The sequence below is a fragment of the Patescibacteria group bacterium genome (genome assembly GCA_041650995.1).
In the GTDB taxonomy this organism is placed as follows: Bacteria; Patescibacteriota; Patescibacteriia; order XYB2-FULL-38-15; family XYB2-FULL-38-15; genus JAHIRI01.
Genome location: JBAZJZ010000003.1, coordinates 1 through 57,671, shown reverse-complemented (window position 1 = coordinate 57,671; position 57,671 = coordinate 1). Strand labels below are relative to the sequence as shown.

The 57,671-nt window shown below is 41.9% G+C and carries 54 protein-coding genes, 4 tRNA genes, 2 rRNA genes and 1 other RNA gene (1 of these 61 running past the window's edge); 21 read left to right on the top strand and 40 right to left on the bottom strand.

The window, feature by feature from the left end; genetic code table 11:
- From WC445_04170 to WC445_04150, 5 genes are all read right to left on the bottom strand, one after another.
- A protein-coding gene (locus tag WC445_04170; GenBank protein MFA5129123.1) for a MopE-related protein crosses the window boundary here: on the bottom strand, positions 1–1,202 show its 5' end (the start). The gene continues 1,378 nt to the left of window position 1, outside the view; the window shows 1,202 of its 2,580 coding nt (coding positions 1–1,202); it begins with the start codon at positions 1,200–1,202; the stop codon falls past the left edge of the window.
- Between the two features lie 10 nt (positions 1,203–1,212).
- The gene (locus tag WC445_04165; protein ID MFA5129122.1) at positions 1,213–1,938 is read right to left on the bottom strand and encodes a hypothetical protein; all 726 of its coding nucleotides are present in this window, start codon (positions 1,936–1,938) and stop codon (positions 1,213–1,215) included.
- A gap of 111 nt (positions 1,939–2,049) precedes the next feature.
- Positions 2,050–2,709 (bottom strand): hypothetical protein, encoded by a 660-nt coding sequence (locus tag WC445_04160; GenBank protein ID MFA5129121.1) that lies wholly within the window; start codon positions 2,707–2,709, stop codon positions 2,050–2,052.
- Between the two features lie 11 nt (positions 2,710–2,720).
- Positions 2,721–3,368, bottom strand: a complete 648-nt coding sequence (locus WC445_04155; GenBank protein ID MFA5129120.1) for a hypothetical protein — start codon at positions 3,366–3,368, stop codon at positions 2,721–2,723.
- 58 nt (positions 3,369–3,426) lie between these two features.
- The gene (locus WC445_04150; GenBank protein ID MFA5129119.1) at positions 3,427–3,933 is read right to left on the bottom strand and encodes a DUF6653 family protein; all 507 of its coding nucleotides are present in this window, start codon (positions 3,931–3,933) and stop codon (positions 3,427–3,429) included.
- Positions 3,934–4,247: 314 nt separating this feature from the next.
- Between WC445_04150 and WC445_04145 the strand changes: the two genes are divergently transcribed.
- Positions 4,248–4,433: a DUF1508 domain-containing protein gene (locus tag WC445_04145; GenBank protein ID MFA5129118.1), complete on the top strand. Its 186-nt coding sequence runs from the start codon at positions 4,248–4,250 to the stop codon at positions 4,431–4,433.
- Positions 4,434–4,567: 134 nt separating this feature from the next.
- Here WC445_04145 and WC445_04140 read toward each other — a convergent pair whose 3' ends face one another.
- The 3 genes from WC445_04140 to WC445_04130 are packed head-to-tail and all read right to left on the bottom strand — an operon-like array spanning position 4,568 to position 9,364.
- Entirely contained in the window at positions 4,568–5,434 is an 867-nt protein-coding gene (locus tag WC445_04140; protein MFA5129117.1) for a radical SAM protein, read from the bottom strand.
- 27 nt (positions 5,435–5,461) lie between these two features.
- Entirely contained in the window at positions 5,462–6,295 is an 834-nt protein-coding gene (tcmP, locus tag WC445_04135) for a three-Cys-motif partner protein TcmP (GenBank protein MFA5129116.1), read from the bottom strand.
- 18 nt (positions 6,296–6,313) lie between these two features.
- A complete protein-coding gene (locus WC445_04130) occupies positions 6,314–9,364 on the bottom strand; it encodes a type ISP restriction/modification enzyme (protein ID MFA5129115.1) in 3,051 nt (1,016 codons plus the stop codon).
- A gap of 147 nt (positions 9,365–9,511) precedes the next feature.
- On the opposite strand from WC445_04130, the gene WC445_04125 reads away from it, so the two are divergent.
- The 3 genes from WC445_04125 to WC445_04115 all read left to right on the top strand — a co-directional run bounded on the left by WC445_04125 (position 9,512) and on the right by WC445_04115 (position 10,527).
- Positions 9,512–9,766, top strand: a complete 255-nt coding sequence (locus WC445_04125) for a hypothetical protein (GenBank protein ID MFA5129114.1) — start codon at positions 9,512–9,514, stop codon at positions 9,764–9,766.
- A gap of 69 nt (positions 9,767–9,835) precedes the next feature.
- Entirely contained in the window at positions 9,836–10,165 is a 330-nt protein-coding gene (locus WC445_04120) for a hypothetical protein (GenBank protein MFA5129113.1), read from the top strand.
- Positions 10,166–10,194: 29 nt separating this feature from the next.
- The gene (locus WC445_04115; protein MFA5129112.1) at positions 10,195–10,527 is read left to right on the top strand and encodes a hypothetical protein; all 333 of its coding nucleotides are present in this window, start codon (positions 10,195–10,197) and stop codon (positions 10,525–10,527) included.
- 200 nt (positions 10,528–10,727) lie between these two features.
- On the opposite strand, the gene WC445_04110 is transcribed toward WC445_04115, so the two are convergent.
- Both WC445_04110 and WC445_04105 read right to left on the bottom strand, forming a co-directional pair.
- Positions 10,728–12,365 (bottom strand): hypothetical protein, encoded by a 1,638-nt coding sequence (locus tag WC445_04110; GenBank protein MFA5129111.1) that lies wholly within the window; start codon positions 12,363–12,365, stop codon positions 10,728–10,730.
- 13 nt (positions 12,366–12,378) lie between these two features.
- Positions 12,379–12,945: a sigma-70 family RNA polymerase sigma factor gene (locus tag WC445_04105; protein MFA5129110.1), complete on the bottom strand. Its 567-nt coding sequence runs from the start codon at positions 12,943–12,945 to the stop codon at positions 12,379–12,381.
- Between the two features lie 170 nt (positions 12,946–13,115).
- Here WC445_04105 and WC445_04100 point away from each other — a divergent pair, with 170 nt between their 5' ends.
- On the top strand, positions 13,116–13,421 hold the full coding sequence (locus WC445_04100) for a hypothetical protein (protein MFA5129109.1): 306 nt from the start codon (positions 13,116–13,118) through the stop codon (positions 13,419–13,421).
- On the opposite strand, the gene WC445_04095 is transcribed toward WC445_04100, so the two are convergent.
- The 5 genes from WC445_04095 to WC445_04075 form a co-directional block, all read right to left on the bottom strand.
- On the bottom strand, positions 13,400–13,639 hold the full coding sequence (locus tag WC445_04095; GenBank protein MFA5129108.1) for a hypothetical protein: 240 nt from the start codon (positions 13,637–13,639) through the stop codon (positions 13,400–13,402). The genes WC445_04100 and WC445_04095 overlap by 22 nt on opposite strands.
- Positions 13,640–13,938: 299 nt before the next feature.
- Positions 13,939–14,202: a hypothetical protein gene (locus WC445_04090; GenBank protein MFA5129107.1), complete on the bottom strand. Its 264-nt coding sequence runs from the start codon at positions 14,200–14,202 to the stop codon at positions 13,939–13,941.
- A 198-nt stretch (positions 14,203–14,400) separates the two neighbouring features.
- Positions 14,401–15,594 (bottom strand): hypothetical protein, encoded by a 1,194-nt coding sequence (locus WC445_04085; GenBank protein MFA5129106.1) that lies wholly within the window; start codon positions 15,592–15,594, stop codon positions 14,401–14,403.
- Between the two features lie 109 nt (positions 15,595–15,703).
- Positions 15,704–15,946, bottom strand: coding sequence for a hypothetical protein (locus tag WC445_04080; protein MFA5129105.1), 243 nt, complete (start codon positions 15,944–15,946; stop codon positions 15,704–15,706).
- A 27-nt stretch (positions 15,947–15,973) separates the two neighbouring features.
- Positions 15,974–16,044, bottom strand: a tRNA-Ala gene (locus WC445_04075).
- A gap of 34 nt (positions 16,045–16,078) precedes the next feature.
- Here WC445_04075 and WC445_04070 point away from each other — a divergent pair.
- The 6 genes from WC445_04070 (at position 16,079) to WC445_04045 (ending at position 22,345) form a co-directional block, all read left to right on the top strand.
- Positions 16,079–16,858, top strand: a complete 780-nt coding sequence (locus WC445_04070; GenBank protein ID MFA5129104.1) for an MBL fold metallo-hydrolase — start codon at positions 16,079–16,081, stop codon at positions 16,856–16,858.
- A 106-nt stretch (positions 16,859–16,964) separates the two neighbouring features.
- The gene (gene ileS / locus WC445_04065) at positions 16,965–19,805 is read left to right on the top strand and encodes an isoleucine--tRNA ligase (GenBank protein ID MFA5129103.1); all 2,841 of its coding nucleotides are present in this window, start codon (positions 16,965–16,967) and stop codon (positions 19,803–19,805) included.
- Between the two features lies 1 nt (position 19,806).
- A complete protein-coding gene (locus WC445_04060) occupies positions 19,807–20,760 on the top strand; it encodes an NGG1p interacting factor NIF3 (protein MFA5129102.1) in 954 nt (317 codons plus the stop codon).
- A gap of 4 nt (positions 20,761–20,764) precedes the next feature.
- Positions 20,765–21,319: a Holliday junction branch migration protein RuvA gene (ruvA, locus tag WC445_04055; protein MFA5129101.1), complete on the top strand. Its 555-nt coding sequence runs from the start codon at positions 20,765–20,767 to the stop codon at positions 21,317–21,319.
- A 1-nt stretch (position 21,320) separates the two neighbouring features.
- Positions 21,321–22,283, top strand: coding sequence for a peptidoglycan bridge formation glycyltransferase FemA/FemB family protein (locus WC445_04050; protein ID MFA5129100.1), 963 nt, complete (start codon positions 21,321–21,323; stop codon positions 22,281–22,283).
- Positions 22,274–22,345: transfer RNA gene (locus WC445_04045), tRNA-Arg, on the top strand. Before WC445_04050 ends, WC445_04045 begins: the two co-directional genes overlap by 10 nt.
- 625 nt (positions 22,346–22,970) lie before the next feature.
- On the opposite strand, the gene WC445_04040 is transcribed toward WC445_04045, so the two are convergent.
- From WC445_04040 to WC445_03970, 15 genes are all read right to left on the bottom strand, one after another.
- Positions 22,971–23,213, bottom strand: coding sequence for a hypothetical protein (locus WC445_04040; protein MFA5129099.1), 243 nt, complete (start codon positions 23,211–23,213; stop codon positions 22,971–22,973).
- Between the two features lie 80 nt (positions 23,214–23,293).
- On the bottom strand, positions 23,294–25,339 hold the full coding sequence (locus WC445_04035; GenBank protein ID MFA5129098.1) for a hypothetical protein: 2,046 nt from the start codon (positions 25,337–25,339) through the stop codon (positions 23,294–23,296).
- A 29-nt stretch (positions 25,340–25,368) separates the two neighbouring features.
- Complete coding sequence (locus tag WC445_04030) at positions 25,369–27,675, bottom strand: DUF4012 domain-containing protein (GenBank protein MFA5129097.1); 2,307 nt, start codon at positions 27,673–27,675, stop codon at positions 25,369–25,371.
- Between the two features lie 13 nt (positions 27,676–27,688).
- Positions 27,689–28,918, bottom strand: a complete 1,230-nt coding sequence (locus WC445_04025; GenBank protein MFA5129096.1) for a glycosyltransferase family 1 protein — start codon at positions 28,916–28,918, stop codon at positions 27,689–27,691.
- A gap of 79 nt (positions 28,919–28,997) precedes the next feature.
- Positions 28,998–30,143: a glycosyltransferase family 1 protein gene (locus WC445_04020; protein MFA5129095.1), complete on the bottom strand. Its 1,146-nt coding sequence runs from the start codon at positions 30,141–30,143 to the stop codon at positions 28,998–29,000.
- A gap of 1 nt (position 30,144) precedes the next feature.
- Positions 30,145–31,245, bottom strand: coding sequence for a glycosyltransferase (locus tag WC445_04015; protein ID MFA5129094.1), 1,101 nt, complete (start codon positions 31,243–31,245; stop codon positions 30,145–30,147).
- A 4-nt stretch (positions 31,246–31,249) separates the two neighbouring features.
- Positions 31,250–32,662 carry a sugar transferase gene (locus WC445_04010; GenBank protein ID MFA5129093.1) on the bottom strand — a complete coding sequence of 471 codons (1,413 nt, stop codon included), beginning with the start codon at positions 32,660–32,662 and terminating at the stop codon, positions 31,250–31,252.
- A 7-nt stretch (positions 32,663–32,669) separates the two neighbouring features.
- Entirely contained in the window at positions 32,670–33,257 is a 588-nt protein-coding gene (locus WC445_04005) for a hypothetical protein (protein ID MFA5129092.1), read from the bottom strand.
- A gap of 16 nt (positions 33,258–33,273) precedes the next feature.
- Positions 33,274–33,734, bottom strand: an RNA gene (gene rnpB / locus WC445_04000) — RNase P RNA component class A.
- Positions 33,735–33,943: 209 nt separating this feature from the next.
- On the bottom strand, positions 33,944–34,924 hold the full coding sequence (trpS, locus tag WC445_03995; protein ID MFA5129091.1) for a tryptophan--tRNA ligase: 981 nt from the start codon (positions 34,922–34,924) through the stop codon (positions 33,944–33,946).
- A 9-nt stretch (positions 34,925–34,933) separates the two neighbouring features.
- Positions 34,934–36,685 (bottom strand): ribonuclease J, encoded by a 1,752-nt coding sequence (locus tag WC445_03990; GenBank protein MFA5129090.1) that lies wholly within the window; start codon positions 36,683–36,685, stop codon positions 34,934–34,936.
- Between the two features lie 70 nt (positions 36,686–36,755).
- A tRNA-Leu gene (locus tag WC445_03985) sits at positions 36,756–36,839 on the bottom strand.
- 65 nt (positions 36,840–36,904) lie between these two features.
- Positions 36,905–38,701: an ABC transporter substrate-binding protein gene (locus WC445_03980; GenBank protein MFA5129089.1), complete on the bottom strand. Its 1,797-nt coding sequence runs from the start codon at positions 38,699–38,701 to the stop codon at positions 36,905–36,907.
- 81 nt (positions 38,702–38,782) lie between these two features.
- A complete protein-coding gene (gene secG, locus WC445_03975; protein MFA5129088.1) occupies positions 38,783–38,995 on the bottom strand; it encodes a preprotein translocase subunit SecG in 213 nt (70 codons plus the stop codon).
- Between the two features lie 56 nt (positions 38,996–39,051).
- A complete protein-coding gene (locus WC445_03970) occupies positions 39,052–39,192 on the bottom strand; it encodes a hypothetical protein (GenBank protein MFA5129087.1) in 141 nt (46 codons plus the stop codon).
- 66 nt (positions 39,193–39,258) lie between these two features.
- On the opposite strand from WC445_03970, the gene WC445_03965 reads away from it, so the two are divergent.
- The 8 genes from WC445_03965 to uvrA all read left to right on the top strand — a co-directional run bounded on the left by WC445_03965 (position 39,259) and on the right by uvrA (position 47,993).
- On the top strand, positions 39,259–40,002 hold the full coding sequence (locus tag WC445_03965) for a thioredoxin domain-containing protein (protein ID MFA5129086.1): 744 nt from the start codon (positions 39,259–39,261) through the stop codon (positions 40,000–40,002).
- 9 nt (positions 40,003–40,011) lie between these two features.
- Positions 40,012–40,629: a pyruvate ferredoxin oxidoreductase subunit gamma gene (locus tag WC445_03960; GenBank protein MFA5129085.1), complete on the top strand. Its 618-nt coding sequence runs from the start codon at positions 40,012–40,014 to the stop codon at positions 40,627–40,629.
- Between the two features lie 15 nt (positions 40,630–40,644).
- A complete protein-coding gene (locus WC445_03955) occupies positions 40,645–40,926 on the top strand; it encodes a 4Fe-4S binding protein (GenBank protein ID MFA5129084.1) in 282 nt (93 codons plus the stop codon).
- Between the two features lie 3 nt (positions 40,927–40,929).
- Positions 40,930–42,075 carry a pyruvate ferredoxin oxidoreductase gene (gene porA / locus WC445_03950; protein MFA5129083.1) on the top strand — a complete coding sequence of 382 codons (1,146 nt, stop codon included), beginning with the start codon at positions 40,930–40,932 and terminating at the stop codon, positions 42,073–42,075.
- A 27-nt stretch (positions 42,076–42,102) separates the two neighbouring features.
- Positions 42,103–42,231, top strand: a complete 129-nt coding sequence (locus WC445_03945) for a hypothetical protein (protein MFA5129082.1) — start codon at positions 42,103–42,105, stop codon at positions 42,229–42,231.
- 9 nt (positions 42,232–42,240) lie between these two features.
- A complete protein-coding gene (locus tag WC445_03940) occupies positions 42,241–44,145 on the top strand; it encodes a pilin (protein MFA5129081.1) in 1,905 nt (634 codons plus the stop codon).
- A 3-nt stretch (positions 44,146–44,148) separates the two neighbouring features.
- Positions 44,149–45,048 (top strand): thiamine pyrophosphate-dependent enzyme, encoded by a 900-nt coding sequence (locus tag WC445_03935; GenBank protein MFA5129080.1) that lies wholly within the window; start codon positions 44,149–44,151, stop codon positions 45,046–45,048.
- A 158-nt stretch (positions 45,049–45,206) separates the two neighbouring features.
- A complete protein-coding gene (uvrA, locus tag WC445_03930; GenBank protein ID MFA5129079.1) occupies positions 45,207–47,993 on the top strand; it encodes an excinuclease ABC subunit UvrA in 2,787 nt (928 codons plus the stop codon).
- A gap of 59 nt (positions 47,994–48,052) precedes the next feature.
- Here uvrA and rplS read toward each other — a convergent pair whose 3' ends face one another.
- The 6 genes from rplS to WC445_03900 all read right to left on the bottom strand — a co-directional run bounded on the left by rplS (position 48,053) and on the right by WC445_03900 (position 53,241).
- On the bottom strand, positions 48,053–48,430 hold the full coding sequence (gene rplS / locus WC445_03925) for a 50S ribosomal protein L19 (GenBank protein ID MFA5129078.1): 378 nt from the start codon (positions 48,428–48,430) through the stop codon (positions 48,053–48,055).
- A gap of 67 nt (positions 48,431–48,497) precedes the next feature.
- Positions 48,498–49,085, bottom strand: a complete 588-nt coding sequence (gene gmk, locus WC445_03920; GenBank protein ID MFA5129077.1) for a guanylate kinase — start codon at positions 49,083–49,085, stop codon at positions 48,498–48,500.
- Between the two features lie 3 nt (positions 49,086–49,088).
- Positions 49,089–49,781 (bottom strand): RNA pseudouridine synthase, encoded by a 693-nt coding sequence (locus WC445_03915; protein MFA5129076.1) that lies wholly within the window; start codon positions 49,779–49,781, stop codon positions 49,089–49,091.
- A complete protein-coding gene (locus tag WC445_03910) occupies positions 49,781–51,373 on the bottom strand; it encodes an HD domain-containing protein (protein ID MFA5129075.1) in 1,593 nt (530 codons plus the stop codon). Before WC445_03910 ends, WC445_03915 begins: the two co-directional genes overlap by 1 nt.
- Positions 51,374–51,377: 4 nt before the next feature.
- Complete coding sequence (locus WC445_03905) at positions 51,378–52,835, bottom strand: RtcB family protein (GenBank protein MFA5129074.1); 1,458 nt, start codon at positions 52,833–52,835, stop codon at positions 51,378–51,380.
- A 1-nt stretch (position 52,836) separates the two neighbouring features.
- Positions 52,837–53,241, bottom strand: coding sequence for an archease (locus WC445_03900; GenBank protein MFA5129073.1), 405 nt, complete (start codon positions 53,239–53,241; stop codon positions 52,837–52,839).
- A gap of 161 nt (positions 53,242–53,402) precedes the next feature.
- Between WC445_03900 and WC445_03895 the strand changes: the two genes are divergently transcribed.
- Positions 53,403–53,476 (top strand) — tRNA-Ile (locus WC445_03895).
- 227 nt (positions 53,477–53,703) lie between these two features.
- Positions 53,704–54,150: a hypothetical protein gene (locus WC445_03890; GenBank protein MFA5129072.1), complete on the top strand. Its 447-nt coding sequence runs from the start codon at positions 53,704–53,706 to the stop codon at positions 54,148–54,150.
- Between the two features lie 790 nt (positions 54,151–54,940).
- On the opposite strand, the gene WC445_03885 is transcribed toward WC445_03890, so the two are convergent.
- The 4 genes from WC445_03885 to WC445_03870 all read right to left on the bottom strand — a co-directional run.
- Positions 54,941–56,212 carry an endonuclease Q family protein gene (locus WC445_03885; GenBank protein MFA5129071.1) on the bottom strand — a complete coding sequence of 424 codons (1,272 nt, stop codon included), beginning with the start codon at positions 56,210–56,212 and terminating at the stop codon, positions 54,941–54,943.
- Positions 56,213–56,216: 4 nt separating this feature from the next.
- Complete coding sequence (locus WC445_03880; protein MFA5129070.1) at positions 56,217–56,960, bottom strand: NTP transferase domain-containing protein; 744 nt, start codon at positions 56,958–56,960, stop codon at positions 56,217–56,219.
- 162 nt (positions 56,961–57,122) lie between these two features.
- Positions 57,123–57,228: ribosomal RNA gene (rrf, locus tag WC445_03875) — 5S ribosomal RNA — on the bottom strand.
- Between the two features lie 52 nt (positions 57,229–57,280).
- A 23S ribosomal RNA gene (locus tag WC445_03870) occupies positions 57,281–57,671 on the bottom strand; the annotation flags it as partial.

Genomic DNA, 57,671 nt, shown 5'->3' with positions numbered 1-57,671 from the left:
TCGCAGGGGAAAATTCCGCAGGCCGTGCCAAGCTCAGGCCAATCCTCGTCAGTCTCTGTGTCGCAATCATTGTCCAGGCCGTCGCAAAGTTCCGGCGTGCCAGAAATATACTCGGCGTCGCAGACTGTGGCGCGCTCCAGAGGTTCGCAAACCCAGATGCCGCTTCGCCGACATTCGCCAAAGCCAACATTACAACTGGTTCCGAGTAACAGCCAGTCTTCGTCGGTTTCCGTGTCGCAGTCGTCATCAATGTTATTGCACTTCTCCGCGGCATCAGGGCGGATGGCCATATTGGAATCGTCGCAGTCATCGCCGCCGCAGGAAATATCCACGAAACCGTCCAAGTCCGTGTCCTTGGGAATCGCGCGACAGCCGGTCAGAATAATACAGAGGTTTGTAGTGCAGGGATCGCCGTCTTCGCAAGCCGCGTCATTTTGACGGTTGGTACAAACGTGCGCGCCAACCATGCAGGCGTCAATGGTGCAGTCCACGCTGTCGCGGCAAGCGTAACTCGCCGCTGGTTCCTCGTCCACGCCATCCGCGCAATTGTCATCCACGCCGTTGCAGCGTTCTACCGCGCCGGGATAGATGTTGGGATTTGTGTCGTCACAGTCGCCTTCTTCAACTGTCCATGTGTCGGCATCTCTGTCCTCGTCAACCCACACTGTTGGTGGGCAATTTACCCAAAGGTGATTTGCGCCACAGTTTGGATATGATGGGCTGTCGCCGTAAGGATCTACCTTGCGTCCGCTCGAATCGCGGACTTCGAAGTGCAGGTGCGAGCCAGTTGACCAACCAGAGTTATCACCAATTCCTAAAAGTTGACCGACACTGACCTCATCGCCCACACTGACTTCCAGGCTGCCTCTTTTAAAGTGGGCATAGATGGTACGATAGCCGTTGTCGTGAAGTATTTGTACGTAATTGCCATACACCCGTCTCCCATGGTAGGTATTTAGCCAGCCATCTTCTGCAACCTCAACTACGCCATCCGCTGCGGCGAAGATTCCATCGCCGTCGTCGCGAACGTCATAGTCAATACCACCATGGCAAGCGCCAGACGCGGTCCGGTAACCACAGAAACCTGAAGTGATGACCGGCGTTCTGGTAATCGGCAGGTACAGAAACTCTTCTGCCTCGGAATTGCGCGGCAACAAAAACCACAACACCAGGCACAGCGCGCCCATCTTGAACTTTTCCATTGTCTGTCTCCTACTCTGTCTCAGTAAGGTTGGCAATCATGGTTTCAGCCGTGGAAACGTAACTCGCACTATCTGGTACAAAGAGTTTCAAAATCCCATCACGCAGAGGAATTAGATAGACCCTGTCGTTCTGTTCGAGAATATTAGAGTAGTAAATAATCTTTTTTACTACTCTACTCCCGAGCGTGATATCTTCCGCAGCAACAGCCTCCGTGTAGTCAGACATTGCGCTTTCTACGGTCCTCGCGTCGCGGAAAACCATGATCGGAAACAAAGGTTCTGGCGGCAAAGTTTCTGGCAACTCCTGGTCTGAGAAAGCGAGGGTCGCCACCTCTTCGCCTTCAACTGTCTCGCTATACTCTTGGTACTGCCAGCCCGCGGGGTAAATGAAATTCACCCCCCACTGCTCGTTCCTGTACTCTGTCCAACCGGCCGGAATTTCTCCGGTCGTGTCGGACGTGACTTCTGGCACGCTGTCTGAGGAAGTCTCGGAAACATTCATATCCGAGTTTGTGTCAGTGGGCGCCGCGGAATTCCCGCAACCCCAACCGACCAAAACCAGCACGCCAACGAGTGCCGTCACGAGCATGATCCCTTTCTTCATTTTCCATTCTCCTTTCCCGCCAAAGGCGGAATTTTCAAAGAGCCTGTCCCGCAATCCTGCGGGATCTATTCGGTCCTGCAATGCTGCGGGATCTATTCGACCTTTTGTCCCTCCTTCAAAAAGTTTTTTCATAATTTCCCAAATTTAAAAATTAAAACTATTTTTATTTTATAATTTTACCACAAAAAATTTTATAAACCAAAAAGCGGCCGCTCGGACCGCTTTTCAATTACTAATTACCGATTACTCAATTATCACTGTCTCCACAATCCGGTCTACCACGCTGTCCAAATCAAATGTTTCCCGCTCCGCTTGGCATTCACTTTTTTGCGGATCATCATAATTTAAACATTGCGGATAACGCAAAATAAAATCCAAAACAATAATGTTTCCTTCGCGCGCGGTGGAATATGTGTAAGTTGAGTAAACACTGCCAGCCGCGGCTTCATTTACCGCTCTCACACAATAAACTCTGTCATCCACCATCCGCCGCGCCACAAATTCCGGCAGGCTGCTTTCCGCCGGAGTTTCCGCGCAAGAAAATTCGCCTGTCGCGATCATCACTTTCGGCGGCCATTCAACAGTATCAATGTATTTCGCTGTCAATTTTTCCGGATAACTAAATTCTATCACACCATCACTCCAAATTTTCCATTCACTATTTTCTATACGCGGCTCGCTTTCGTATGAAATTTTATCGGGACACGGCGCGAATTCGCAGCTCGGCAAAACTCGGCCGACATAACTTCCGTCCGGACAAAGTTTAGCTTCAAGAGTGCAAGCCACCGGCGCGGATATCGGCGCGACAAAAATTTTAGGAAGCAAAATAAAAATACCCACGACAAGCCCGGCGATAATTAAGATTGAAACAAGAACGGCGACGATAAGTAAAGTTTTGTTCATATTTTTATATTTTATTTCACAATAAACGACTGTGTAATTTTTTCAAAATCAGAAACATATCCTTGCCACAATTCTTCCAGAGTATTGTAGGAAAGCACCCAGAGGTCATTTTCTTTTCCCCAAACAAGAACTTCCAGCACATGAAAATCAAGTCCGCTTTTACGGAAAGTTATTTCCGTGGCGTAGACTTCGCGCCCATTTACAGTTAAAAAATTCTCGCGGGAAAAAACTATTTCGGGAATTACCGCGCGCAACTCGTTTTTCAAATATTCCACAACTTCGTCTTTTGTTTGCCCTTCAGAGGAATCATAGGCAACAGCCAAATAAGTTTGAAAATTCATTTTCTTGGCCTCGGGATCGGCAATGTTTTCATTTTCCTTGACAATCATAGCCGACACGCCAGTTATTGCCGGAGCCGACCGCCAGCCAGCCGGATAAGTTAAAGAAAAATCATCAGTGGCCAAAACGTTTTCACCACTCGGCTGATTTTGATTCAAATTATTTCCGGAAACCGCGCTAGGCGCTGCGTTGTTTACAAGATTTGTAATTGGGTTATTTACTTCGGAAAGATTAATTTGTGTGCTTAAAAACCAATACGCCATTGCGGCAAAGACAAAGATAATAATGATTGTAATAAATATTGAAAAAGATTTATTCATGGATTTTTAAATTATTTTTAAGGACAATTTTGCAGGGTAAAAAACATCACTAAACTAATCAATAAAGCCAACTTTTGTATTCTGGCGTGGCGTCTTTCATATCTTCATATAACCATACCATGCGGTCCGCAAACCACAATTTACTTATGACAATAACAACGCCGCCAAAAACCGCCGGCCATATTTCAAGCGCGTACAGGCCCCAGATAAAAGGGATTGCGCCAATCGCTCCGATTGCGGAAAGGATATTGGGCGCGTATTGATGATGTGTCGGCACAGGTACGTTTTTTCGATTCATCCAAACCCATTCGCCAAGCACTATTTTAGATGCCCAATTGTTAGTACTTTTTGGCGCAGAAAAAATTCGAGGATTTGTCCAAACCCATAAAAGCACAACAGCAATCAGCGCGAGTGACCACCAACCGAGCCATACCCTGCTCCAGAATGCCAAACCAAGGAGCGGGATCATGGAAAAACGCGAATAGACGCTCCAGGGATTTGAATGTCGTTGACGAGTTTTCTCATCCATCCTAAATGCTTTGGCGATTTTTTGTTCAAGAGTCATATTTTATTATGTCTGTGATGTTCTAAATTTTTTAAGGACAATTTTTTGCTTTGCGCCAACCGGCTGATCTCAAAATTACGATGGAAAAAATTATGAGATAAAATATTTTTTTCATAAACCATTGACCCCTAAAATAATCCTTGATAAAATTACTGTTAAAGCTCTTTGAAAAGCTGGCGGGATATTCCGGGACTTTTATTTCTTTCTAGATTAAGTCACCTTTACCTCTCTCCTTCAGAATCTAAACAGGTTTTGAAGAAGGGAGCAGCGTAAAGGTCGACTCCCTAGATTAAATAAAAATAAACGGAACAAATATGACAAATCCTCGATTCGTCATTTACAAAGACGCTGCTGGATATCATAGATGGCGCCTTCAAGCCATAAACGGCGAGAAGGTCGCTGCGAGTGAGGCTTACTCCTCAAAGCAAGCCTCTATTAATTCTGCTAGTCGAGTAAAATTGATTGCTTGGTCGGCTGATATTGTGGACTCCACAATTTAGTTGATTGAGTAAAATTCCCGTCAGCTTTTTGAGGGGCTTTTTGTTTTAAATTCAAGACCACTCTTCACAAACATTGAGATTTGAGCTGCGGTAAAGAAAAAGTGGCAAGGGCCACTTTTTTAAAAATCTGTTTTCTATAAATATACTGGCTCTAAACAATCAACCCGTCTCTGTTTCTCGGAAACAAAATCCTTTCGAAAAATTTTTTCCGTTTTTTTGTTGTCTTTTTTCTGAGTTCCGTATTTAATGTGATATCCAATATTATTTTTCTCACAAAAATTTATAACAATTTTTGCGCAACCATCGTAGAAATCTTTATTGTCCTGAAATTCTGTCACCTTAATGTTATAATTCAATTTCCCAAAAATAATTTTATCAACAAAATTAATCTTTGCCAAAACTTTCTTTAAATCCTGATCCACTAAGTTCGGCGTTGGGTACGGCTCCATGCTTACCCAGGTTTTCAATCCATGGTCATGCAAATATTTTAAAGATTTTACCCTATCTTCGTACGGCGCGGCTCCCGGCTCAAATCTTTTTTTAAATCCTTCATTCAAAGATACGAGCGTGATTGCATACTCATTATTTCCGCCGTATTTTTCAACGTCAATTAATTCCTTGGGGTAGACACCTTTTGTCAGTACCGTGCACTTTATATTATCGTCGTTCAGTCTCTTTATAATTTTCAAAGTCAAATCGGAAATTTCTTTTTGCTTATACATGAATGGATCAGTTGTGAAGCAAAGGTGAACAACTTTAATTTTATCTTTCAATTTTGGAATTTCTTTATCCAAAAGTTCCAAGGCGTTCGCAACTATTTTGGGCTTGATCCAATCTTCATAACTATTTATCACACCGCACCGTTTTTTCATCATCATGGCGTAGCAAGGAAACCTGCAACCGTGTGAGCAGCCTTCGGCGTGATTAATACAATAGTCGGCGTACTCCACGCCGCTTTTATACAAAAGCGATTTCCTTTGTATCTCCCCCGCCTTTTTCATACTTATATTATAACAACAAAAACCACTCTAGCAAAGCTTTGTCTGCCCATCTATCTCTTTATCAAAGATATTCTCCATAATTTTTTTGCCGATGGAGCTATGTGTCACCAAAATTAAATGATAAAGAGCCTTGCCAGATCTTAAATTTCTTCTTATCTGTTTATAGACAACGTACTCAAATCCTAATTTTTTTAAATTTTCCCTATAAAAACTTAATAACGCTTCTTTCCTTCTCTTCTCATTATAATTATCTTTCGAGTTATAAACATTCGACCAATCCGTAGAGCCATAAAAAAGATCTAATTTTTTTGGATAATCTCTGATTAATCTTACAAGAGACATGTCATAAGGATACAAAATGAGGATGTCTACTTTTCTAATCTTTGATAAGGAGACAACGGTTTCCCAATAAAGCTCGGCGCCCTTCGGATCTAGAAATACCAAACAGCCAGCCCGAGAAGGTATATATTTATACAAATCTTTTAGTAGTTTATTCGAATCATCATTGCGTGTTTTCACTGAAATGGATGGAGAGACATTACTTTTTTCAGAAATCACTAAATTATTCAAAATTTTAAAACTTTTTTTATTTAGCTCAACAAATAAATAACCATTAAATTTATTTTTTATTTTTAAGGAAATCAATGCCGATCCATCAATTAAATTACCTCTGCCACACTTTTCACATCTTGACCACCCCTCCGAACTGCATTTTTCACCGCAGAGGACACACTTTCCTGTTCCGGCGAAAGCATCAATATAATATTTCAAAGGTAGTTTTTTAGTTGCGGTTGTATATGCTTCGATATACTTTCTGAAATATTCCAATTTTTCTCTTGTATGCGGTTTAACCCTCCACATATAATAACTTTTAAAAAATTATTTATTAACTTTATCAATTCCTCTCATAAGTTTATCCGTCTCCACCAACGCCACAACAATTTTTTGATAATGTTCAATGTCGGCGTTGGAGAGTTTGCGGCCTTTGCGATCTTTCAACCATTTCTGCGCCGGCTGATAGCCGCCGATGGAAAAGTTCCAGGCGATTTCCGGCACGCCACCGAAATATTGCGAAGCATTAATATAAACTTTTCCATCTTTATAGACAACTTTTTCCACCAAATTATCCCCTGCCTCGGGATAAGTGGTAATAAATTTTTCAACCTTCGAACTTTCCAACAAATGCAGATGCCTCAACTCCTCGCCCAATTTTGCCAACGCGAAAAATCGCTTTTCATTTTTCGGATACGGCACCCGCGGAAAATCTATCTTCAAAAATTCTTTATATTTTTCGCGATAACTCGGCGAGTGCAAAACGGCGTAGATATAATCCAAAACATTTTCCGGCGTCACCTTGCCGACAATTTTTTCTATTTCAGCCACAATTTCTTTTTTGAGATTCGGAATTTTTGATCCGTCGTCGGCATAAAGATAAAGAGGGAAAACATATCCGACTTCACCGGTTTGTAATGAAACACCACATCGATCTGTAATTGTCGCTGACAAAAATACATGCTGAAAATCAAAACTAGTCTGTTGTTTACATGTTAAAATTGCCAAATTGTCTTTTAACAAGTGCTTCATTATTTCTGGCCTTGGTCTTTGAAACACGCCTTCACTGTTCGGAGAGTAAAGGGTATATCTTGTGTCAAATGGTCGATATAAAATAGGGGTGTATTCGCCAATAACGTTATCCATATCCTTTCTGACTTGAACAACCTTTTTCTGGTCGACTTGGTATTTCTGCGCTATCTCTTGATCTGAATATCTACTAAAACTGGCGCGAAGCTCCTTGATCTCATCGACTGAAAATTTTATTATCAGGTCATCTTTCGCAGTAGCAACTCCCGAAGCCCATTTTTGAAATAAATTAGTTACGCTGATCCCCTCTTTATACTCATCCTCTGCTCTAAAATCCTTTGGCACAAAAAAGTAATACGGATCCTTGCAATCAATCTTATTCCATTTCATCTTTTCAAAATCAAAATTATTCAACGCCTCGTATTTGTCTTTTTGCTTTCCAAATAATTCAGCGTGATAAACCGTGCCGAGTGATTTTTTCTTGCCTGCTTTTTTGACAAACAGCGCGATGGACACGCCTTGCATTATACTAAATACATTTTGATCAACGCTGCCGTCGGGCGCGGTTTCTTTTTTCTTAGCATTGCCGTGCAAATCCAAAATATAAATACTATCAAAAGTTTCCAAAAGATTTTTACGCATTTGGCGATGGGTAATTCCGTCAATGTAAGAATTGTTGGTAATCATCCCAATAATTCCCTCGCCATTTTTGTCTACAAGATATTGGGCGAAGCGGATAAATTTAATATAATCATCGGATAAAGGTTGTATATTCCTTTCATCCAGATCTTTTTTATAATCTTTTATCAACTCGCCGATCCATTCGCCTTTATTTTGTGAGCTGACATTGTACGGCGGATTGCCGAGCACTACCATTATTGGCAAATCATTTTTAACTTTTCCGGCTAAACGAGATTCTTCCGTGATAGCTTTATCAAAACCTAAACCGGCAAAAAGCGTATCATCATATTTATCCGCTTTTTCCAGAGAATTAGTGAGGTAAATTTCTATACGTTCGTCTTTTATATCCACTCCAGTTTCTTTCAAAAGCGTGGAAAGTTTAAGATGGGCGATGGTGTACGGCGCCATCATTATTTCAAATCCGTGCAACCGCGGCAGTAAATCATCACGAACATAACTTGACCATCGGCCCTCTTGTCCGACAAATGATTTTTTAATTTGCAAAATCACTTCGTTTAAAAATGTGCCGGTACCGGTCGCCGGATCAAGTATTTGAACTTTGTGAACCGACTGTTTTGCCTTCATTCCCTGCAACCCTTTTATTTCCGTTCTGGAAGTATCAGCCAAACCGTTTAGACCAAATTCTTTTTTCAAAACATCATCAATCGCGCGAACAATAAAACACACCACCGGCAAGGGGGTATAAAAAACTCCCATCTTTTTTCGTTCGGCCGCATCATACTCCTGCAAAAAATCTTCGTAAAAATGAACAATCGGGTCGCGGCTGTCGTCCTTTTCCACTTTGTAATAATCATGCACGATCGCCTGAATATCGGCGTGCTTAAATTCTTCGCAGAGTTCATTGACAATAAACTCTACGCGCTCGTCAAAATCTTCTCCGGCAATGTGGTCAAAAAATTTACGTAAAAATGGGTTGGATTTTGGCACCAAATCGCGCGCCTCTCCACGAGAAAAAGTGTCTGCCGTTTTATCATGATAGCGAGCCGCGAATAAACCGTAGACAACTGTCTGGGCGTACATATCGGCAAATTTTTCGTGATCCAAATCGGCGAGTAATAATTTTTTAATAGTATTATAAACGGCAATCAAACTTTCATTTTTCTTTTCGTCGCCCTCTTTTAAATATTTTTTGATATTGTCGCGAATGCGCCGCGCCTGGCCGGCCATCACTTTGGCGAGAACAACACCGGACTTAATCGGCTCTTTGGCTTCTTTGATAAATGCCAAGAGTGTATCTTCCAAAAGATTAAAACTATCTTCAACCGACGCGATTTCGCTATTTTTTATTTCAGCAATTTTTACGGTTTCATATTTTTCTCCATTTCTAAAAAACCTAAACTCCAAACAATTTGTCAAAATTAAATTCGGATAACCAAAATAACGTGCCATCTGCTCGCCCTTTTCCGTTTCGTCAAGCGACACACCCAGGTCTTTGGCTTCGGCATAAGCGGCGGCAATCTTACCTTTTATAAAAACAAAGTCCGGCGCGCCGTATTCGCTCCGCTTGGGGTCGTTTATCACATTCAAGCCGGTAATATCTTGAAATAGTTTTTCAAGCGCCGGCCGATAGGCCATCTCTTTTGCCTGACCGGTTTTATATTTTTCCGAAATTGTGGAGACAAATTCTTTCACGAATTGACCATTCATATTTTATAAAATAAATTAACAAATCTTTCCCCAATTATCCCAGAAAATCTCTTTAAAGTAAACCCCCTGCCTCTTGACAATTCTCTGATAAAAATGATATAAAATAATGTACTCTCAAACGAGCGAGGGTTGGAGGGAATGGGGAAAATGGATGCAAAGCTCATGAGGTATGCCTTGGCGGTGAGTTGGATGAACGGCGACTCGACGTGCTTTCTCATCGTTCAGAAAGGCGAGATCTTGGTTGCGATCGCGCCGCCGGTCAAAGCAGACCAGGAAACCTGCTTTCGCGTCCTGGAAAACCTGGCTGTGTCAAACGGTGTCCCGGAGGAGGAGCAGAATAATCTCCGTGCACAGCTGGAGGAAGCTTTCCGAAAACACGACGCCGAGACACGTCAACCGTAAAGTTTGGGTTCTTGGAATCAGGCCGCCCGCGCGAAAGGCTCGGACGGACCAAAGAGGGAGGGTTAAAAAATGAAGAACAAGGCAACCTACACCTTGGAATTCAACTTCGGCGTCGGCTGCTGTTACGGCTCGTTCGCCATCCTGAAGGATAGGGTCGAGCTCGCGGCTGTTCCTTTCATGTGGCCGACCAGGAGATCCTGCCTTGCGGCCCTAAAGTTCGTGGCTTACCTGGAGCAAATCCCAGAGCCCGAATGCGCCAAGCTCAAGGACCAACTGAACGCGGCTTTCGATGAGTACGAGAGAGCTACGCGACCGATGGTCGCTGTCGGACGCGACTTCTTCACGGAAAAGATCATCAACGACATCCTGCGCACCGAGGCCGCGCAGCAGTTGAACTAGCAACTACTCGCGAAAAGGAAGGAGGAAAGATGGGTGCTTTCAAACTCATGGTGCACAGCCTGGTCATCACTTTCACAAAAGACGGCCAGAGCTGCTTCTTTTCCATCGCGAAGGGCGACATCATGATGGGCACGACAGACCTGCTGCCGGCAGACAGGGAGATCTGCCTTGGCGCTTTGGCCAGTCTGGCCGCGGTGATGCAAGTCTCCGCGGACGAACAGATCGGCCTCAAGGCTCATCTCGAGACGGCTCTCCAGAGCCATGCCGAGAAGAGGCAGCGAAGCATCATCGCGGCCGGGCCGTTCGCCACGAAGCTCTTCGGCACGCCGCTTGGCGCCTGCCAGCCGGAAGAGACAAACTAATCCCGACAACCGAGCGTGAAACCGCTCCAGAGGGATCGCCCCGCGCGTCCCTCTTTTTTTATTTATTTAAATTTTAGATCCGTCCTTGGCAAAAAAAATTATCTACAAAACTAAATTAGTTGCAAAATTGGGGCTGGAGTTTATCTAAATAATAAAGCGCGGGGTTGGGGCCCCGCGCCTATATTTTTCTTTTTTAATTTTTAATTCTGAACCTTCTCTGGCGGCAAGGGCTCCTGAGTAGGAGTTAAAATCTGAGATGAAGATGACCCCATGTCTTTTCTATATTCTAAAATTGCTGGTGGCGTAATGGTGTTTTCTCTTTCCGCGCTATCCAAAATTTCCCGAACGAGCGGAACTACCACCACTTTTTTTGTAAAATATTCGTCAGCCTGGCTCTTGTCAATTACCGGGAAAACCAAAGCCGGAAGAAAAAGTTCGCTGCTTTGATTTCCTTCATATTTCCAATATCTCATATATTGCACGCTCGGCGTGCCAAGTTTTATTTCCACTTCTTTCACTTTAAAATTTTCTTCCGGATATGTTGGCTGCGGCCAAAGATCTCCCTGCAGCGCGAATTTTAAGAGACGATTTTTATCAGTTTCCGCGGCGTAATTTGAACTTTGATAATTTTGTGTTGTAAGTCCGTAAAGACCCGTGACTTTCATTGTTCTGATATTTACGTTAACGGAAAATCCGGCTCGGTCGTAACCGCCCTGCTCCCAAGCTTCCTTCCCGCCCAAGAGCAACGGATATTGCACGGTCATCGTGTCAGGAATCCAAATATCTTCGTCCCGGACATTGGCATAACCCAATTTCCAGCTTTGGCCGACAATTGGCGTGCCATAATTTCCGCGGTCAATTCCAAAGCGCGACAAAAAATCATTGGCTGTCTCAATTAATTTTTCGTCTGTCGGAACATCAGACTCTCGAAGTCGCGGCTGGGTTTCATAATTAACCGGCATTATTTTTTGCCAATTTTCGTAAAAAGAAATCGTGCCCTCATAAGGATTAAAATCTACCACGTATCCCCCGTCGCGATCCTCGGCAATAGACATTGATTGAACTTTAACATTTCTTAATTTGCTCGCGTCAAAAAGTCCAAAGCTTAAATTGTTTAAAACCGAACTGAGATTTTCACTGCCATAACTTTTAAGACGTTTTAAGACGGCCACACTCTCTTCCGTGAAAGAAAAATCTTCGCCAATGTAAACATAATTATATTTTGTCGCGTACTCGGGTGGCAACATTTTTACGTCCGGCGCGGCGGCGTTCGTTCCGCTACCTCCACCAAGCCCCGAAACTTCACGCGCGAGAATTTCTTCGCGCGAAGTTGAAGACTGTGTTTTCGGCGCGGCGGCGGGCGTGGGCGCGCTATAATAAGCGTCTGATGAATCTCCTAATTCTAAATTAGTTAAAGCCTGGCTGGAAGAAGCAAGATCGCCAAAAGCTCGCTCACCCGCCTCTTCAATATTCATTGTCCCGGAAATTAAAGACAGCGGACTGCCGCTTTTAAAATTAAATAAACTAAACTGACCGTTTTGAATCGCGGGTATTACGACAATTAAGGCAAGCGCTGCCACGACCGCGGCCAAAGAAAAACCCCGCCAAAATTTTAAACTTCGCCAAAATGAAAATTTTACTTTTTCTCCTTTTTCCAATTCTTCAGCCCGCGCGAGCAATTTCATTTTCAATTCCTGCCGAAAATTTTCATCAAACCTATCATCGGGTTTGTTGGCTATCATTTTAGCCGTAGCCGCCTCCAATTCTTTTTGATATTTTTTCAAACTCGGGTCAATGGCAAATAACTCGTCCATTATTTCTTTGATTAAGTTTTCCATATATTTTTTAAGATTAAATATTTAAAAACATAAAAAGTAAAAACGCGACTATTCCCATTTCCTCCCGAAGCTTTGCCATCTCGCGAGAAAAAATCATTTTGCAATTTGCCTCGGAGAATCCGATAATTTCTGAAATCTCCCGATAAGACAATCCCTGCCAAAGACGCATCATTATAATTTCGCGGTGCGTTGGCTTGAATTTTGCCAAATATTTTTTTACTTCATTGAGTTTTTCCCGTGCGTCAAGATCTATTTCTAAATTTTGCTCATCAGCCAAATCCCAAACGTCTTCAATGTTAACGCTCGGGCGGACAGCACGAAAATGATCAACCACGGCGTGGCGAGCGATGCCGTAAAGCCAGGCGGAAAAACTCCCGCGGCCGGGTTTATAGGAGCCGATATTTTCCAGAGCTTTCATAAAAACTATCGAGACAATATCTTCGGCCGTTTCTTTATGATATGTTTTGTAAAAAACAAAGCTGTATATTTTTTTAACGTACACTTCGTAGAGCTCACCAAAACCCTCAAAATTTCCGGCTTGGCAGGCTTTAATGATTTGTTTTTCTTGGTTTGGATCCATATTAATTCCGGAATTAAAGAAGCTTCTATTCTTATCTACGTTTTAAAATTTAAAAGGTAACAACGTTTTTATTATATCACGAAATAGCGCGCCGGACGCGATCCCTTGACATTTTAAAAAATTTGAACTTAAATATATTGATCAAGGGCCTTTTGGTAAAGGAGGAACCAATGACACTCGGAGAACTGATTGACCGAAGTGGCCTTTGCGGCCGGGTGATGATAACCTGTCAGACTGACGGATTCACTTTCCGGGGAACCATCACGCAGGTTTTTCCGGAAGGCATTCTCGTCCACTTCACGCTCGCGAATTTCGCCCGCCAATTCGCGGCCGAACGCGGACCCTGGAAAAATCTTCCCAACTCAAACTTCACTCTGGGAAAAAACCTGCTAATCAAAAAAACGGACGACGGAACAGTCTCTTTCGTCCTGCCGAACGGCAACCGGGGCTACATTTACCCCAAGGGCAAGAGATAGAAAAAGGAGGGAAAATGATGGTCGAAACGAAACCAAAGTGTCCGAAGTGCCATAAAGACTGCAAGTGTCTTTACGTCGGCGACGTGAATTCCGAGCGCCATTTCGCCAACTATCAATGTATCGTCGACGAATACTGTCTCGTCTGTCCGCATTGCGGCTACGAAGAGAGCAAGCGGGAAGACGGCGGCCAGTCTGGCTACCTGGAAAACGTCACTCATTGCCCCTTTTGCGGGAAGGACAACCTGCGCCATCCAAAATAAGAGGATTTCTCAAGAAGAAATCCTAGAAACCACTTGAGTCAGGGCAAACCCGCTTGAGAGATAAAACGGGGATTAAGGAGAGTCCGCCGCGAGACACCTGTCTTGCGGTTTTTTTATAAATTAAAAATAAAAAAACGCCCTGATGCAAGCACCAGAGCGCGACACGACAATTTTTGTCTGTTTCCCTTCGGACTTTTCGATTTCCTCCAAACGACTTTAAGCGCTGCGCTTACCGCGATCGCGGCATCAAGCGCTGATTAGCGACGAGCCACCCTCCTCCCGAACGGTGGCTTCTTCGGCCGCCGGGCGAGGACCACTCTGGCAAGAGGCTCCTCTCGTGGAGGATCGAACTCATCCATGGAAATGGTGGTTGGAGGAACGAAGTAGCGGAGTCCGCCGCACTCCCCGCAAACTCCGCCTCCTTGAACACAGACGTCACAACCGCACGTTCCGCGAGTGCGGCAATGGCCGCAAGGATGCCCCAACGGCTTGGCCTCAGCGAGAATCGTTCTTGTCGTCATTCTTTCTTCCCTCTCCTTCCCTCGGCTTGAGCTTTCCCCCACTTTACGCCATAAACACAATATCAATAAATTATCATTGAAAAAAATTCTTGTCAAGATAAAATTTTAGAAAACTAAAAACGACTTTCGTCGCTTAAAATAAATCAAAAAAATCCCTTTTTGATACAAACTATCAATTAAAATGCCAAGAGGAAAATGTTATTGGCCGAGCTCTTTTGCGAGCAGATCTTTACCCTTCTTTGCCCACTCTTCTTCACCATAATTTTCCATTTCCAAAATATAATCGGCTAAAATACTTTCGCGCTCTGATTTTTCGGAAAGGGACGGCAAATACAATCCAAGAAGGTCATATTGCGTTGCTAATCTTTTTTCTTTATCCTCTATCTGAAGCCAAAGATTATTTTCAAAAGACCAAGAAACAAACTCTGGGTCATTTTTCTTTTCATCAATTATTTCCAGAAGTTTTGTTTGCACTTCCTCTTCGGTCAGTCCGGAATAATCGCCCCCCGGAAGAAGATCTTTAATCGGCTTAACCATTTTATCAATATATTCGCCAATGTATTCCTCCGCGTAAGGAATATCCTGCACAACATACGCCGGCTTCATCAGGAGGCTTACGCGTTCCGTATTCTTTTCCAAATCCATGGAGGAAAGTGTGTCAACTAATGCCTGCGTCTCGGCAAAAGTTAAATCAGTCCTTACTATCTTATACATAATATATTCTAACGCCGTGTTCATGGTTGAATTTCTCTTGGGGATAAACCGGATCATCATCTGTTTTATAAACGTGGAATGGTTGTGCGCCCGCTGCGGCTCGCCGATAGCATAACCCTGGCGCTGCCGAAGCCATTGGAGCGTCTCCGTGGTCGGAAGACCGAGATTTCTAAAAATGCCGAGCGCTTCAGAAAATCCAACGACGACAAGATAGTCAGCTTTTGTCCCGAGAATTTTTTGTATTTGCGCGAGACCATACTCAAGGCCGCCCACCTCGCATGCCTTTGACACATAATAATCCGTCGGCAAATGTTTCTCGCCCGGCGGCAATGGCGAATAAGTTCCGCGCGGCACGGCAGTAATAGAAACTTTCTGATTTTTTTTATCAATTGTAATAAGCTGGATCGCGTCGCAGTGACCTTTATCATCCCCCGTTCTCCGGTCAAGCCCGATCAAAAGAACGCGCGCCACACCATCTTCGCCAAACGGATCGGCCGGTTCGCTTTTTTCTGTTCCATCACGGCGTGAATCAAGAAGCTGCTCAATTTCTTTATTTAAAAATTCTGTTTTTTCCCGTTCCGCCGATTGTGCCCGATACGAAGACAGCCCATACACCGCAAACCAAGTGCCAAGACTAAGAACCAATATTGCTAAAATAATTAAAATTATTCTTTTCATGTTATTTCATTTTACCTCGCCGCGCGAAAAAAAACTATACAAGGTCAAGGGATAACAAAAACCGCCTCCTCGGCAGGTGATTTTTTTGGGCTTATTGTTTTCTTAAATCCTATTTCTTTCTCATTTTCTGAACCATATCAATTACGGCGAGCAGCACACCAATTCCCATTAAACCATAACCAACTAATCTGCTTTCCCCAAAAACAATTCCTGCGAGAACAAATGCAAACGCTAAAGCAGCAAACGGAGATAGTTTATATTGATGATTTCCCTTTTTAACAAAAAACATCAAACCCGCGATAATGGCTAAGGCTACGATGGCCATCGCGATATAGATTTGTTGTGCGTTCATAATTTTATTTTAAGATTAAACTCACAATGGACCGTGGGAGAATCGAACTCCCGTCCTCCGGATGCAAACCGGAAGCTCTACCACTAAGCTAACGGCCCAAGTTATAAATTATGGTATAATAATTTAATGCTTATGTCAATAAAACTTACCGTTTTAGGCAGTGGTCCATCGGAAACAATCCCGCGAAAAAAATGCCGTTGTTCTACTTGCCTTGACTCGCGTAAACCAAAAAGCAAAAGCCGGCGAACAAGAAGTTCAATTGTTTTGGCGTGGCATAAAAAAAATATTTTAATCGATTGTGGTCCTGATTTTCTAGAACAAATAAAACGAGAAAAAATCGTCACGGCGGACGCGGTGCTTCTGACCCACGGACACGCGGATGCAACGGGCGGTTTAAAAAAATTGACTGCCGCGGACTACGCTCTAAAAATTTTCTCCGAAAAACAAACTTTAAAATATCTTAAACGAGTTTATGGCAAACTTTTGCCGAACCGAATTATAAAACCGAACCGTTCCCTAAAAATTTTTGGCTTAAAAATTGTTCCCTTTCGCGTAAAGCACGCCCTCCGAGAAAAAACTTTTCTAACCCTGGGATTTAAAATTGGCCCGCTGGTTTACGCCTCGGACGTTAGTTCTATTCCCAAATCTTCGGAAAAATATTTTAAAAATGCCAAAGTATTATTTTTAGATAGCGCCATGTGGCTTGGCACAAAAATGGCTTGGCATTTATCAGTTGAACGGGCAATTGCTTTAGCCAAAAAATTCCACGCTAAAAAATTATATTTAACCCAAATCGGCCACAATTATCCGCCGCATAAAATTGCCCAAAAAGAAATCAACTCTTATTGTCGGAAAAACAAAATAAAATTTTCTGTAATTTTAGCTTACGACGGCTTAAAGATTAAAATTTAAAGAGGTCCCGCGTTGCCATAAACTCCTTGCTAAATCGGGAGTTTTTTGTTATGATATACATAAATCTTAATCTAATTTTAATTTTGAAAATACCGTAAAATCATATATGGCAAACATCAATTTTCCCCAGATGGAAGAAGAGATTCTAAAATTTTGGAAAGACAAAAAAATTTTTGAAAAAACTTTAGCAAAAAAAAGTTCTAAAGGTAACTTTATTTTTTTTGAGGGGCCGCCGACCGCTAATGGAAAACCTGGTCTGCACCATGTCGAAGCCCGCGCTTTCAAAGATATTGTTTGTCGTTATAAAACAATGCAAGGATTTTTTGTCGGTCGCAAAGCGGGCTGGGACACTCACGGTCTGCCGGTTGAACTCCAAATTGAAAAAGAATTAAAATTTTCAGGCAAACCCGACATTGAAAAGTACGGCATTGAGGCCTTCAATAAAAAGTGTAAAGAAAGCGTTTGGTATTATAAAGAAGAATGGGAAAAGATGACCGAGCGCATCGCTTTTTGGCTTGACCTCGAACATCCATATATTACTTATGAAAATTATTATATTGAATCTCTTTGGTGGATTTTAAAACAGATCTGGGATAAGGATCTACTTTACGAAGGAAATAAAATTGTCCCGCAATGTCCGCGCTGCGGGACTGCCCTTTCTTCACATGAAGTCGCCCAGGGCTATAAAAATATTCTGGAAACTTCGGTCTACATAAAATTTTTAGTTAGGGATCAAAAACTCGGCTTAAAAGAAAAATTACCACTCTACATCTTGTCTTGGACAACTACACCATGGACTCTTCCCGGCAATGTGGCCCTAGCGGTTGGCGAAAAAATCGATTATCTTATCATAAAACAAAACGAGGAATATTTAATTGTTGCCAAAGATCTGGCTGAGAAGACGCTCGAAGGGCAGCCGTACGAAATTGAAAAAGAACTAAGGGGTAAGGACTTAATCAATTTGGAATATGAACCGCTTTTCCCGGACTATCTCGATCCCGGCGAAAAACGCGCCTGGTATGTTACCTCGGCTGATTTTGTTTCGACTGAAGACGGCACCGGCGTCGTACACACTGCGGTCATGTATGGCGAAGATGACTTCAATTTGGGTAAAAAAATTGGCCTCCCTGAAGTCCACACGGTTGATGAAAATGGATTATTTCTTCCGAGTGTCAAAAAGTGGGCCGGAAAATTTGTTAAAAATGTTGAGCCGGAAATTATTGAAGATCTTAAATCTCGTAACCTGCTTTATCGGACTCTTGCCTACACTCATGATTATCCTTTCTGCTGGCGCTGCGGCACGCCGCTCCTCTACTACGCGAAACGTTCTTGGTTTATCAAAATGTCTGATCCGACAGTCAAAAAAAATTTATTAAAAAATAATCAAACAATTAATTGGGTTCCTGACTATATCAAAGACGGCCGGTTCGGCGAATGGCTCAGGGAAGTTAAGGATTGGGCTCTGACTCGTGAACGGTATTGGGGTACGCCACTGCCTGTTTGGAAATGCGCTTGCGGAGAAAAACATTTTGTGGGTTCAGTCGAGGAACTTGAAAAATTAAGCGGAAAAAATCTGAAAACTTTAGATCTCCACCGACCGTTTATCGACGCTGTCATTTTCCCCTGTCCAAAATGTGGCAGCGAAATGAGACGAACTCCGGAAGTGCTGGACTGCTGGTTTGATTCCGGATCCATGCCTTTTGCCCAGTGGCATTATCCGTTTGAAAATAAAGAAAAAATTGATAAAGGTGAACAATTCCCGGCCGAATTTATTTCGGAAGCAATTGATCAAACCCGCGGGTGGTTTTATACCCTGCTCGCCGTTTCAACTCTCCTGGGCCACGGCGCTCCTTACAAAAACGTCATCTGTCTCGGCCACCTGCGCGACGCCAAGGGTGAGAAGATGAGTAAATCAAAAGGCAACATTGTTGACCCATGGGATATTATCAATAAATATGGTTCGGACGCAGCCCGCTGGTTTTTTTACACGATAAACCAACCTGGCGATCCGAAAAATTTTAGCGTGGTTGAAGTTGATGGGGTCATCAAAAAATTCTTTTTAATTCTCTTTAATATCATCAGTTTTTATAAATTATACGCCGACAAAAAACCAGAAGGAAAAATAAAACCGTCCCATATTTTGGACAAATGGATCCTCGCGAAACTAAATCTCCTGACAAAAAATACTACCAAAAAGTTGGATGAATATGACGTAGTTGGTGCCGCTCGCGGTCTGCAGGATTTCAGCAATGAATTATCAACCTGGTATCTGCGACGCTCGCGGGATAGATTCAAGAGCGAAGGTGAAGAAAAAAACGAAGCGCTCGCAACTTTGCACCTTGTCCTTGCTACTCTTGGGAGGATACTCGCTCCGTTTACTCCTTTTGTTTCAGAAAAGATTTACCAGGAACTCGCGGAAAAAAATCTTTCCGTTCATCTTGAAACTTGGCCAAAATTTGAAAAAAAATTAGTTAACCAAAAAATATTAGATCAGATGGACTTGGCTAAAAAAATCGTGGAAACCGGACTTGCGGCGCGCGCCTCGGTCGGAATAAAAATCAGACAGCCGCTCGCCTCTTATTCTACTATACTCACAAAAGAGCTGTCGACGGAATATATTGAAATAATTAAAGACGAACTCAATATTTTGGAATTAAAATTCGGTGAAGATAAGTTAGATACGGAATTGACCGAGGAATTGAAAGCCCAAGGTCTGGTTCGTGAAATTGTCCGGACGGTTAATTCTCTCCGAAAAGAAGCTGGCCTTTCAATTGCTGACCGGGTTAACATTTATTATGATGGCAGCGAATCCGCGGAAAAGGCAATAGAAGAATTTGGCGAAAAAATTAAAAAAGAAACACTAAGCAATAACTTAGAAAAAGGCCGACCCGAAGTTTTAGGACAAAAAGAAATTGCGGGTGTCTGGCTTGGCATTAAAAAAATCTAATATGAACCTAAAACAAATTTTCGATTTAAGCATACAGATGGGCATTAATTCCGACTTACGCGGAAAAACGGCGGTTTTGAAAATGTTAAAACGGAAAAAAGAACAGTACGAAAAATTAAATAAAGAACAAAAAGAAGAGTTTGATCTTGAAGCGCTGACTAATCCATATTTGGATAGCCGAATCCATTTTGACTCGGGAAAAACTCCAATTAAAAAAATCCTCGCCGGCATTGATATGGAAGGTGACGAAATTTTCTTAGCTGACCGGCTTGGCGCTGATTTAATTTTAGCCCATCACCCGCGAGGCAAAGCCCTTACGGACTTGGCGGACGTAATGCATTTGCAGGCGGATGTTTATGCCCAATATGGTGTGCCAATAAACGTCGCCGAGGCTGTACAAAAATCGCGAATTGAGGAAGTGGCTCGCGGCGTAAATCCTGTTAATCACTATCGTCCGATTGATATTGCCCGCCTTTTAAAAATCAGCTATATAAATGTCCATACACCTTGCGATAATTTGGTAGCCAATTTTCTAAAGAAAAAAATCACCGCGGCCAAACCGGAATATGTCGGCGACATTTTAAAATTATTAAAAGAAATTCCTGAATATAAAGAAGCAATAAAACTCGGCGCCGGACCGCGGCTCTTCGCCGGCCATCCGGAAAATCATTGTGGCAAAGTGGCGGTCACGGAAATCACTGGCGGAACTGAACCCTCAGCAAAAATTTATGAAAAGCTTGCTCAAGCCGGGGTTGGCACAATTATCGGCATGCACCAATCCGAAGAACATAAAAAGGAAGCCGAGGCGGCGCACATCAACGTTATCATCGCCGGACACATGTCATCCGATTCACTCGGTATGAATTTATTTTTAGATGAACTGGAAAAACGAGGAATTCAAATTATTCCATGCTCCGGATTAATTCGCATCAAAAGATTTAAAAAGAAAAAATAATTTTATGATTTCCTATCTCAAAGGAAAAATCATTTATAAAGGTGGCCATTTCGCTATTGTGGAGACAGGCGGCGTCGGTTATCAAGTTTTTCTCCCGGAATCGCATCTTTTAAAATATAAATCCGGGGAAATTATTGAGGTCTTCACCCATGAATACGCACGCGAAGACAGCCGGGAACTTTACGGCTTTGGCACGGCCGAAGAATTAAGATTTTTCTGGCAATTAATTGGCATCTCTGGCGTTGGCCCAAAGCTGGCCCACAAACTTATCTCTGCTTATAAACTGGAAAAATTAGAAAAGGCTGTTTCCGAAGGCGATCTGGGTATTCTCGGAACTATTCCCGGCGTGGGCAAAAAAACCGCCCAAAAAATAATCCTGGAATTAAAAGGCAGGCTCGTAACCGGAAAAACCGTTTCGGGCGATAATGAAATTGTGGATGCCCTTGTCCGCCTTGGATATTCCAAAAATGAAGCACAGGAAGCGGTCGGAAAAATAGGTGAAGAAGTGGAAGGCGCGGAAAACAAAATTAAAGCGGCCCTAAAAAATCTGGGCAAATAAAATGTTAGAAGTTAAACAAATCGACGATAAAATTAAATGGAATGATTTTTTATTAAACCAGCCGACTCAGACTGGGATTTTTTTACAGAGCGCCGAGTGGCTGGATTTTCAGGAGATAAATGGCCATAAAATTTACCGGCTCGGTTTAGTTGATGAAAAAAATAATCTTAAGGCGATCTGTGGCGTGCTTGTAAAATTACTGCCGTTCAGGAAAGGATATTTTTATGCTCCTCGAGGCCCGGTCGGCGAACCAGAAGAGCTAATCGACAAAATTAAAAAAACCACTCAAAAAGATGGAGCTATATTTTTAAAAATAGAACCGCTGACAGAAATCTTGCTACCACCACTACTGCGCGTCGCGTCCGTTCAACCAAAACAAACGCTCGTTTTAAATCTCCTAAAAACCAACGAAGAATTGCTTTCTCTAATGCACGAAAAAACTCGCTATAACATTCGTCTGGCAGAGAAAAAAAATCTGGTTTTAAAAACCGGGGCTCTGGAAGATTTTTGGAAATTGATGGAAGAAACTACTGCCCGTGATAAATTTCATGCACACCCCAAAAAATATTATGAATCCATGCTAAAAAATATAAACGGCGATGGGAAAACAGAAATGCGCGCGGAACTTATGGTCGCTTATTTTGAAAACATGCCACTCGCCGCCGCCATCGTCGGATATTTTGGCGACACGGCCACTTATCTTCACGGCGCCTCCTCACATGAGTATCGAAGTTTAATGGCCCCATATTTTCTGCACTGGGAAATTATTAAGGAAGCAAAAAATCTTGGTTATAAATTTTACGATTTTTGGGGAATTGATGAAAAAAAATGGCCGGGAGTCACTCGTTTTAAAAAAGGCTTTGGTGGTTTTGAAATTTCTTATCCCGGAACTTTTGATTTGCCAATTAATAATTTGTGGTATAAAATTTACAATCTTGCTAAAAAAATTTTAAAGCCCTCGTAGTTGAATGGATACAACGCCTCCCTCCGGAGGAGGTGGTGCAGGTTCGATTCCTGCCGAGGGCATTAATAAATAATATGGAAGGTGAGAGAAAAATACATGAACAAAAAGATAATATGGCTAATGCAAGACGCGGTGTCGAATTAACTAAAGAAATTGCCATTCGGCATGAACAAGAGTTAAAAAAATAATCAAAGAACGCGGCGGCAATGTCTTAGAAGCAATAACTGAAGGAGAAGTTACTACTCTGCAATTAATAAACGAATTCGAAGATCTAGCCAAAGAACGCGGCGTGGATTTAGACGATTTTTATAAAATGGCCGGCCGCTTATCATTTTTTGGCCATGGATTTGAGCAAACGGCTTTTATACAGATAATGATTCATGGCAGAAAAATAGAATAAATCTTTGTTACAATAAAAAAAGAGTGAACCCTTGGTCCACTCGCCCCCCCTCTCTCACGTCAGTGATGGCATCTCGGATCCGGCAGAAACGGCTCGCCCCGCTGGCGAACACTCTCAACATCAAGTGTCACGCCACGCTTCGCGTTCCGCTCGTCCAGCCAGTATGAAAACGTCTGCCAGACGAAATTGACTATCGCGCCTGGAGTACGTACTGGTACGAGAAGAGTCCGCCCGATTGGCGAATTACGAACCTTCTCGATCCATTGGCCGATGTTCATGTCCGTCCCCTATTTTTTGTCCTTCGATCCGCCGTATCGCCGAACAATGAGCTCTGCGTCGCGCATCGAAAGTTCCCTCCGATTGAACCTCAAATTGGCATAGGCCCTCGGACCGAGCATCCTCCGCAGATATTCGTTGGCCTCCTGCCAATTCGGCGCATCCGGCCTCTCCGTCATGGAAGAATCTCCGCCTCCGATCGGCGCTCCGCCTTCCTGTCCGAATCGACACATTGCTGATCCTCCTTCTATCATAAACTTAGTTTAAAATCTTAAAACCGTCAACTCAAAACCCGCCTTATTGTGGCGGGTTTAAATTTTAATTTCTTTATCACTTATCGCACAATCCCCTTGCCCTCTGCTCCCGGATCGCCGTCAAGATTGGAAGTTAACGCCTCTCCGGTTTTCGTAATTATTGCCCCGGTTGATTTATCAGTCGCTGTTAAATTCGTTCCCAAAAGCAAAGTTAAAAGTTTACCTTTTTCTGCCGCGGTAGGCGTAACTAAAATTTCAAAATTAACACCAAGGGCATTAACATCAAGCGGCATCCTATTTAGTGTCCAAGAAACTTCACGCGTCGCCTCGTTGAATTTCAGTTCGCCGGCGGTAATTTCATGTTTATTAGACCAACGAATGTTCTCTGGCAAGATAGTGCTTATTTTCAAATCTGTAATTTCGTGCAAAGAGTTTGTTATGTTCCAAAAAATTCTGTAGGCCGTGGCTTCTCCAACTCTGGGAGGAAGAGGGCCGCTGCCAACGGCGATATTATCATCGTTAAAGTAACGCGCCGCTGTTTGCAAAACCATGTCGCTGTTTATTTTAAAATTAATTTTATTGCTTTGAATTGTTTCCTCTGCCCCGTCCGCCCCATTTTTCCCGACATTAACTTCCACCCAGCTTTTAACTTCAAAATCTTTAGTGCCCCAATTTTGAAATTCGGAAAAAGGTTTTATCCTCATCTGGAGATTAATTGTTTCTTCCACGCCGGGCGCTAGTTTGGAGAGATTGGTAACCTGCCGTTTCGTCCAAGTAATTGTTCCCTGACGAATTTCCGGAGAAAGCTGGGTGCCGAGCACTGTTCCATTATAATCATCTTTGAAGGTGGCCCAATCTAAAATCATTTTGTTGTTGCGCGAAGTTGATTCAAATACCATTTTTATTTCAACGTCAGACAAATCTGTTTTATCTTTATTTTGATAAACAATGGCGTAATTCAACGTATCCCCAAAATTTAACGCGCGATCTTTGGAATCGCCGTTTAAAATAAGTGTCGGGAGGATTGCCCCGGCTAAAACATTTGTCTTGAAATAATTTTCTTTCTGCAGATAAAATTTTTCTCCTTTCATAAATCCTATCTGCACCTTGAATTCCTTTTCTCCTTCAGCGGCCGAACCAAACGACCCCAAAAAATTAATCTCCTTTTCTTCATTCGGCACTGCCTCAAGAATTTCCCAACTTGATATTTCCTTTTCTCCCTGTTTTTCTTTAAAAGAAAAATCTGCGGGGGCGATTACAGAAATTTTTATACCCTGAAGTGTTGCCTCTCCTGTATTTTCATATTTTATTTTAAAAGACGTCTCCTTATTAGTTAAAATTCTTTCTGGGCCGGAAAGAGACACGTCTAAAAGGGAACTTTGTATTTTTGTTACAGCCGTAGCCACTTTTTGAAATTCAGAATTAAAATCTGCCGGCTTATAAGTTAAAACTGCCTGAAGTGTCTCTAGGGATTCCTCCGCGCCGAAAAGTGATCCTATGATTTTTATCTCCCCTCCCTTGCCCGCGGCGATGCTTCCGATTCTCCAAATATTTTCTCCGTCCGAGGAAGCGGGTTCCGCTCCGCTTTGTGCGAAATCATCCGGCAATCTTACTCTTATTTCCGCCTGGCCGAGAGGGACTGTCTCGTTATTTTTATATTTTATTATAAATTCCACGTTTTCTCCGCCCGCGATAGTATCTGGCGAAATTATTTCCAGATTTACATTTTCACCAGTAAAAGCCCTGCCCCGCCCAAAAAAGAAAAATCCTGCCCAGGAAAGCGCCGCGGCACAGACAAAAAATATCAGCGCCCCCAACATAAATCTCTTCACCCTGCTCTTTTTCTTATGATAAATTTTTGACATATCCGAAATTTCACCGTCTTGGTCTTCGTAAATTTCTCTTAGTTCTTTTTCAAGCTCTTTTTTACTTAAATGTTTTTCTTTTCCCTTGGGAAGTGCGGGCCGACGAACAGTCTCTAACATTTTTTCTTCTTTTATGGGAGGCAATTCCACCATTTCTTCTGCTGCCTCAATCATTTTTACCTCTTTTCCTTTGCGGCTTGCCATTTTTTTAATCGGCCGGACTTTAACCACTTTTTTCTTTTTTTCTTTTGTCTCTGCCATATTTTAAATTTAATTATTTTAAAAATTATCTAATCTGCTAAAGTAAAACCGAATAAATAAAATCTATCCGAATCCAATTGGCTCTGAGATTCTATTGACACCGCACCAACTTTCACGCCGTTTCCCGATTGCCAGGCCAACTGCCACTCGCAAGGAAAACTTAAGCTACTCGTGAAATTTGATAATACTCCCGATTGTTTTTGAACTAACAGTTGATAAACTTCGCTCGAATCCTTTTTTTGTCCAAATTTCTCTTCAAAATTATCCCACCAACTTTTCTCCAAAACCGACAAAGAAAGTCTAAAAGGTAAAATATATTCTAGGGTAACCGTAGCCGTCTCACCCGGATCAACTTGAACCCAATTTCCAAAAACTGTTTTGCCGGACTCGCTGGAAATTGATGTTCCACTCGGCGCGTCGACCGAAGATCTTTCGCTATTTTTTAAATCAATATCAATTTTATAATCACCCTCCGGTTTTTCAAACAGGCTTGCCGGCGGAGCTTCAAATCCTGTAGCTGAAATTAAGGAACTGCCAAGAGGAACATAAACTCTTAGGTAATCGACATTCCTAACGCCGGTAAACAATTCTCTTTTAATTCCTTTATGCGCTCTCGTAATAGTTAACTTATTTTTAATATAGCCGCCTTCAACGATATTCGTTTCAAGATTTACTGCCTGTTCTATCACCCGATCGGTTTTTTGCCCGCCTATGTTAGTATTAACCACAGCCAGATAATCCACCTTTTCCGGAACGGATTTTACTTCTCCGCCCCAATCAAAATTTTTAATTTCGTGTTCTATTTCCGGAAAAGTAGAATAAAGCAAAATATTTTTTTCCTTCTGCGCGCGAAGAAGTGTTGATAAAATTTCACCAAACTGTTTCGGTCCGGCGGAAATTAATTTGGCTATCAATTTCGGGGCCATATCACCAATGATTTTCTTCGGCTTATTCTCCGCCTTGTCGTATTCTATTTCCACGGCTTTTTGAATTTCTTCAATGAAATTTTCTTTACTTAGAGTTTTACCGTATTCTGGCATTTCAATCGGACCGACAACGGCTAAAAGATCTGCGATTAAATCTGCGTTCACGGCAATAACTCCGTCAATAGTGGGTCCACCGCTTTTTTCATAAAACCATTTTATTTTTTGCGCAGATGTCGGAAAATCAAAAAACCAGTTCGCGTCCTGAAGCTGCCACCTGGCCGCGATAAGTTGCAATGGTTCAGGCGAGGCAATTCTCTCTTTTAGCGATCCTTGAAAATCGTAAGACCCTCCGCCCGGCACTTCCATATTTTTTATTTCTCCTCGATCAAAATCAACCAGAGCTAAACTTCCAATAAAACCGCCTGTCGGCCGTATTTCTCCGGGATTTTGGAAAATCACTAAGTATCTTTTGTCCATTTCGTCGCCCAAAAATTTTATCAGTAAATCGGAAACCGAAATTAAATTTTTCATACTGGAAACGAGCTGCGGTAATTTTCCTTGTAAGATTTGAAAAACCTCCCGCTTGTCCTCGGGCACGGCCTGAATTTTTATGGCATAAACCTTATCCGATGCTGCAGCCACGTCGGGCAGGACCATTGACAAATGATCTCTTAAAATTTTTAACTTTTCTGTTAATTTTTTATCGCTCGCCGCCGCGGGAAAATTAGCTAAACTTCTAAGAATATTCTCCCCGGCCAAGGTTAATTTTTCTCCAGCAAAAAGGAGCGCTTCGCCCGCTTCCAATTTTTCTCCCTCGCCTGGCATAGCTCGGAGAAGATTTAAAACAATGGAATTAACTTGTCCAATTTCTTCGCCCGAACGGGAAAAAGCGCGCGCGGCCTGGCTGAAATTATCCGCCGCGCCGGAAAAATCAGCACTCATAATTTCCACGCCGCCAGCCGATAAATTTGCGTAAGCCTCTTCGGCCGTCTGAAGAGTTGCTTTTTCGGTCTCTCGGAGCGACTCGTAATAAGAAAATGTTTGGAGCGGCAGGATAAAAAGAAAAGCTAACGCTCCAAAACTTAATAATTTTTTACAATCAGCGAAGGCAAAACTTAAAAATTTAAAAAATCTGGGAACAGCAAGAATCCCCAACCCTAAATTTTTAAATAATCTCTGCGGACCGCGGAGGAAAAAAGAGATAAAATTTCTAACATTTCTCGTAAGGGCAATTCTTGCGCGGACAAAAGTCAACCTGTTTATTCTCTCGCGTTTGACTGGAGCCTTAAAGCCCGCTGTCCTTACCGACTCTTCCGGAAGTTTTACTGCCTCACTTTTTTTCGCCACTACTTTTTTCAAATCTAAAACATGCGGCGACGGGTGTTCTCCCATGTTCGGGGCTATTTTCATCTCCAATTTTTTTTTAATTCTTGCCGGCATTTTGGTAAATTTGTAAAGTTTTTTCGGCTAAATTTTTCCAACTATATTTTTTAACCTGTTCCAGGCCCAATTTTATAAGGTTTTTCCGCGTCGGCTCGTCTGTCCAAACAAATTTTATTTTTTCTATCATGTCTTGCTCGTCTTTTGGATTAAAATAAATCGCGGCATCACCATAAATTTCCGGAAGGCAGGAGGAATTTGAAGCCGCAAGCGGCAAACCATAGCTCATAGCTTCAAGGCCAGGTAGACCAAATCCTTCCACAAATGACGGAAAAACATAAACTCGCGCGTTGCGGTAGAGATCGGCTAGAACCGCCTCTGAAACAAAATCTGTAAAAATAATATTTTTTTCAATCGGCGTTCCTTTAATTTCCCCTTTCATCCTTTTATAAAAATAATCCTCACGGCCGACAAGCACTAACTGGCAATTCAAATTTAATTTAGGAAAAATTTTTATCAGTCCTTCTAAATTTTTATGCGGATAAGCGTTGCCGACGTAAAGCAAATACGGTTTTGTAATTCCAAATTTCACTAGGTGTTTTCTCTCCGGCATCTTTAACTGGCCATACTCCACGCCGTCGCAAGCTTCGTAGGTGACGGCGATTTTTCCCGGATTGATTTTAAAAAATTTTACCAATTCTTTTTTTGTGCAATCGGAAACGGTAATGACTTTTTTTGCCCGCCGAAGGCCAAGACCGATCACGAGCCGATAACCAAAATATTTTATTTTATAAAGTAACGGACCGAGAGTTGTCGCCCGCGGAGTTGGAAATTGAAGCAAAATCAAATCATGAATTGTCGCGACAAATTTTGTCGAACAAAAAATAGGAATGTTAAAGTGCGGAAAATGGACAAGGTCTAGTTTTTCCCGCCGGATCGCGAGTGGCATCATTATCTGTTCTTTTAAACTGTACCATGGATAGTCGGCCAAAACTTTTTTGAAATTGGAAAATTTGGGAGCGTAATAATCCCAATTTTCTTTTCGCAAAAAAATTATGTATTCATTTTGGGGACCCGCCCCGTACGAAGTAGAGGTTTTGTCAGTGTGTCCACCATTCGATTTCTCTTCTGACTGTTGCCCAGCCGAGTTCATCGGTTTACTGAAACTTCGTATGGGGTCAAGTTTTTCCAGATTTTCTACCAATCGCTCCACATATCTTCCCAAACCCTTACCCACCGGCCCAAAAAAACGAGCATCAATACCTATTTTCATAGATTAATTATAGCAAAAAATCGTACACAAGTAAAAAGAGGGCCTCTTTGGCCCTTTGCATCTTTCTTTTATTTAACAATTACTGATTAATTAGCGACAAAAATTCCCTCGCGGCATTTGTCCAGCTAAATTTTTCCGCTTGCGCTTTGCCTTTTTCAATCAAGGTAGCGCGTAGATTTTCATCGGTCAAACATTCAGCCATTACTTTTGCCAGCTCGGCCGGATTATTTGGATCAACCATCAAAGCCGCTTCGCCGATAACCTCGGGCAAAGATGAAACTGAACTTACAATTGCCGGCGTTCCGGCTCGGGTCGCTTCTAATGGAGGAAATCCAAATCCCTCATAGAAAGACGGGTAGACAAAAAGTTTGGCCAATTTATAAAAAGAAAATTTTTCTTCGGGAGAAATATAATTTATAAATTTGATATCATCGCGCGCCGGACTTTTTTCCGCGCGGGCCAATATTTTTTTATAAAGCCACCCCCGCGGACCGACAATTACCAGCTGATAAGCAGATAAGCCAATAGGCTGATAAGATTTTAAAATTTCAAACGCGCGGACCAGACCATCAATATTTTTTCTTGGTTCAAGCGTCCCCAAAAATAAAATAAAATTATCTGGCAAATTATATTTTTTATTAACTTCGTCAATATCTAAAACATTTTCACGGCAGGCGACGCCGGAATAGATTATTTTTATTTTTTCCGCGGGAATTTTATAAAAATTAATCAAATCTCTTTTTGTATTTTCCGAAACGGCGATAATTTTATCTGCGCCGCTGATTAATTTGCGCGGATTTATAAACCAATGCCATAATTGCCGCTTCCAAGAAAAAAATTTCGGAAAAAATTCAAAAGATAAATCGTGAACCGTGATTATTTTTCGGAGGCCAGACGATAGAGCAATAAAATTTAGATTTGGAATAAAAAATAAATCAATTTTACCTTTTGGCAATATTGTCTTATCAACCCTGGGCCGCTTCAAAAATTTAAAACAAAAATTCAATAATTTGTTCGGCCAACCAAATCCACAAAAATGAACATTCTGATGTTTTTTCCACTCTGCCAAAAAATTATCTCCAACTTTTTTAAAGGAATTATAAAAAAGATAATATTGATTTTCTTTATCAATATTAAAAATGGCGTTCAAGAGTTCATACGTATACTCCCCAACGCCACTCCGCTCTTTTTCAAGTAATGATCTTACGTCAATGCCGACATTCATATTATTTACTCTGAAATTCTTGCCAACTATTTTCTATGTAGCTTTTTATTTTATCCTTAAAGGTTGTTGTATCAAATTGCGCCGCGTGCCCCCGAATTTCCTCCGGTCTATATTCTTCTGGATTAAATCTAATAATCGTATGCGCGAGCGATTCCCAGCTTTGATCCGGGAAAAAAGTTCCCGTTTTCCCCGCGGCCACCGTTTCCGTCGCTCCGCCTTTAGGATAGGCAATAACCGGCCGACCAGAAGCCATAGCTTCAATTACCATTAAACCAAAATCTTCTTCCTGCGGATGAATAAAGGCGATGCATTTTCCATACAACTCTTTTTTCTCTTCATCAGTTACCTTTCCTAAAAATTCAATATTAGCCTTGGCCATTTCTTTTAATTTTTGCAATTCCGGACCTTCGCCAAAAATTTTTAAAGGAATGCCGAGTTTGTTAAAAGCCTGCACAACCAAATCGAATCTTTTATATGGCACCAATCTCCCGCCGGCTAAATAATATCTTTTTTGCGCCTCAGAAATTTTAAATTCTGAAACATCAACCGGCGGATAAATTACCTCGCTTTCCCGGCCGTAATATTTGGAAATTCTTTTCTGGACGGTTTTGGAATTGGCGACAAATTTATCAACTCTCTCGGCCGCCATCCGATCCCACATTCTAAGTTTCGGAAGCATTAACGACACGGCCTTTTTCACGAGCGATCCATGTGACAATTCTTTGATATAAAGATGCGTATCGGTCCAAAGATATCTTGTCGGCGTATGGCAATAACAAATGTGCAGGGCATCCGGGCGCGTAATCACGCCCTTTGAAAGCGCGCTGGAATTTGAAAGAACCACATCGTAGCTGTCCAATTCGTGTTTTTCCGTAGCCAGTGGCATCAGGGGCAAAAACCATTTAAATTTTTTTACTCCCCCGGGAATTTTTTGAATAAAAGATGTTCTGATATTTTTTCCGTCAAACTCCGCTCCCATTTTTTTCTTATCATAAACCAGGGTATAAACCGGAGCTTCTGGAAAAATTTCCCGAAAAACCCTAAGCACCCTTTCCGCCCCTCCATCTTGCGTCAGATGATCATGAATCAAAGCGACTTTCATAAATCTAGGCACTCCCCTTGCCGAATAAAACAACTAAAGGGGTTTTAAACAAAATATACAAATCGAGTTTTAGCGACCAATTTTCAATATAATATACATCAATTTTAACTTCTTCTTCAAAATCAAGATCGGCCCGACCGGAAATTTGAGCAAGACCCGTGATGCCCGGCTTAACAATTAAAACTTTTTTGTGGTGTTTTTTATACCTAGCAACCTCTTCGGGCAAATGCGGCCGCGGACCAGCCAAACTCATTTTTCCAGTCAACACTAAAAAAAACTCTGGCAACTCATCAATACTGAAACGTCGGATAAATTTTCCCACGCGCGTGATTCGCGGATCATCTTTAATTTTAACAAGCGGCCCTTTTCTAAAATCCTGCTCGGCCAGCGCTGTGTAGCGCAAATTATGGGTGTGCGGCTTCATGGATCGAAATTTAAAGTAATGAAAGGGGGTGCCATTCTGGCCGACTCTCTCTACGGGCGTTCCATCATCCAGTTTGCTCCAAAAAATCGGACCGCGAGAATCTAGCTTAATGGCAATAGCCGTTAAAATCATGATCGGCGAAAAAAGAATCATCAAAATCAACGAACCAATAATATCAAAAATTCTTTTATAAATTCTCCCCCAACCTTCAAGGCGAGTTCTTTTAATTTCCGCAACCGGCACACCGGCATAATCACGGATATCAATTTTAGCTGCTTGTACGGAAAAAATATCAGCCGAATACTTAAAAACTATGTGATGCTCGTTGCAGAAATCAATAAGATTCATCGTCTCCTCCCGACTCGCTCCTCCTTGCGCCTGAATTATTTCGTCAACTCCGACAGCCCGATAAATTTCTTCAAGCTCCCTCGCCGCTTCGTCATCAAATTTCTTGTATCTTTTAATAACCTTTAAGCCAAGCCCTGAATTTTTATAAAATTCATTAACTAAAATATCAGCCGCTTTATCTTCACCGACAATCACAACTCGATGAACGCCAATACCTCGACGAAAAAACGCCCGTTGAATAAAGCGCGTGGCTAACCGGCCAAAACTCACAAAAATAATGGCAAAGATCCAGGCAGCAAGAATTATAAAGCGGGAAGAAAATAAATCACGATTGAAAAAAATCAAAACAATTATGACAGCTAAACCGGCAGAACACGCTAAAAAAATTTTGGCGAGTTCGTCTAAAATTCGCCTCGTTCCGCCAATCGTGTAAAGTCCAGAGAGGGCAAAAATAGCAAGCCAAAGAAAACCTGTGAGCGCCGCGATATTTAAAAAATTACCAAAAGGCATTTCATAAATAATCGGTCGCAGAGCGGCAAATGTTTCAAATCTTAAAAAATAAGCAGCCAGAGCTGCCAAGATGAGCATTAAAAAATCCAGAGGAACCAAGATGACGGAAAAAATAAGTTCTGATTTTTTGAGCATAATAATGTTATTTAGTTTGTCTGCCAAGATTTACTTTATCAGCATGATGTTGTTCAACTCCTTTTTTTATTTCTGACCAATTTTTTATCCATTCCCGCCCATCGCCCGCCGGCCTTATTCCTCCATCTTCCGTTTTTTCTATTCGCATGCAAAACCCTGCCTTATTTTTTTCTAAATACAGAAAACTTTTTTGCTCGTCGCAGAAATTCATTAAATCCTCTTCAGAAAAACCTGGCCATGAATATTGGCCATCACGAATGGGCCGCAACGGAGTTCCTTTAGCCGATTGGACGTAAGCTTTGCTATGAATATTAAATCGATAAATGCCGGGTTGCCAATCAGAGGTATCAACTTCAAGCCAACCGGGAAATTTTTCACTCTCTAAAAGATCGACTGCTTCAATGCCAGAAATGCGATGACCCGGCGTATTTTTGTTTGTTTCTTCTTCGGCTCGTTCCTTTAAAACCCGCTCGTCATTATTATCAGTCGGACCTTCAACCCTCGAACCAATCCATAGTTGCGCCTCTCTTAACCCCAACAATTCCGTGTTTAACAAAAATAAATTTTTATCTTGAACTTTAATAAATTCTTTCATAAGTGATCCCCTAAAATTTATCCGAGTAACTATAAGCCGGATTCTGTATCCCGCAATGATGCGAAACGGTAATCATCTATCTGGGATCACGATTGCTCGCAACCTCAAGCGGCTATTTTTGCCTTGCACCGGATAGGTGTTTTCCACGGCGCCTGTCACCAGGCTGTCCCGCGTGAGCTCTTACCTCACGATTTCAACCTTACCCGCCCCGCAATACTGCGGGGTCTCACCCCGACTTTCGTCGGGATTCGAGCGGTATATTTTCTGTTGCACTGTCCGTGGGCTTCATCAAATGATGTTCGATTAAGCTGCCCCCGCCGCGTAAACGGCAGACGCAACACAAACAACAATGCATACTCCCCGTCGCTGTTAGCGACTATCTCTCTTTCGACTTTATGTCGAAACGGTGTCCGGACTTTCCTCCCCCTTTTCCCCGATCTTAAACGGAAAAATGAGAGCGATTACCCATTACTCGGATAAATTTTAAGGTACCAAAATATCTCTTAAAATAACACAATTTATAGATAATGTCAAGACCTTTTTCACGTTCAAAATTACTAGACCATGATGCTAAAAATCCAAATGTCAAAATCTAAATGACAAATCAATGATTAAAATCTAAAATCTAAATTTTGACATTGATATTTTGGATTTGATTTGACATTTGAGCTTTGGATTTTGGAATTCTACCCCAACCCCGTTTTCTTTTTCACTTCAGCCAAAGTTTCGGCGGCCAATTTTCTTGCTCGCTCCGCGCCGACTCGCAAGATTTCCTGAACTTTTTCTGGATTCTTTTCCAACTCTTTTCTTTTCTTTCTAAAATCCTCAAACTCATCAGCTATATTTTTAACTAAAATATTTTTGCAATCAAGACATCCAAATTTAGCATGGCGGCAAGAATCCGCCACCATTTTTATTTGCTCGGGCAAAGACATTATTTTATGCAAACTATAAATATTACAAATTTCTGGAGTACCCGGATCGGTCGCCCGCTTTCTTGCTGGATCAGTAACGGCCGGCGCCAATTTTTTCCAAATTTCTTCCGGCGTATCAGAAAGTAAAATTCCCCCGCCGCCGGTCTTGCTCATTTTTTTCGTCGGATCATCTAAGGACATTATCCTTGCCCCTTTTGTCAGCGCTTCTTTGGGCAAAGGAAAAGTTTTGCCAAACATTTTATTAAAACGGTTGGCAATTTCCCGCGCCAGTTCAATATGCGGCAGCTGATCTTCTCCGACCGGCACGATATTTGCTTTATAAATCAAAATATCCGCCGCCATCAAAACCGGATAAGATAAAAGTCCGAGATTTATATATTCTGGATGCAACGCCACTTTTTCTTTGAAAGTCGGCACGCGTTCCAGCCAGGAAACTGGCGTGATTGTCCCCAAAATCCAGGCAAGTTCAGCGTGTTCCGGAACGTGGGACTGGACAATCAACGTACTTTTTTTCGGATCAATCCCAGCGGCCAGATAATCCAACACCACTTCATATTTTTCCTTCATCATTTCTTTCGGATCGTAGGGCGTGGTCATGCCGTGATAATCAACCACAGCAAAAATGCAATCGGCTTCGTCCTGAAGTTTTAACCAATTCTGAATTGCGCCAAAATAATTGCCGATGTGCAATCTTCCAGATGGTCTTATTCCTGAAAAAACGCATGGTTTCATATATTTATATTATACCTCAATTATGACTGGAAGTACCATTGGCCGGCGTTCGGTTTTGGTAAAGAGAAATTGGCCGATGTTGTCGCGGATTTTATTTTTGATGAAGACATTATCTGCCGCGGATTTCGGATCGCGATCAGAAATTAATTTTTTCACCTTGGCGCGAACCTGTTCGATTAATTCTTTGCTTTCCCGCATATAAACAAACCCACGGGAAATAATATCCGGACTGCCAATTAAATAACCCGTCTTTGCGTCAATCGTAGTGATAATAACAATCATTCCGTCTTCAGCCATCATCTTCCGATCGCGCAACACAACTTGACTCACATCGCCCACGCCAAGGCCGTCCACCATCACGTAGTCGGACGGAACATGCTGCGGGGTAAGCCGTCCCGTCGCGCCATAAGAATCTTTTGACGCTGCCTGAAACTCCATCACCTGACCATTATCCGCCACAAAAATATTTTTGGGATCAAAACCAATACTCTCGGCAACTTTCGCGTTCAACCGAAGATGCGAATGGCTGCCTTCAATGGGAATAAAATATTTTGGATTAACCAAACGAACCATCAGTTTAATATCTTCCGCTTTGGCATGGCCGCCGGCGTGAATATCCATCATTTTGTAGTGGACAACATCCGCGCCTTTGCGATAAAGTGTATCTTTCAATCGCTGAATTGTCCGCTCGTTTCCCGGCACAACCGATGAGGAAAAAACAACCGTGTCCTTCGGTTCAATTCTCACAAATCGATGTTCTTCGTTAGCAATTCTCATCAAAACCGCGCGTTCCTCTCCTTGAGCACCAGTGCAGACAATGATAATTTTTTCCTGAGGGAAATTATGAACGTCAGCAATATCAATTAATGTTCCCTGCCTTACTTTGAGGTAGCCGAGCATTCTCATAATTTCCACATTAGTCTTCATACTGAAGCCATCAACCGCGACTTTCTTTCCCATTTCCTCAGCAATACGAATAATTTGTTCAACCCTTGAAAGCAAGGAAGAAAATGTTCCAATAATAATTCTTCCTGGCGCTTTTTCTATTAATGTTTTTAAATTTTTTCCAATTTCATGTTCAGAAATTTGGTGACCTTCTTCTGGAGCGTTCGTGCTGTCGGACATTAAGGCCAAAACTCCCTGCCGTCCGACTTCGGCAATTTTCGCAAAATCAGCCGGCCGTTCATCAACCGGCGTGTAATCAAATTTCCAATCGCCAGTGTGCACGACCGTTCCGACTGGCGTATGTACCACAACCGCCACAGAATCCGGAATATTATGATTTACATGAATAAATTCTAATTTGAATTTTCCCAAAGTTATAACATCCTCGGTTTTTACCACAGCCAAATTCAATTTCGCGCTTTTATAATCTTCTTGACGTTTTTTAATAATGGCCAAAGTTAACTGCGTGCCATAAATCGTAGGATTACCAAGGCGCGGAACAAGATGCGGGATGCCGCCAATATGATCGTAATGACCGTGAGTAATAATTATGCCGCGAATATTTTTTTCCTTGCCTTTCAGATAAGAAATGTTGGGAATAATATAATCAATTCCCGGCATGTCTTCCTCCGGAAATTGCAAACCCATATCAATTAAAATGATATCGTTTTCATATTCCAAAAGAGTCATGTTTCGGCCGACTTCTTCCAAGCCGCCGAGCACAATCACTTTTAGTTTGGGCGTTCCAGGGCCTTTGGAAAAAAATTTTCCGCTGCCCTGCCCTTTTTGTTTTTTTGTTTTTTTATAATACACCATATAAAAAATTAAAAGTTAAAAATGAAAAATGAAAAATTTTTAATTTTGCATTTTTAATTTTGAATTTCCATGCCCAGGGGGAGACTCGAACTCCCATGACCTTACGATCGCTGGCACCTGAAGCCAGTGCGTCTGCCAATTCCGCCACCTGGGCAAAATTTAACAATCAACTTATCGTTTTTTAAAATCTAAAATCCCCGATCTTAAATCTAAAATTTCCTATTTCCACTGTCTTTTTATTTCTTTATGCCAATTTGAAATTCCGGCGAAACGGTCGCTCGGAACATTGATGCGCGCGACATCGATCCCCAGGACATCGGCACTGACAACATAAGTGTAGCGAGGGCTATAGAGAAAAATGGCCGGAATATCGTCGGCTAAAATATTTTGAAATTCAAGGTATTTTTTTGCTCGTTCTTCCGTATTATCTGTTTGCCTTGCTTCTTCAAGCAATTTATCGGCATTGCGGTTGGCATAAAGAGACAGGTTGAGTCCCGGATCTTCAATTTGAGAAGAATGCCAAAACGGAAAAGGGTCTGGGTCAAAACCAAGAATTGTGCCAAGCATTAATGATTCATAAACGCGCGGACGAATAACTTCTCTTTGGATTCTCGTTGAAGAAATAATATTTAATTCAACTTGCACTCCAATCGCCTCCCAGTCTGTTTTAATAATTTCTGCGACCTTCGTATACTCCAGCCGATCAACTGTTGTTAAAGTTATCTTCAAAACTTTATCGCCTTTTTTACGAAAAATTTCTCCTTCTGCCAGTTTAAAACCCGCCTTTTCCAAAGTCTCCCACGCCAAACCTTGGTCAAAAACAATTTTTTTAACATCCGGAGAATAACCAGTATGCCCCGGCAAAATCGGACCGTCAATTACTTCTCCCTTTTGGCCTAAGGCCTCTTCAACAATTTTATTTTTATCTATTCCTTCCGCCAAGGCCTTTCTAACTGCCTTATCTTTTAAAAATTCATTATTTTTTTGGTCAAAAAAGATCGCCGTGTATTGAGGCAAACTAAGAAAATATTTTTTAAATTTTTTGCTTTGAATTGTGTTTTCTGTTTCTTCTGGTAAAAAACTGACTCCCTCAATATTTTTATTTTGCAGGGCAGCCACGGCCGAGCTATAATCGGGATAAAATTTAAAAACTAATTTTTCTAAATACGGTTTTTGGCCGTAAAAATCTTTATTCGCGGTTAAAGTATAAACTTTTATGCTGCCGCTTTTATCTTTAGTCAAAGATTTAAATTTAAATGGCCCTGAACCGATAGGTTTAATGTTATACTCGGCCAAATTCGCGCTTTGCGCCGGAATATTATACCAAAGATGTTCCGGCAAAATGCCAAAAGTCAAAACTCCCAAAAATGGGGCGTAGGCTTCATTCAAAGTAAATTTTAAAGTTTTGTCATCAACTTTTTCCGCCGTTATGCCGCGAAAGCTGGAATAAAGCGGACTCCGGAAGAGCGGATCTTTAATCAAAGATATTGTGAAGACGACGTCCGAAGCCGTCAACTTCTCTCCATCATGCCACACCAAGTTATCTTTAAGATAAATTGTGTAAATTTTTTTGTCTTCACTCACTTCAAATTTATCCGCGAGGTCTGGGGTAAGAATTCGTGCGGCATCGTATTTAAAAAGACCGGAAAAAATTAAGCGCGATAAATCCATATCAACGTCGTTTGTCTGGGCTAAAATAGGATTAACGTATTGCGGCGTACCGACCAAACCCTCAACATACTCCCCACCAAAATCAGGAACTTGTTCCATTTTTTCCAAACCAAATTTTACTGCCAAAAAACCAAACCCAGAAAGCATAATAATAAAAAGCCCCAACAAAATAAATTTTTCCGAACGAGCCAAATATTTGGGAAGATATTTCAACTGGCTAAAAGTTGGCATCCTTGATTTTGACAACGCAAAAACTAACTTTTTATCAAAATCAGTCTGCCTTCTCGCGGCCAGCTGTTCATTTTTTTCTTCTTTCTTAAAACGACCTAAAAAAAATTTAATCATTAGATTTACTAATCTTAAACTACGACTCACTCTTTGATTGTCGTTTTTCTCCACCTTTTATTTAGAATCCGCCGCCCAAATTTATAAGAGGAAATTTGCTAAAGCGGCACCGAAAAATATAATCGAGAGAATAATAGTCGCAACGTGCAGCTTCTTCTCAAGACCCCTTTTTGTCTGATAAACCGCGCCTTCTCCACCAAAAACTCCGCCAACACTCGCGCCGCGACTTTGCATCAGAATTACCACCATTAATAAGACAGAAGCAACAATTTGAATAATATTGATGTATTTCATATTAATTTAGAGAAAAATCCTTACGTATAGAATAATAGCAAAACCTTCCTTTTTTGTCAATTCTGACCTTTTTTGCTCAATATTTCTCTTAATTTAAAAACTCCGCGGCCGCTGACCTTATGATGACGGCGCTTTTTCTTTTCCCGCCTTTCTTGTTCTTTTTCCAGCTTTTTTTCCAATTCTTCGCGATACCCCATATTAACAATTTATGATATACTTTAATTGTAGCATATTTAGATAATATATTTTATTATTTCAAAATTATGGAGGAAAATTTCGCGGAAGAAATTTCCAAAAAATGGTATAAAAAATGGTGGGGTGTCTTAATTCTTGTCGTGGGCGGCTTGATTTTAAGTTTTACATTAATTATTGGCGGCCAAGTTTATTATTATTATCGCCAAATCAAAAATGGAAAAATGCCCCTGCCTAGTCAAATAATGTTTCAAAAATCCAACACCGCAACGGCTGCGAGTGGCACGCCTGATCTTTCTAAATTAAATCCCTCTGGCGAACCATCAACTTCCTCCACCGCGCCTTTTACAATCGTTGGATTTTTTGATTTTGAATGTCCATACTCAAAAGAAGCCGTGACCGCGATGCACGAGGCCGAAACTCTCTATGGCGACAAGGTTAATTTTGTTTTTAGAAATTTCCCCTTAACCGACATACATCAAAACTCCATGCTCGCGGCGACTGCCGGTGAATGCGCTCATTCCCAAGGTAAATTTTGGCTGATGAGCGATAAAATTTTTGAAGGCTCAGCTTTAAGCAGGGAAAATTTTGAACTTTACGCCCCTGAAATTGGTTTGGATACGGAGCAATTTAAAAAATGTCTGGATAGCTATCAAGGGAAAGGCGCTGTTTTAAAAGATGTCGTGGACGGTCAAGCCCTGGGTGTCGTCGGAACTCCAACTTGGTTTATAAATGGTGAAAAAATTGAAGGAGTTCTTTCTGTTGCCGACTTCAAAAAAGTTATTGACTTTTTCTCGGCTAAACAAACTCCATAACATAATTATATGATCGAAATACGCTTGCATGGCCGCGGCGGCCAAGGCACAGTTACGGCTGCCGAATTGATCGCCGAAGCAGCTTTCCTTGATGGAAAATTCTCACAGGCCTTTCCTTCTTTTGGCATTGAGCGGCGCGGCGCCCCGGTTGAGGCTTATGCCAGAATTTCCTCGGAACCGATAACACTTCGTTCAAAAATTTACCAGCCTGATTATCTTATTATTCAAGATCCCACTCTAATAAATTTGGTTGAAGTACGGCGCGGCGTCACAAAAAAAACTTTTATCATTATAAATACCGAGAAATCCCCTGCTGATTTCAAAAAAATATTCGGAAAAAACACCATTCAAACAATCCCTGCGACACAAATTGCTCTCGCGATTTTAGAAAAACCCATTATTAATACTATTTTACTCGGCGCCTTCGCGGGGGTGTGTGATCTCCTAAATCCAAAATCTTTAAATGCGGCTATCTCCTCCCGCTTCAAAAAAGATATCGCCGAAAAAAATCTTAAAGCTATGAATACCGCTTATTGCCATTGCAGCTCAGATTCGGATTATTGTTTTACCGCAAAAAAATGTAAAATAGCTGTAGACGGCGGACAAAAATTTTCCGTCACTTGTTAAAATAATCAAAATAAAATGTCAGATAAAAAAATCGACTTCATCGCCAAACCCGGAACAACGACTGCCAATAAAACCGGCGCTTGGCGGATTTTTTATCCTACTGTTGACCATGAAAAATGCATTGGCTGCGGGCTTTGCGACCGCGTTTGCCCAGAAGGAGTTTGTTTTTCTACTGGCCAAAAAAATTCCAAAGGTTTAACTTTTTACGATCGTGATTTAGATTTTTGCAAAGGCTGCGGGCTTTGCGCTAAAGAATGCCCTGTCAAAGCCATCTCTATGCATTTTGAAGAAAAATAATTTATGAAAAAATTTTTAGAAGGCTCACGCGCTATCGCCGAAACCATTAAACTCTGTCGCCCCGACGTGATAGCCACTTACCCTATCACGCCCCAAACCCATATCGTGGAAAATTTAGCAAAAATTAAAGCGCAAGGTCTTGCTAACTTTCAATATTTAAAAATGGAAAGTGAAATGGCTGCCGCTTCCGCCGTTTTGGGCGCTTCAGGCGCAGGAGCAAGGGTTTACACAGCTAGCGCATCGCAGGGTTTGCTTTTAATGACTGAGGTTTTATTCAATATCGCCGGGCTTAATCTGCCAGTCGTTATGACGTGCGCTAATCGCGCCGTTTCCGCTCCGATTAATATTTGGAATGATGAACAGGACGCGATGACCGTTAGGGATGCCGGCTGGATAATGCTTTTTGCCGAGGATAATCAAGAAGCTTCAGATCTTCACATTCAAGCATACAAAATTTCAGAGCAGACGAATCTGCCGGTCATGGTTTGCGTGGACGGATTTAGTCTGACCCACACTTTTGAACCAGTTGATATTCCAGACCAAAAACTGGTAGACAAATTTTTACCAAAAAGAAATCCTGTGGCTGGCCGATTTCTTAATCCCAAAAATCCCGTCAGCATTGGCGGAATTTCTACGCCGGAAAGTTATGTTTTTGCCAGAAAACAATTACACGAAAATTTGCTGGCTAGCAAAAAATTGATTAAAAATATATCAATAGAATTTAATAAAAATTTTTCAAGAAAGAAAAAAGGTGACGGTTTGATTGAATATATTGGCCCCAAAAATCCAAAACTAATGATTATTGCCATGGGATCTGTTTTGGGAACAATCAAAGCAACTTTTAAAAAGGAAAAAATATTTAATGAAATCGGGATTTTAAAAATTAAATGCTTCCGCCCTTTCCCCGGCGAAGAAATTTCCAAAATAATTTTACGGAATAAACCAAAACATGTCGCTGTTCTTGATCGATCCGTATCTTTAGGCCAAGGCGGAATCGTCGCGAATGAAATAAAAAATCTTTGCCCCATCGGCATGGTTTCAAATTTTATCGTCGGCCTTGGAGGCAGAGATGTTACTCCGGAACATATTGAAAAAATTGTAAAGCTAAGTCTTGCCGACAAAACTTGTGCCTCTCGCTTCTTTACTTAAAAATAAATTTTAAAAATGTATAATTTTATGCCAAATCTCGACAAAGTCCTAAAAATTTTACCAAAAATATTTTTAGGAGTTCTAGTCGCCATTTTTGTTCTTCAAGTTGTTGGGTTTTTTGTTATTTTTTATCTTTCAAGCCAAGCTTTAAAATAGTTCATAACTATGGCAAGAAAATTAATAAAAATTATTTTGCTGCCAGTAATCACCTTAACGCTGTTTATTTCTGTAAACCCAGCTTTAGCCCAAACAACCGAAGCGAGTTCTCGATGCTGGTCAAAATCTGACTGCGTAAAAAAAACTTCTGGCTGCGAGGCCTGTTTTGAATTGCAAGAAACAATTTGCGGCGAAGGACGCGGTTTCTGTTATGCCAAACCCGTGCCGGCGACTTTAGAAATTTCTTTAGGCGGCCTCCGCGAAGTTACTGACCCGGCACAATATATTTCTCAACTTTACGAATGGACAATTTCCATCACAGGAATCTTAGCCGGCATTATGATTATGATTGGTGGGCTCTTATATCTCACGGCAGGCGGATCTCCTGAACGCGTTTCCAACGCGAAAAGTTATATCAGTAATGCTTTAATCGGTTTAATTTTAGCTTTATCTTCTTACTTTTTACTGCAAACTGTAAACCCAGCTCTTCTTGATTTAAAATTTCCCAAAGTTCCGCTCGTCGCCTCTGTAACCATCACCCAATTCTGTGAAGATTTAGAAGAAGCGGGAATTGAAGTTGAACCAGAAAACGGCGGCAAAAGGTGCGGAGATCTGGGCATTCCTAAAACTTCAGATGAAAATGAGAATGTCCCTACTAAATGCACTTACGGCAGTTGCACTAATCCCGAAGAAAATTGTGAAATTAATCCCGAGGAACTCGGACCAGTAGCTGAATGTAAAAAAGTTGCAGGAGTAAGACTGGATCTCTATTTGGCGGAACGAAGAAAAAAACTTGGCTATGAGCCAGGCTTTACGACAAATCCTACGGAGTTTTTATCAAGCATTTATGTCCTCGCGGAGAAACAAGATATTACGGAAGTTTGCCAAAAGTGGACACCCAGATCTCAAAACGGGATAATTTACCGTGTCTACCCAACAGCTTCTTGCGATTTACTTTCCGACGTTGGCAGCGCGGCTTTTCTAAAAGATGCTGGGATGGTCGTAGCCATTTACACGGGGGCGAAAAGTTTATACAGCGGAGCAAAAACCGGGATACAGGCTACTCAAGCTGGGTCAAAATTTGGCCAAGTAATCGGTGGGGCTGAAGTCGGCCTCGGAGCTTGGGAAACACGGTCAGCTGTCAGAGCCGTAATTAAACATCCAACCGTGGCCCTTATCGTTGGATCAATAATCGCCTCTGTTGGTGTTTACGAAGGAGTGATGTGCAATGTTAATGCGCCCCTGCGCGGTAACGCAGCTTGTGCCCTAGCAGCCATAGATTGTAAACAGATTAAAAGTTGCCATGACTATGACAAAATCAATATCAAATCAGAAAAAACAAAAAATATTCAAGATATTTCTCCTGAAGATAATCTCGGAATGACGAGCGTTGAGATGCACACGGAAATTTGTAATGAAAATCCTTGCCAACTACCCTTTAACTGCCAACGAAGTCTCGGAAATTACGCACCCTGGAACCCGGATTCTGGTTCAATTGGAGATATTGCCTACTCCCCACCTTTTACAAGTAATCTCTGCTCTGCTTCCGGTCTTACTTTCAGACCTATTCCAGGTGCTAGTTCTGCGGCAAAATGTTGTGCCCGTGATGTTATTGGCCCAATCTACTCTGGTTTTAGTAGTACTAAAAAACAAAAACTTGGGCAACTTTGTGAAACAAACGACGACTGCCAAGCTCCTCTAACTTGCAGTGGGACAACTGTTACCTTGAAAAATGTTTTAACTCGTTGCCGAGGCTATCAAGATCCCGATCCCTCATGCACTGAGGGATGGTTAGCTCCAAACTCTGTTGTCGGCGGCAGTAATTGTTCTTCAATCTGTCATGATGACGCAGCCTATCACAGATACGCCACATTTTTTAAAAAAGAAGATAAAACCCTCCGCCGTTGTCAATAATTTATGAATCATAAATATAAAAACCCCTTCAACCATCTTCTTGCTCCGGGACATCGCGGATGCGCCGGCTGCGGAGAACTTTTAGCTGCACGACACGTAATAAACGCTCTGGGAAAAGATACGATTGTTGTCTCCGCCACCGGATGTTTAGAGGTCACGACAACTCCATATCCGGAATCATCCTGGAAAGTTCCGTGGATTCATTCTCTTTTTGAAAATGCCCCGTCAGTCGCTTCGGGAATTTTAACCACGCTCGAGGCCAAGGGAGACAATAAAACCAATGTCGCAGTCTTTGCCGGTGATGGCGCAACTTTTGACATTGGCTTTGGCGCTCTTTCCGGTCTTTGGACGCGCCACGAAAACATTATTTATGTTTGTTTTGATAATGAAGCATATATGAATACTGGTAACCAATATTCCGGCGCGACTCCCTTTGGCGCGGCAACAATGACCACCCCTCCTGACACAACCGTTTTTGGCAATGAGTTTATAAAAAAAGATATTCCCGCGATTGCCGCAGCGCACGGCGTTCCTTATATCGCAACTTCTACTATTGGTTTCCCTGAAGACATTACGGCAAAAATAAAAAAAGCGCTCACTTTCACCGGTCCGAAATACATCCAAATTTTAGTCGGCTGTGTTCCGGGCTGGGGATATGAATCTGAATTAACTGTTTCACTTTGCCGCCTTGCAGCTCAATCCGGCCACTATCCAATTTTTGAAATGGAAAACGGGAAAATAACGAAAGTGATGAAAATTCCGCAAAACCCGCCGAAGGTGGAAGAATATTTACGACCACAAAAAAGATTTTCCCATCTTTTCAAAACTAACAATGGTAAAAAACAAATCGCCACTTTGCAAAGAATGGCCGAAGAAAATATTAAAAAATACAATTTGAAATAAGTCTTTAATTACTAGTTCCCAGTTACTGATTTTAAACAGGCTCTTTGCCTGTCTTTTTTTATCCCCACGTAAGGGAACTTGACCATTTTTGCTGTTTGATGTATACTAACTTTTAATAAATTCTAAATTCTATTTTTTGGGTTATATTTTCCAAAATTATGCCGAATAAAATTATAGTCAGCGGGGCGCGTGTCCACAATCTGAAAAATATCAGTGTGGAAATTCCTAAAAATAAATTTGTTGTTATCACCGGTCTTTCTGGATCGGGAAAATCGTCGCTGGCTTTTGACACAATTTATGCCGAGGGCCAACGCCGTTACGCCGAAAGTCTTTCCTCTTATGCCAGACAATTTTTGGGTGTGATGGATAAACCAGCGGTCGATGAAATCACTGGCCTTTCTCCAACTATCGCGATTGATCAGCGCACCGTTTCCCACAACCCCCGCTCCACAGTCGGCACAATCACGGAAATTTACGATTATTTAAGACTTCTCTATTCCACGGCTGGCATTCCTCATTGTCCAAAATGCGGGGTGGAACTTATAAAACAAACTTCAAAACAAATTTCCGAAAAAATATTATCACTCTTCCCGAGCAAGGAAATTATTATTATAGCTCCATTAAAAGATGGCCAAAATAATTTAAAGCGCATCCTGGAAAAAATAGAACGCGCCGGATATTCTCGCGTCAGGATTGATGGAGTTTTTTACGACCTCGCCGCCATAAAAAATCAAAATTTCGAAGACAAAAAAATAAATCTGGAAGTTGTTGTCGACAGAATCGTTATTAACTCCAATAAAAAACAACTGGCTAGTATAGTTGATACCGCGCTGGAGCTTGGCGATGGCGTAGTTACCGTTTTCGAACCATCCGCGGAACGCGATCTGGTTTTCAGCCAAATTTTTATTTGTCCGAAATGCGGTTATGAAATGAAAGAACTCGAACTTCGAAGTTTTTCTTTTAACAGCCCGTACGGCGCTTGTCCCGCTTGCTCGGGATTAGGCACAACTTCAAAAATTGATCCAATGCTCGTAATTCCAAATCTCCGATTAACTTTAGCAGAGGGTGCCGTGAAGCCTTGGATAAAAATTTCCGGTGGCGCTTCCGGACAATTAAAAACCCTCGGCCTTTTGGCTCCGAAATATGGTTTTTCTCTTGACGTACCAATCAAAGATTTAAAAAAAGAGCAATTAAACTACGTACTCCAGGGCATTCCCGGGACGGATTACGAAGGCGCGATTCCAAATCTCGAAAAAAAATATAAAGAAACCGATTCTGATTATGTTAGAAAGGAAATTGAAAATTATATGCGGACAGAAATCTGTCCCTCCTGCCACGGAGCGCGGTTAAAACCGGAGGTGCTGGCCGTAACCTTCAGTGGCAAATCCATCGCTGAACTCGCGGCGATGTCGGTCGGGCAAATAGAAGAATTTTTTGGAAGCCTCGGCAAGCAAAAAACGCCGCTCGGAGCGCGTGAGCTAAAAATTGCCACTCCTGTCGTAAAAGAAATCCTGGGTCGAATTAAAAATATTAATAACGTCGGTTTAGGATATTTGACGCTTGATCGAGCCGTCGCCACGCTCTCGGGCGGTGAAGCGCAACGGCTACGCCTAGCCAGCCAAATCGGTTCCTCACTTTCCGGCATTATTTATGTTCTAGATGAACCATCAATTGGATTGCACTCACGCGACAATACAAAACTTATTGAGACATTACAAAAATTAAAATCTCTTGATAATACCATTATTGTTGTTGAACATGATGAAGCAACAATTCTTTCAGCTGATTATGTTTTAGATATCGGTCCTGGCGCTGGGGAATATGGCGGCGAGGTCGTGGGGAAAGGAACGCCCGAAGAAATTAAGAAAAACAAAAAATCACTGACCGGCCTTTACCTTTCCGGAAAACAAAAAATTGATGTTCCTAAAAATTATCGCAAAGGAAATGGAAAATTTTTGACTATCACTGGCGCGGCGGAACATAATCTAAAAAATATTGACGTTAAAATTCCCTTGGGAAAATTTGTCTGTGTTACGGGTGTTTCTGGCTCCGGAAAATCAACTTTAATCACGGAAATTTTAAGTAAAGCTTTAACCCGTGCCTTTTACCATACAAAAGATTTGCCCGGCAAACACAAGGAAATTAAAGGAATCGATTTATTGGATAAAGTCATCACGATCGACCAATCGCCCATCGGCCGCACGCCTCGTTCCAACCCGGCGACTTATACCGGAGTTTTTACTTACATTCGCGATCTTTTTACGGAAAATCAGGAAGCAAAAATGAAGGGGTATGACGCGGGAAAATTTAGTTTCAACGTTAAAGGCGGTGGACGCTGCGAAACCTGCGGCGGCGAAGGTGCCGTAAAAATTGAAATGCAATTTCTACCTGATGTTTATGTAGAATGCGAAGAATGCCACGGTAAACGTTATAATGCCGAATCTTTGGAAATTCATTACAAAGGAAAAAATATCGCCGATATTTTGGGAATGACCGTTCTTGAAGCCAGACAATTTTTTAAAGACGTTCCGGCCATTTATGAAAAACTTCAAATTTTAGCGAATGTCGGCTTGGGGTATATGCGCCTCGGTCAGCCGGCCACCACTCTTTCTGGCGGTGAGGCACAAAGAATTAAGTTGGCCACAGAACTTTCTCGAAGAGCAACTGGTAAAACTCTTTATATTCTTGACGAACCGACAACCGGCCTGCATTTTGACGATATTAAAAAACTCTTAGTGGTTTTGAATCAATTAGTTGATAAGGGAAATAGCGTTCTGATTATTGAACATAATCTTGATGTGATTAAATGCGCCGACTGGGTTTTAGATCTTGGACCTGAAGGCGGCGACTGCGGCGGCTATCTTGTGGCCCAAGGCACGCCCCGAGAAATTGTTAAATCTAAAAAATCTTATACCGGCCAATATCTGAAAAAAATGAAAATTTAAAAAAGAAAACAAAAAAACACCGAGTTGCTCGGTGTTTTTTTGTTTAGTGATATCTTGTTTTACGCCGCTACTTCTTTAAGCCTCTTATTGTAACTGCGGAGAAAATAAAGTTTTGACCTTTTGACCTTGGCCTGTTTCACCGGTTCAATTTTAACGATTGTTGGCAAATTAACAGGAAAAATTTTTTCTACACCAACGCCGTTAGAAATTTTTCTGACAGTGATTGTGGCGCCTATTCCCGTGCCACTTTTTTTGATAATAATTCCTTCAAAAATCTGTACTCTTTTTCTTTCCTTAGTTTTTGCCTTCCCCTTTTCTTCGGTCATCTCAACTTCTTTAATCTGTTGATGGACACGGATGGTCTGACCCGGTTTTAACGCGGGCAATTCCGCTCTTTTAACTTCTTCTTTTTGAATTTCTTTTGTTTCTTCTGCCATATAAAAAAATACCTTTAAGAATGATATATTTGACTATTATACTCTTATTGTTTTAAAAGTCAATATCTTACGCCTTTTCCTTTAAATTCTGAATTAAAATCCGAAAAACTCGATCAACTGTTTCTCCCAGCTTATTTTCTCTATTTACTATAATATAATCATAACCGCGGCGATGTTTTAGCCACCTTTTAGTGAAAGGCATCCTTTTCTTTATAACTTCAGGCGAATCTTGGCCCCTTCTTGCTAATCTTTTTTCTAAAACGGCGAGCGACGGCGGATAAATAAAAATGGACAAAACTTCTGGCTTTTTTTTCTTGATCGTTTCTACGCCCTGATAATCAACTTTCCAAAGCGCCAATATTTTCTTCCGCGACAACCTATCAAGCTCTTCGTGAGTAACTCCTCTATGATCTCCATAAACCCGCGCCCACTCCCAAAATTCTTTATTTTTAATCATCTTTTTAAATTTTGGAACCGTAACAAAATGATATGGTCTCCCCTCTGTTTCACCCGGCCTTTTGGCTCTCGTTACTGTCGTAACCACTCGCTTGAATTTTATCTTCTTGCTCAAACCTTCAATCACGGAATCTTCACCCGCCCCCGACGGTCCAGAGATAATAAAAAAAATAGTTTTTTTAATTTTTGGGTTAATCATAAACTATTTTATAACTGACAAAAATTTTTTTAGTTCTGCGGGTAAATCACTTTTAAATTCTTGCTGTTCGCCATTGAAATCTGTAAAAATAATTTTTGACGCATGCAAAAATAACCGAGGCAATACCGGCTCTTTAATTTTCCGGGGGCGGTAAAGTTTGTCGCCAACTACCGGGTATCCCAGAGCGAAAAGATGCACTCTGATTTGATGTGTTCTGCCAGTCTTGATTCGCACCTTGAGCAAAGTAAAATTTTTAAATCGTTCCGTAGCTTCATACTCAGTAATAGCCATTCGCCCAGTTTCAGAACCCAAGGGCAGAGCGGCAAAGCGGCCAGAATTCGCACGAGCAATGGGGAATTCTATTATTCCTTCGTCCTGCGTTAATTCCCCATGTACCAAAACTGTGTATTCTTTTTTTACCATTCTCTCTTTAAATTGTTTGGTTAGTAATTCAAAGGCTGCTTCGGTCTTGGCGACAAGGAGTAAACCTGAAGCGCTTTTATCCAGGCGGTGGACAATTCCCGGACGCGCCGGATCTGGACCAACCTTAGCAATACTGGGATATTTTTCTACCAGCCAATCAACCATGGTCGGCTCATCTTTTTCTTTTTCTGAAGCGACTTCAAGACCGGCCGGCTTTTCCACCACCAAGATATCCTTATCTTCGTATATAATTTTTGGTTCTTGCCCTGACATTATTTATACTCTTCTAAATATTTTTTTAAAACATCAAATCCTTTTTTCTTTCTCTCTTCAACTGGATCATCCTCCGCGCCAACTTGTCCGGAAAGCTGAGCTTCGCGTAAAACCATAATCAACTCTCCCACCTTTTTGCCGGGTTTTATTTTAAGTCGCTTCATTATTTCATCTCCATTCAAAACCGGCTTAGGCAATCTATTTTTTTCTTTAACCAAAGCCCTTAGCCCCTCAATTCTTTTTTGCATTGCGTAAAAATTCTCCAAATCAGGTTCGCCAACTTCGGGAATCGTGGCCAGGGCGTCAACAAATGTTAATTGCAATAAACCATCCCCAGGAAAATTAGGGTTGAAAAAATATTTTTCAATTGTGCTCGGTTTCATTCCTTCAATCTCTCCCTGCAAAAGCAACATATGTTTTCCAATCATCTGCCCGACTTTTTTCGGTTCGACTCTGAGCGTTGACTCTTCCGGCAAACTATCTAATTTTAACCGTCGACAAATTTCTTCCGCCGCTCTTGCCCCAGCCTCATCATGACCATCAAAACGAATGCGGTCAGTACCATCGCGTTCCGGCGTCTTTATAGTTAAAGGCTTGCCCAAATCATGAAACAACACAGCCATCACCACTTCCGCGCTTGGACGCTCTTCGCCAAACTGTTTTTTAAATCTTTCGGAATAAAGATTCCCCAGAGCCATTCTAGTATGAGTCCAAACATCTCCTTCTGAATGAAAATGCGGCGGTTGTGGACAACCGCGCATAGAAAATAATTCTGGCATTAATTCATAAAGCGCGCCGCTTCGCTCGTATAAATCAAGCGCCCGGACAGGATTGTGCCAAAAAGCCTTAAGTAATTCTTTGGCTACAGTTTCGTAAGGGATTACTCTTTCTTTTTTTCCAGCGCGCACTCGTTCATCATTTATATGCTTCATCATATCCTGAATGGCTATAAAAGTTTTTCCTTCAATTTCAAAACCAAACTGGGTGGCAAAACGCAATGCCCGGAGCATTCTGGAATAATCTTCCCTAAATCTTTCTTCCGGTTTTCCCACGGCCCGCAATACTTTTGCCCCTAAATCTTCCAATCCGTGGAAGGGATCAACCAATTTTCCATTTTTCAAATCTAAAGCCATGGCATTTACCGTAAAATCACGCCGCGCCAGATCTTCCTCCACGGCCATTTCTGGATTGGATTGGACTTCAAAATCCCGATAGCCGCCGCCGGCTCCAAGAGAATGTTCTGTCCGCGGCAGAGCAACGTCAATTGCTTCTTCTAATTTAAATCCTGCTGGCATAAATTTATATACGCCAAAATTTCTACCAACCAAAACCACTTCTCCGCGTTCGGACAAAAATTTCTCTAAATTTTCCGCGGAAACACCGCGCACGACAAAATCAAAATCTTTCTGTTTCCCCACACCCTGCGCCGCGTCCCTCACTGCTCCGCCGACGAGATATATTTCACTTTTAGGAAAAGCTACCAACAATTCTTTGGCAAAACCAAGACTAGGCTCCGCTTCTAATTTCCCGCGGAACTCCCCGAGTCTTGTTTCATAAATTGCTGTCCGATTTTTTTCCATATTTTCTAACATAATTTTACTCTCCTTTTATAACCGCGAGCGGCACGAGGCGCGCTACTTTTTTTGCAAGACCCGCCCGGTGGACTACTTCCACCACTTCATCTATATCTTTGTATGCTAAAGGTGCTTCTTCGGTGAGCCCGGAAAGTGAAGCACAGCGGACGATAATTCCTTGCGCTTCTAATTCTTTTTTTAAAGTTTGGCCACTGACTCGCCGTCGCGACTCGGCCCGCGACATTCTCCGGCCGGCGCCATGGCAAGTTGAACCGAAAGACTCGGCCATCGCCACATCAGTTCCTACCATAACATACGAAGCCGTGCCCATGCTTCCAGGGATTAAAACCGGCTGACCAGTCTCTCGATAAATTTCTGGCAACTCTTCTCGCCCGGGACCGAAAGCTCTCGTCGCCCCCTTCCGATGCAAACAAACTTTTACTTTTTCCCCATCAATTTCATGCTCTTCAAATTTCGCGATATTATGAGCCACGTCGTAAACTAAATCTAAATTATATTTGCCGCTGATTTTATGACTCAAAACTTTTTCCCAAGCTCGCCGAACTAATTCTGTAATCATTTGACGGTTAGCCCAGGCAAAATTGGCGGCCGCGGCCATGGCTTTAAAATACCTTTGTCCTTCTTCCGAGTCAAGCGGCGCCGAGGCAAGTTCTCGGTCTGGTAACTCTATTTTCCATGACGGTAATTTGGCATCCATAAGACGCACGTAATCAGTCGCGACCTGATGACCAAGCCCGCGCGAACCAGTATGAATCATCACCGTAATTTGATTTTCGCGCATGCCAAAAATTTTAGCAACTTCGGGCAAAAAAATTTTTTCCACTCGTTGAATTTCTAAAAAATGATTTCCCGAACCAAGGGTACCAAGTTGATCTCGCCCACGACCTTTCGCGCGAGCACTCACCAAGCTCGCATCCGCCCCTTTCAAACATCCACCTTCTTCCGTTTTTTCCAAATCATTTTTTTCTCCATAACCTTGCGCCACCACTTTTACTGATCCGCCTTCTAAAATTTCATCCACTTCTTTTTCTTTTAAAATCAATCTCCCACCGCGGCCAACGCCAGAGGGAACATCGCGAGAAATTTGATTTGCTAAATCAACTAAATGCGGCACGAGTTCACTATGCAAAAAAGAGCTGGCCAGAAGTCGCACGCCGCAGTTAATATCATAACCCACTCCTCCCGGCGAAATCACTCCGCGTTTCACATCCATCGCAGCCACTCCACCAATCGGAAAACCATAACCTTCATGAATATCGGGCATGGCTAGAGCGTATTTTAAAATTCCCGGCAGAGTTGCCACATTAATCAACTGATCCACCGACCGGTCTTCTAAAATTCCCTCCAACATTTTTTCGCTCGCATAAATTCTCGCCGGCACGCGCATGTCAGAACGAAAATCTTTCGAAATCTCCCAAAGTTGATTGCTGATTTTTTTAAAATTTGATTTATCAAACATATTAAATGTCAAAAAGCACCGTCGCCTCCCAACCTCCACTATTTTTTTTAATTTCCAATCCGTGATAAGTCACGGCTTTTATTTCTATGCCAAAACTTTTAACTGGGACACCGAAGATTTTCGCCTCGAGTTCTGTCTTAGCCAATTTCTCAAATTTTACTTCAAGATATGCTTCGTTATTTATATCACTTTGCGCCAACACTTCACTTAAAAAATCTACGAGCAAACTTTGCTCGTCGGCCGACTTAATTTTTATTTTTCGAGGCGTAAATTCCTGATTTTCTGTTTTTGCTCCGGCACCAAAAAACATTCCGTTTAACATATTCAAAAATAGCTCTTCTTTTGTCTTACCAAAAGCCCTAATTTTCAGATCTGTCGTATGTTCTAATATTTCGTATTTTTTCATAAAAATTTAACTGCTTTTCTTTATTTTATCATACTTTTCGGCTAAAACCTATTGTAAAAATAGCCGTTTTCAGTTATGCTGGATTTAATTGGACACGTAGCAGAGCTCATCAGAACACGGCTCTTATGGCGATGACCCTTCATAAATATTCCTCCTCAAATGGGCGTGTAGCTCAGTCGGTTAGAGCACAGCTCTTATAAAGCTGGGGTCGATGGTTCGAGTCCATCCACGCCCATTTGAGGGGTAGTATTTAGATAAATGTAGCTATCGATATATCGGCAAATGCCGATATTTTTATTTTATATAAAGGTTGCCGCTATAAAGCTGGGGTCGATGGTTCGAGTCCATCCACGCCCATTTTGTAATTGAAAAATTTATTACTAGCAAAAATATCTTTTCTATACTTGACAAAATAATTTTATCTATTAAGATAAAGTATCGCTAACAAAACGGATGGAGGAAATGATGCCAATTATCGTTGGCCGAGAAAGTCTGAAATACGTCGTTCCAGCTGACGCCGAAGCTTACGCGCAGGCTTCGACTTCTCCGGAACGGATGTGGAAGGAACTAACCGAAAGAAACGGCGGACTCGCGAGCAACATTCAGCGCGTTCATTGCGAGTTGAAAAATCTGATCGAGTTCGCTGCGGAAGTGGCTCGGATGAAGGGGATTTCTCTCGCCGAGATTGAGATCATCTGCCCTCAGCTCTTGAGTTTTGAGGGCTGGAGCAACTATACTGAAGGTGCCCGCGACTCCCATTCCAGCGCACACCAGTTACGCACCTGGTTCGTTATGTTCTACGGCACAAACTTTCTCTTCCATATTGACTCGGTAGAAGGAAGGGTGTCTATCTCTTTCTCGCCGAGGGCTGTACCAAAACATAGGTTCTGGTGGCGCTTCGACTACTAGAACCCCCGTTCAAAACGCCAGAGCAGTCAGAGACTGCTCTTTTTTTATCAAAAAAATGATAAAATAAAATTTTTGTTTCATTTCCCCATAAGTGCGGCTAATGTAAACTATTTCAAATAATCTATATAAATTAATTGACTTAAAATATTTTTTGTGTTTTTGTATTTATTATAAGGAGGGAACGATGAGCGTCCGCCCCAAAAAGAAACTAGTCCGAAAAGGTGTCCGTTCAGATTGGTGGGAATGGCCCACCTTCTTCACCCGCCGAGCATACTTCCGCAATCCCGATGAAAATCCAATAATAGTTGAACTAATTTTGCCCGACGGAGCAAAAATTAACCTGGGCCGGTTTCCTGATACAGGAAACCCCGATGACCTCCACCGCGCAGTTGCTCGGCATTTCAGGAAAATATGGGATCCTTCCAAGCGCTGCCAACGTCCAGGATAATCTTGACCCGCGTTCATTTACAAAAAAATGGCGCGGGATTTTTTATATTTTTTTAAAAAATAAATAATCAAAAATTAAAAAGTTATCCACATCCTTGCCTCTTTTTTCTTGTTGACAACAAAAAAATGTTATATAATAAAATAATGTTTTAAAATTTTATACTTTTTTCGTTTTTATCTCTTATAAGGGAGGAGGTGAACAACCATGGCAAAAAAGAAAGCCAAAAAGAAAGTCGCGAAAAAGAAAAAGGCGACTAAAAAGAAAAAGCGAAGATAACGTTTAAAAAACTTCTCCTGCGTGCGCACGGAGAAGTTTTTTTATTTATAAAAAATATTACTGAAACTAAAAAAGTTTTTCTTGTTTTATTTGTTTCTTCTCTTTATCATTAAAAAGTCTTACTGTTCCATATACACCGTCGTAGCCCGGCTCAATTTTTACTTTTCCTTCGCGATTCCGCCTAATGGCCTCAACAATTTCCGGCAATGTAATTTTTGCTAATTCTTCATAAGATAAGTCCAAAAGTACCCGAAACTCGCTACCCCCTTTTAAAATTAAATTTTCATACTCCCGATTAACAGCTTTTGTCTTTCTGCCAAAAACTCCAAGCGCCTCGGCAATCGTGTCGTCCAAACCAACTAAACTTTTATAATCAATCGCGCTCTCCGGCTGCTCACCTTCCGGACGATCGGCCAATTCTTCCACCCGATTCATCACCCCAATCGTTACCGGCCGGCCGCAAACCGGACAAATCCCTTTTCGCTTTCGCGTTTCTTCTGGCATCATTCTAATTTTACAAGCCCGATGCCCGTCAATATGGTACATCCCCTCTTCGGGATAAAATTCTACTGTGTACAAAAATTTTTTCTTATCTTTTTCTCTAATGATCCGACAAATTTCATCATAGAAATTTTTCACGCCATCACCAATTTCAAAAACGTCTGCCTCGCGTCCGATATTTTCCGGCGAGTGCGCGTCCGAGTGTGATACCAAAGTAATCTTGTCTAATTTTTTCAATCGCCAATTCATCGCCGGATCTGAAGAGAGCCCGGTTTCTATCGCGTAAATTTTTGGCGTGAGCTCATCAAAGCATTCTTCCATCGAATCAAATCCCGATTTGGATCCAAAAATTGCAAACCACGGGGTCCAAGCGTGCGCCGGAATTATCATGCATCGCTCGTCAATTTCAAAAACAATTTCTGCAAGTTTTTTGGCATCCAACCCCAAAATCGGCCGGCCATCAGAAGCCAATTTCCCAAGCGTTCCTAATTTTTCATTAATTTTTGCCGCGACTTCAAGCGTTGGCGCGAAAATAATAATGTGCAACCGTCGGCATTTTCCACCTTTTGAATAAATACAACTTACTTCAGTAGAAATAAAAAAATAAATCGGTCGCGTCTGCTGGGTTTTGTCTTCCACTAATTCATATAACCCATTGCCCGCCGATTTTAATTTACTTTTAAGTTCAGCAAACCATTTTGGATGAGTAAAATCGGCGCACGAAACAATGTCCACTCCTTTTTTTCGACACCATTCCGCAATAATTTCCGGCACCAGTCGCGGCGAACAAGCCCGGGAATACTTTGAGTGAATATGTAAATCGCTGATGTAGCGCATATTTTTATTTTTCTATTAACGATTGCGCCAAGCCCAGTTGCTCTGGCGTATTAACTCCCACGGCCTCGGTCGGATCGTCAGTCACCAAAGTTTCTATTTTTTGATTTTCCAAAATCGCCATCTTCACGAGATCGGTGATATAAAATTCTCCTTGCGCATTGTCACAATTAATTTTTGATAAATTTTCCCAAAGCCAACTCGCCCTAAAACAGAAAAATGATGGATTAACTTCGGTAATCTTTAATTGTTCTTCTGTCGCATCTTTTTTTTCCACAATCGCCGTAACTTTTCCCGAAGAATCTCTAACTATTCGGCCGAAATCATAAAAATTTTCCCGCCATTCGCCAAAATCGGGAAGACGAAGAGTAACGAGGGTAAGCACCGCCTGATTTTTTTCATGCGTTGCGACAAGTTTTGCTAAAGTTTCCGAACGCAAAAATGGCGTATCACCATTCACGACGACAATATTATCTACGCCAGTCAAATAATTCTCCGCGCAAGAAACGGCGTGGGCTGTCCCTAATTGCTCCGCCTGCAAAACGTAACTGCAGCTTGTTCCCAAATATTTTTTAATAATTTCCGTGCCGTACCCAATAATAACCATTGGCCTTTTTGTCACGCCCGACTCCAGAACAGATCCAACCACTCTTTGGATCATCGTTTTCCCTCCGACCTCGCGCAAAACTTTTGGCAAACCAACTCCCATTCTTTTGCCCTTTCCTGCCGCCAGAATAACTACTTGGTTCATATATTTTATAATGCTTTAAAATACTCTGTGTTTGTTTCGCTCGTCCCCACCTTGGCGGAATCCCGCTCGCTTACAAATAAGATTACCCGAATCGCGGAATATTTTCAAGATTAAAAAATCGCCCGAAGCAATCTCGGACGATTTTTTGTTTTTAACTTGAAAACCCGGCACTGTCCTACTTTCCCCAAAGAGTATCATCGGGGCTGAGGTGCTTAACTTCTGTGTTCGGGATGGGAACAGGTGTGGCCACCTCGCTAGTAGCACCGGGATTTCAAGCTAAAAACGCTTGAAATTTATTTTTGTATGTTTGAACAATTCTTGTGGTTAGAATCGACCTATTAGTATGGCTCGGCTCAAATCCTTACGGACCTTACACCTGCCACCTATCAACCTTGTGTTCTTCAAGGGGTCTAATGAAATTTAATCTTGAAACCGGCTTCGCGCTTAGATGCTTTCAGCGCTTATCCGTTGCCGAACGTAGCTACCCAGCTATGCCCTTGGTAGGACAACTGGTACACTAGAGGTTCGTCCTTCCCGGTCCTCTCGTACTAGGGAAGAGTTTTCTCAAATTTCCGCGCCCACGACAGATAGGAGACCGAACTGTCTCACGACGTTCTGAACCCAGCTCGCGTACCGCTTTAATTGGCGAACAGCCAAACCCTTGGGACCTTCTCCAGCCCCAGGATGCGATGAGCCGACATCGAGGTGCCA

Excerpts from the sequence above, each read along its gene's own strand:
- WC445_04165 (MFA5129122.1), bottom strand. The coding sequence starts at position 1,938 with ATGAAAAAACTTTTTGAAGGAGGGACAAAAGGTCGAATAGATCCCGCA.
- WC445_04160 (MFA5129121.1), bottom strand. The coding sequence starts at position 2,709 with ATGAACAAAACTTTACTTATCGTCGCCGTTCTTGTTTCAATCTTAATT.
- WC445_04155 (MFA5129120.1), bottom strand. The coding sequence starts at position 3,368 with ATGAATAAATCTTTTTCAATATTTATTACAATCATTATTATCTTTGTC.
- WC445_04150 (MFA5129119.1), bottom strand. The coding sequence starts at position 3,933 with ATGACTCTTGAACAAAAAATCGCCAAAGCATTTAGGATGGATGAGAAA.
- WC445_04145 (MFA5129118.1), top strand. The coding sequence starts at position 4,248 with ATGACAAATCCTCGATTCGTCATTTACAAAGACGCTGCTGGATATCAT.
- WC445_04140 (MFA5129117.1), bottom strand. The coding sequence starts at position 5,434 with ATGAAAAAGGCGGGGGAGATACAAAGGAAATCGCTTTTGTATAAAAGC.
- tcmP (MFA5129116.1), bottom strand. The coding sequence starts at position 6,295 with ATGTGGAGGGTTAAACCGCATACAAGAGAAAAATTGGAATATTTCAGA.
- WC445_04130 (MFA5129115.1), bottom strand. The coding sequence starts at position 9,364 with ATGAATGGTCAATTCGTGAAAGAATTTGTCTCCACAATTTCGGAAAAA.
- WC445_04125 (MFA5129114.1), top strand. The coding sequence starts at position 9,512 with ATGGATGCAAAGCTCATGAGGTATGCCTTGGCGGTGAGTTGGATGAAC.
- WC445_04120 (MFA5129113.1), top strand. The coding sequence starts at position 9,836 with ATGAAGAACAAGGCAACCTACACCTTGGAATTCAACTTCGGCGTCGGC.
- WC445_04115 (MFA5129112.1), top strand. The coding sequence starts at position 10,195 with ATGGGTGCTTTCAAACTCATGGTGCACAGCCTGGTCATCACTTTCACA.
- WC445_04110 (MFA5129111.1), bottom strand. The coding sequence starts at position 12,365 with ATGGAAAACTTAATCAAAGAAATAATGGACGAGTTATTTGCCATTGAC.
- WC445_04105 (MFA5129110.1), bottom strand. The coding sequence starts at position 12,945 with ATGGATCCAAACCAAGAAAAACAAATCATTAAAGCCTGCCAAGCCGGA.
- WC445_04100 (MFA5129109.1), top strand. The coding sequence starts at position 13,116 with ATGACACTCGGAGAACTGATTGACCGAAGTGGCCTTTGCGGCCGGGTG.
- WC445_04095 (MFA5129108.1), bottom strand. The coding sequence starts at position 13,639 with ATGAGTGACGTTTTCCAGGTAGCCAGACTGGCCGCCGTCTTCCCGCTT.
- WC445_04090 (MFA5129107.1), bottom strand. The coding sequence starts at position 14,202 with ATGACGACAAGAACGATTCTCGCTGAGGCCAAGCCGTTGGGGCATCCT.
- WC445_04085 (MFA5129106.1), bottom strand. The coding sequence starts at position 15,594 with ATGAAAAGAATAATTTTAATTATTTTAGCAATATTGGTTCTTAGTCTT.
- WC445_04080 (MFA5129105.1), bottom strand. The coding sequence starts at position 15,946 with ATGAACGCACAACAAATCTATATCGCGATGGCCATCGTAGCCTTAGCC.
- WC445_04070 (MFA5129104.1), top strand. The coding sequence starts at position 16,079 with ATGTCAATAAAACTTACCGTTTTAGGCAGTGGTCCATCGGAAACAATC.
- ileS (MFA5129103.1), top strand. The coding sequence starts at position 16,965 with ATGGCAAACATCAATTTTCCCCAGATGGAAGAAGAGATTCTAAAATTT.
- WC445_04060 (MFA5129102.1), top strand. The coding sequence starts at position 19,807 with ATGAACCTAAAACAAATTTTCGATTTAAGCATACAGATGGGCATTAAT.
- ruvA (MFA5129101.1), top strand. The coding sequence starts at position 20,765 with ATGATTTCCTATCTCAAAGGAAAAATCATTTATAAAGGTGGCCATTTC.
- WC445_04050 (MFA5129100.1), top strand. The coding sequence starts at position 21,321 with ATGTTAGAAGTTAAACAAATCGACGATAAAATTAAATGGAATGATTTT.
- WC445_04040 (MFA5129099.1), bottom strand. The coding sequence starts at position 23,213 with ATGATAGAAGGAGGATCAGCAATGTGTCGATTCGGACAGGAAGGCGGA.
- WC445_04035 (MFA5129098.1), bottom strand. The coding sequence starts at position 25,339 with ATGGCAGAGACAAAAGAAAAAAAGAAAAAAGTGGTTAAAGTCCGGCCG.
- WC445_04030 (MFA5129097.1), bottom strand. The coding sequence starts at position 27,675 with ATGAAAATAGCCCCGAACATGGGAGAACACCCGTCGCCGCATGTTTTA.
- WC445_04025 (MFA5129096.1), bottom strand. The coding sequence starts at position 28,918 with ATGAAAATAGGTATTGATGCTCGTTTTTTTGGGCCGGTGGGTAAGGGT.
- WC445_04020 (MFA5129095.1), bottom strand. The coding sequence starts at position 30,143 with ATGAATGTCGGCATTGACGTAAGATCATTACTTGAAAAAGAGCGGAGT.
- WC445_04015 (MFA5129094.1), bottom strand. The coding sequence starts at position 31,245 with ATGAAAGTCGCTTTGATTCATGATCATCTGACGCAAGATGGAGGGGCG.
- WC445_04010 (MFA5129093.1), bottom strand. The coding sequence starts at position 32,662 with ATGCTCAAAAAATCAGAACTTATTTTTTCCGTCATCTTGGTTCCTCTG.
- WC445_04005 (MFA5129092.1), bottom strand. The coding sequence starts at position 33,257 with ATGAAAGAATTTATTAAAGTTCAAGATAAAAATTTATTTTTGTTAAAC.
- trpS (MFA5129091.1), bottom strand. The coding sequence starts at position 34,924 with ATGAAACCATGCGTTTTTTCAGGAATAAGACCATCTGGAAGATTGCAC.
- WC445_03990 (MFA5129090.1), bottom strand. The coding sequence starts at position 36,685 with ATGGTGTATTATAAAAAAACAAAAAAACAAAAAGGGCAGGGCAGCGGA.
- WC445_03980 (MFA5129089.1), bottom strand. The coding sequence starts at position 38,701 with ATGATTAAATTTTTTTTAGGTCGTTTTAAGAAAGAAGAAAAAAATGAA.
- secG (MFA5129088.1), bottom strand. The coding sequence starts at position 38,995 with ATGAAATACATCAATATTATTCAAATTGTTGCTTCTGTCTTATTAATG.
- WC445_03970 (MFA5129087.1), bottom strand. The coding sequence starts at position 39,192 with ATGGGGTATCGCGAAGAATTGGAAAAAAAGCTGGAAAAAGAACAAGAA.
- WC445_03965 (MFA5129086.1), top strand. The coding sequence starts at position 39,259 with ATGGAGGAAAATTTCGCGGAAGAAATTTCCAAAAAATGGTATAAAAAA.
- WC445_03960 (MFA5129085.1), top strand. The coding sequence starts at position 40,012 with ATGATCGAAATACGCTTGCATGGCCGCGGCGGCCAAGGCACAGTTACG.
- WC445_03955 (MFA5129084.1), top strand. The coding sequence starts at position 40,645 with ATGTCAGATAAAAAAATCGACTTCATCGCCAAACCCGGAACAACGACT.
- porA (MFA5129083.1), top strand. The coding sequence starts at position 40,930 with ATGAAAAAATTTTTAGAAGGCTCACGCGCTATCGCCGAAACCATTAAA.
- WC445_03945 (MFA5129082.1), top strand. The coding sequence starts at position 42,103 with ATGCCAAATCTCGACAAAGTCCTAAAAATTTTACCAAAAATATTTTTA.
- WC445_03940 (MFA5129081.1), top strand. The coding sequence starts at position 42,241 with ATGGCAAGAAAATTAATAAAAATTATTTTGCTGCCAGTAATCACCTTA.
- WC445_03935 (MFA5129080.1), top strand. The coding sequence starts at position 44,149 with ATGAATCATAAATATAAAAACCCCTTCAACCATCTTCTTGCTCCGGGA.
- uvrA (MFA5129079.1), top strand. The coding sequence starts at position 45,207 with ATGCCGAATAAAATTATAGTCAGCGGGGCGCGTGTCCACAATCTGAAA.
- rplS (MFA5129078.1), bottom strand. The coding sequence starts at position 48,430 with ATGGCAGAAGAAACAAAAGAAATTCAAAAAGAAGAAGTTAAAAGAGCG.
- gmk (MFA5129077.1), bottom strand. The coding sequence starts at position 49,085 with ATGATTAACCCAAAAATTAAAAAAACTATTTTTTTTATTATCTCTGGA.
- WC445_03915 (MFA5129076.1), bottom strand. The coding sequence starts at position 49,781 with ATGTCAGGGCAAGAACCAAAAATTATATACGAAGATAAGGATATCTTG.
- WC445_03910 (MFA5129075.1), bottom strand. The coding sequence starts at position 51,373 with ATGTTAGAAAATATGGAAAAAAATCGGACAGCAATTTATGAAACAAGA.
- WC445_03905 (MFA5129074.1), bottom strand. The coding sequence starts at position 52,835 with ATGTTTGATAAATCAAATTTTAAAAAAATCAGCAATCAACTTTGGGAG.
- WC445_03900 (MFA5129073.1), bottom strand. The coding sequence starts at position 53,241 with ATGAAAAAATACGAAATATTAGAACATACGACAGATCTGAAAATTAGG.
- WC445_03890 (MFA5129072.1), top strand. The coding sequence starts at position 53,704 with ATGATGCCAATTATCGTTGGCCGAGAAAGTCTGAAATACGTCGTTCCA.
- WC445_03885 (MFA5129071.1), bottom strand. The coding sequence starts at position 56,212 with ATGCGCTACATCAGCGATTTACATATTCACTCAAAGTATTCCCGGGCT.
- WC445_03880 (MFA5129070.1), bottom strand. The coding sequence starts at position 56,960 with ATGAACCAAGTAGTTATTCTGGCGGCAGGAAAGGGCAAAAGAATGGGA.